Consider the following 54,333-nt stretch of genomic DNA (forward strand, 5'->3'; position numbering starts at 1 on the left):
TTGATTACAGTCAGGAATCATAACCGATTCATTACAGTCAACAAATGATTGCGGCTGAGAACCTCTCAGATTATTACAATCCCAGGCCCCTCGACGTCATTTAATCCCCGGAACTGCTCTTATGCTGCAACGTTATCTGTTAGTCTGGCTGATCGTGCTTTCGGGAGCGGCGATCCTGTGGGACAAGGTTCTGCCTGACGCGTTTCATCCATTTCATGCCTCGAAACCGTATCTCTCGTATTTATTTACCGCGACAATGTTCGTGATTGGCTCGTTGCTCCCGCCTGAGGAAGTGCGGGCGGTGTTTCGACGCTGGCACCAGGTGCTGGGCGGCACATTTGTGCAATACACGGTGATGCCGAGCCTGGCGTATCTGATGAGCCTGTTTTTTATCGATCAACCGGAATTACGGATCGGCATTATCCTGGTGGGCTGTGTGCCGGGGGCGATGGCTTCGAATGTGCTGACGCTGGCGGCGCGAGGCAATGTGAGTTATTCGGTCTGCCTGACGGCATCGGCCACCCTGCTCTCGCCACTGTTTGTGCCGATCGTGCTTTATCTGGCTGTCAGCGGAACTGATATCAATGCAGCAGAACTGGCGAAAAACTCATTCTTTCAGTTACTGACCCAGGTGGTATTACCGGTGATTGGCGGTCACCTGCTGGCTTTGTATCATTATGGATTCAGTCGTCTGATGCAGGTTTTCGGCCCTGCGTTCGCCAATTTTTCGATTCTGTGGATCATTGCGACGGTGATCAGTCTGCAGGAAGAACAGCTGAAGAAAGTCTTTTTATCGCTGGCGGTGGCGCTGCTGGTGATTAATCTGCTGGGGTATCTATGCGGATACCTGGCAGGTGCAGCATTACAATTGAGTGAGTCGATGCGGCGGGCATTGACCCTGGAAGTGGGAATGCAGAATGCCGGTCTGGGAGCGATTCTGGCAGGCCAGCTATTTCCGGGGCAGGAGATGATCGCATTACCGCCCGCGCTGTATATGTTTGGCTGCATGCTGACCGGGACAGTTCTGGCCCAGTACTGGTCACTCAAGTCGGTCGAGGAAGTGACAGAATCCCCCGGTGCGGCTCTCGAGGATTAAGTTTCTTCGAGGCGGGCCTTGAGTTCATCACGTTCTTTTTTGGTGATATCCAGATCGAACATAAGGTATTTCACATCCAGGCGGAGTTGAGCCAGCGCTTCCTGGATCAGTCCCAGAATTCGTCTGCGGCGTTTCACCGATTCCACGACGCGTGAATAGGATACTTCCAGCAATTCCTGCTGTTCCCTTGGTAATTCGGCTATTTTTTTGCCCAGGTCGATAACTTCGCGGGGCAGACTTGCACTATCTGTTTCGTCGGTGAGTCGGATATTCATAAGTTTCAATTCTCAGCTGGTGCCAGTACTTTCACAATAATCCATTTCATCAGGGGATGAACTGAAAACAAATAGAACAGATTTCATGCCGAATATGAATATTTAAGTGAGGTTTCGCATTAAGTGTCTATTCAACAACCAGTTAGACCAACATACAGAAAGACACTCGCTCGATACAGATTCACAAAAAGGGGAGGCTTCGTATTGGCTTAGATTGCAATTTCTTCTAAAATCCCCGAGGAATGTAGTCATTTTTGCCAATGTTATGGCAGGTTGTATTATGGCAACGCCGCTGTTGCCTGACTGCAACGAAAACCGGACAGCGGACAACATTTCGTAAAGAATGCTGAACGGTGATTGGTTTATGGAAAATGGGGAATCTTTTCCAGAGACTGACCGAATTGAAATTCATACCGCTGACACACCCCAAAGTGTAAATCAGTATAGAAACCGCAGAATCACGATCTTTTTATCCCAGGGATGGGTTCGAGTTCAGGCATCGATGCCACGTATATTGAATAAGCTGTTTCAGAGTCACCTCTGCCTGCTGGTCTTTCTCATTACCGGGCTGTTCAGCAAAGCTGCTCTGCGCGCGGAAACATTCCACGAGTCTTTCGATGATACGTCCCAGGTCAGCTGGCAGGTTCGCATTGATCCGAACCAGGCTCGAAAAAAGTGGCATGTCCGCAACACGTCGGTGATGCATGCCGGCGCTGCCTGTGAGCACCTGCAGGTTACGACGGGTAATCTGGGTTCGCTGATTGAACTCTCGCACCCGCTCCCTTCCAGTCGCATCATCAATGAGCTGACCCTTTCCCTCTGGCTGAAATCCAATCGACGGGGAACGCGTGTAGGACTGGAAGCGGTCCTGCCCCACCAGATCGACCCGGAAACCGGAGCAGTCGCCCGCATTTATTTAATTGGAGACACTTATACAGAGGAAGGCAAATGGCAGCAGATGAAGTGTACCACCACCGAAGCCCTGGTGAATCAGTCACTGGGACTGCTGCGGGGACGCACCAAACTGCGTCAGCTGGACACACGTGAGATGTACGTGGAACGGGTTCTGATTGTCACACGTTCTTCTTCCGACCAGGTGGAATTCCTGCTGGATGATCTGAAACTGACCCCGATTGTCCGTCCCAACGATTCGGTCATTCAGACCGCTGTCGCCATGAGCAAGCAGAATTCCCAGCCGATCGTCGAATTTCTGCTGGACCGGATTCAACTGCAGGGAAGACCCCTGTTTCCCCGTATGTCGCTGTATCATGGTGAGAGTCTGGAAGCACTCAAACAGGCGGGTATGAATGTAATCGAGGCGCCCCAGTTTGATGATTACCGGTTTCTGACGGAACTTCGCAGCCAGGGATTATGGGCGATGGCGACTCCGCCTCGACCACAGGCACAGGATGGTTCATTTCTTCCCTCTCGCGATGCTACATTAATCCCGTTCGATGAGCAGACAGCGCCAATCGTTTTCTGGTATCTGGGAACCCAGATTCCCGGCAGCGAATGGAACCAGATCCGCAGTCGCGTGGGTCAGATTCAAAGTGCCGACCAGCAGTTCAAGCGGCCCATTATGGCGGATGTTCTCGGGAAAGAACGTCAGATAGCCCGGGAAGTTTCGATGATTGGCTCGAGCCCCCGGATCCTCAACAGCGATATCAACCTGCTGGAATATCGTAATACGCTGATTGAAAAAACACGGCTTGCCCCGGGACGTTTTCTGTGGACGTGGATCCAGACGGAACCGACGTTTGCCAATGCACGCTGGCGTGATTCTTTTCATAAAACCCCGATTGTGATTGAGCCTGAACAGATCCGTCTGCAGGTGTATGCCACCCTGTCAGCGGGTTGCCGGGCCGTCGGTTACTGGACGACTGATCGACTGGACGATACGAGTGCGCCGGGAGCACTGGAGCGCAAACTGGTGATCGAACAGTTAAACCGGGAAATCGACCTGATCGAACCCTGGCTGGCGACCGGATCTGTGATTTCTCATGTTCCCTTCACGCTGATACAAAAACAGGCTCCCCTGATCACTCAACTGGGTGCGGATTTCAAGACCTCCGGTTCGAAAAGGCTGATGCGTGACGAACAGCTGGCAGAGCGAGAGATGCTGTTGCAACAGAAAAAAGAAGCGGCAACGGAAATGCAGGCTTCCATTATCCATTCCGAGTATGGCACCTTGATTCTGCCGGTATGGTATCGCGATGGGGCGCAGTTTGTGCCCGATCAGATGGCAGGAAATGAGGCGAAAATCGTGATCCCTGGTGGGAATGTCTCTGCTTCCGTCTGGGAACTGAGTAGCACCAGAATCAAAAACCTGGATCGAAAACGGGTGAACGGGGGTGTGGAAATCTCACTTCCCAAATTTGATATGACATCGATCATCATCATGACATCGGATCAGGGTCTGATCGAGAAACTGCGAAATAAAATCAGGGAGATCAGTCCCCAGGCAGCAGAAACCAGTCTGAAACTGAGTCGAGCCAAACTGGAACGCTGTGAAAAAACAAATGCCGAGCTGCTGGAAATGGGCGTGAGCAAGGTCGCGCGCATGGATGGGCCAGCGATACTGGAACGGGCCCGCGAACGGTTGAGCCAGGCGGAAGTCTCCCTGACCTCCCAGGATTTTCATGAGGCCCATACCGCGGCTCGTGACTGTCGGCAGTTACTGAGAATTCTGCAGCGCATTCAATGGCGCGAAGCAACCCGCACCCTCTCCTCTTCGATGACGAGCCCTTATACCATTTCCTACAGTACCCTGCCCGACCACTGGAGAATGATTGAACAGATTGGCCGCAGCGCAAAGCACATTAATCCGAATTTGCTGCGATCAGGAGATTTTGAAGACATCGACACGATGGTCGTCGAAGACTGGAAACACGTCCAAAATCCGATAGAGGGAACTCAGGCGATTGCTGAACTGTATCCCCGCGACAGACGATCCGGCGAATTCAGCCTGCGATTACTGGCCGCACCCTTGAGTCGCAATGATATTCCTCAGAACATCGAAGGGCCTCTGGTACGGGTCACCACTCCTCCTCTGGCAGTGCGCAGCGGGCAGATTGTGCATGTCACCGGCTGGGTCAAGGTTTCGACAGCCATTACCGGCAATCCGCTGGGCGCCACTTTTCAGGACAGCATCATGGGGCCAGGTGGTGCCTTACATTGGAATGCGCAGAGCGACTGGCAGAGAATTGATCTGCTGAGAGAAGTCTCCCAAAGCGAAAACTTCCATCTGACCATGTCTCTGAACGGACTGGGAGCCATTTTATTTGATGACCTGCGGGTGATGGCCTATACGCCCGAACCGCAGCAATATCAGCAGACCGAGGGGCTGGAAGCGCTGCCCTTAAAGTCTTTGGGTTCCTCAGGCGTTGAATTACTGAACAAGGTTCCCGAATAATGAGCTTCCCGTCGCAGTCAACCTTGTAGAACGATGTCCTGTAAATGCGTCTCCCGCTCACTGGGGAATATTGCAATTTCCGGTTCAAAACAGGTATTTTATGCTGGTCGAGCGAATTCCCCTGTCAAGCTTCGCGACACAGATTCCTGCGACACTTGAATGACCAGGCAGAACTTGATAATAAACAGTATAGAAACAGACTGAAAACTGGCTCGATTTACTGTGCCAGGTTTACTGTCACGTTTCCAGGGTCATTTAGACCGAGTTGAATAAATTGAGGGACGCTATGGTTAAGAGTGGTGCGTTCTCGACTCTGTGCAACAGATTTCGGGCCGCATTCAATTTATAGATTGATCACATCGGTCTTGATGAACGGTACTTACGTTTCAAGAGGGATGATGACTGTCTTAACGAAAGATTGAAGCAGCGGAATCTCTGTGCCCCCTCTCTCGATCCTCTTTTCCGGTTCTCTGCTGATGCCGGTCCGTGAGGGACATCGACCTGGATTTTCATCCGGCAGCGAAGCAGGAACAGATCAGACAGCGTTTGTCAGATAGATTTAAACATAGTCAGAATTAACATTTAAACTGAACAGGAAAAACCAATGCCGATTGCAACCCCAGCTCAATACGCAGCGATGCTGGATGCCGCTCAAGAAGGTAACTATGCCTATCCCGCGATGAATGTCACCTCGCTGACCACGATCAACGGAGCCCTGAAAGCATTTGCCGATAAGAAGTCAGACGGAATCATTCAGGTTTCAACCGGCGGTGGTGAATTTGCTTCCGGTCTGGATCAGAAAGATGCCGTTCTGGGCGCGATCATTCTCGCAGAAGCCACTCATCGACTGGCAGAACGCTATGATGTGCTGATCGCTTTACATACGGACCACTGTCAGCCGGGCAAGGTCGATTCCTTCCTGAAGCCACTGATTGCAGAAACCGCCCGTCGACGTGAAGCGGGCCTGCCGAACCTGTTCCAGTCACACATGCTGGATGCGTCAGAGTTGCCGCTCAAGGAAAACCTGGAATTGTCAGCTGATCTGCTCAAGCTGTGTGCTGCCAATGAGATCATTCTGGAAGTGGAAGCCGGTGTGGTTGGCGGTGAAGAAGATGGTGTGGATAACTCCGATCAGCCAGCCGACAAGCTGTATACTTCTCCAGACGATATGGTCGCGGTTTATGAGGCCCTCAACGGTCTGGGTCGTTATATGTTCGCTGCGACATTCGGTAACGTACATGGCAGCTATAAACCGGGTGCCGTCAAACTGCGTCCGGAAATTCTGAAACAGGGTCAGGAAGCTGTCATTGCCAAATACGGTAAGGAAGCTGCCTTCGACCTCGTATTCCATGGCGGTTCAGGAACGCCTGAAGATCAACTGCGGGAAACTCTGGAATACGGTGTTGTGAAGATGAATATCGATACCGATACTCAATACGCCTTCACCCGTCCTGTTGTGGATCACATGATGAAGAACTACGACGGCGTATTAAAGATCGATGGCGAAGTCGGGGTCAAAAAAGTCTACGACCCACGCAGCTATCTGAAAGCCGGTGAAATGGGAGTTGTCAAACGGATGGGTGAAGCCTGTGACGACCTGTTCTCCAGCGGAAAAACCATTTTCGGCAAAGTCTGATTCGCGTCGGCATTTCAGCGGAATAACTGATTTCAAGCGAGCTGTTTCCCCGCGAAGCAGCTCGCTTTTTTACAGCTCAGTTTTGTTATGAGCAATGCATTATTCGCTGCGAACTACATCCATCTTGGACATGTTAGAGAGTCGCACGACCAGGATTTTCTGAATGTCCGATTTGGAGCCTTCTCCGCGGAAAAACAGGTGACCTGCTGAATCTGGTTTGACGCCCTCGGTGGCTGTAATGATTGCCATTTCGCCAACGTTCAGAGTGACTTCAAACTTCTGGTTATAGAGCGGACTGGTATTCCGGCGACTTTCCAGCTGCCAGCCAATATTCGTTGGAGTGTGTCGCATCTGCTGGGTGCCATAATGGACTTCAGGAGTAAACTCGAGTTTTGCCCAGCCATCCTGAACTTTATGTGCTTTGACTCGCATCACACATTGAGCTTCTTCAAACTCTTTCAATTCCACAGGCTCAGTATCATCTCCTGTGAGCAGTTCGAGTTTACATTTCGGGTAGGAATCGCTTGTCTTGATATCTGTGGGAACACCCGATCTTAACATCAGTCTTCTGCCGGAAAGCAGCAGTGATTCATCTTCCCGGGAAAGTCCACCCAGGTGAGATTTCAAACCTAGCAGGGTCTGCAACGCTCGGGGGGGAACTGAACTGACATGGCCGACACGCAGACCATTCTGATTCAGGTTTTCCTGGTCCATCAGTTCGATGGCTCCGATTTCATCGACCTCATCCCAGAGCGTCGACCCGAGCAGAGGGTCTGTGACCGGTCGTTCGATGAATACAATTTCAACCTGCATGGCATCCAGTGATACAGGAATCGCAGGCAGCTTGTTGACCGTCTGTTTCTCTGCATATTTCTTCAAACCGAACACGGCACTTTCTTCCATCAGCGCGCAGCCGGAGATTTTGACGACCAGTAAAACCAGCGTCAGAACCAGTAAACAGGATCTGAGAGGGGATAACTTCATGAATGGTTCAGGTTGAGAGAGGTATCAGTTTGAGAGATTGGTGCGCGGCAGGAGATCGCCGCTTAAATCGAAGGGGCCGGGAGTCTAACGGGAATCGAATTTGATGTCAATTTGAAATTTCGGATTCACCAGATTCTGCTGAAACGGCACTGTTTGCTCAAGAATTACGCTACTCTCGTTCAGAGAACGACTTGGGACTCCGGCTCATATTGCCTTGTTTGACTGCTCCAGCTATGATCTGCCTGCTTCAGCTGAACCCGACCGAATCCTGTATACATTAGAATAGAAACTGTCGTTTTCTGAGCGATTTCGACAACGGTTATTGATTCGAACCCATGACATCTGCCCCCGAACCCCGGAAAATTCCCGAATTACGAATTGGTGCAGGCCAGGACTGCCATCGGCTGGAAGCAGGTTACCCGCTGATACTGGGAGGGGTCTCGATTGAGTTTGAGTCAGGTCTGGTCGGACACAGTGACGCCGATGTCTTGTTGCACGCGATTACCGATGCACTGCTGGGAGCAGCGGGCCTGGGAGACATTGGAGAGATGTTTCCCAACACGGATGACCGCTGGAAAGGCGCCGATTCCGGTAAGCTGTTGAAAGCCGCATTTGCAGAAGTGCAGCAGGCTGGCTGGCAAATCGTAAACCTGGATTGCACTATTTCAGCAGAACGTCCTAAACTAGCCAGCTACAAACCTCAGATCAGGCAATCTGTCGCCGGGTTACTGGACCTGGAAGCACAGCAGGTCAATATCAAGGCAAAAACAGGAGAACGCGTTGGCCCTGTCGGCCGACAGGAAGCGATGACAGCAGATGCTGTGGTACTTTTAACGCGAACTCAGTGAAATTCATTATCAGACTGAACCTGCTTCACTTCAGGTTCCTCATTCATTTGATTACAGGAAGAAATTCAGGTATCCAGCACAATGACACTCAGAATTTACAACACACTCAGCCGCAAAAAAGAAGATTTCCAGACGATCAAACCGGGCAAGGTTGGCATCTACCTGTGTGGCCCCACGGTTTACAAGCACGCGCATATCGGTCACATGGTCGGTCCGGTCATTATCGACACGATCGCCCGCTATCTGACCTACAACAACTATGATGTCAAATTCGTCAACAACATCACTGACATCGATGACAAACTGATCAATAAAGCCGCTGAATTGAACATCTCCGTGGAGAAGCTGGCGGCAGAAATGACTCAGGATTACTTCGATAACCTGGAGACCATGGGCGTCGATACGATTACCGATTTCCCCAAAGCCACCGACTATATCGAACCGATGCAGGAAATCATTCAATCGCTGATCGACAAAGGCTTCGCTTACCCGCTGGATGGTGACGTTTACTTCTCTGCTGAAGCAGACAGTAAATATGGCTGTCTCAGCGGTCGTAAAATCGAAGAAATGATCGCGGGCACGCGTGTCGAAGCCAATGATAAAAAGAAGAATCCGGCTGACTTCGCGCTCTGGAAGAAATCGCGCCCGGGCGAACCCGCCTGGGACAGTCCCTGGGGACCCGGTCGACCAGGCTGGCACATTGAATGTTCCGCCATGAGCCGCAAACTGCTCGGCGATTCATTTGACATTCACGGCGGTGGACTTGACCTGATGTTTCCCCACCATGAAAACGAACGCGCCCAGTCAGAATGCTGTACGGGAAAAACCTACGTGCGTTACTGGGTTCACAACGGTTTAATGCAGGCCAGTGATGCGGCTGGGAAAGTGGGCGGCCAGCATGATCGTCATGGAGATGTCGCGGTGGATCAGCAGGCACAGGAAGCCGATAAACTTTCGGGATCCAAAGGCGCTGCATCGGTCAAAGAACTGTTTGCGATTCACCCGCCGGAAATCGTGCGATTGTTTCTGCTTTCCACACATTATCGCAGCCCGATCGCATTCAGTGACGAAAACATCCGGGAAACCGGAAAAGGCATTGAAGGCTTCTACCGCTTCTTTGAAACCTTCGAACGTATCACAGGCGAGAGTTTCTACCAGTTACCCACCTCGGAAAAGCGGGAACAGTCCACCGGGTTGAAGGGAGAACCTGCCGAATATTTCCAGCAGCTATCCGAACTGCGTCAGCGATTCCTGGAAGCCATGGACGACGACTTTAATACGGGTGGTGCGATTGGTGTGCTGTTTGAATTACGGTCGACATTGAACGCTTTGATTCATTCACAGCACCTGGAAGGTGAAGGCAAGCAGAACCAGGCAATGGTTGAGGCACTGACAAGCGGCGCCAGTCTGCTCAAGGAACTCTCCAACCTGCTGGGTGTCTTCCGCAAAGCGCCGGTGAAAGAATCAGCCGCCGATGATGGCCTGGTCAATCAGTTGATGGAACTGGTTCTGGAGATTCGCAAAGATGCTCGCAGCAGCAAAAACTGGGACATTGCAGATAAAATTCGCGATGGTCTCGCCGCCTGTCAGATCACAGTAGAAGATCGTCCGGAAGGCAGTTTGTGGCGACGGGGCTGATCCACTTTCCTGTGATAACGTAGGATAACGTAGAGCGTCTCATGAATCTGAACTCGACCATGGATGAAACAGAGTTGACCACAGCGGTGCGATTTCTGAGTATTGACCCGGGGTTAAACCGGACGGGGTATGCTTTGTTACAGCAGTCAGCGAAAGGCCCGGTGCTGTGTGAAGGCGGCATCATCCGCTCGAACCAGGAAACAAACCTGGCTGCGCGTGTTCATGAAATCGCTTCCGGGATCAGGGAAGTCATTGCCGAATACCGTCCGGATGTGATGGTCATCGAGCAGGTATTTACAACTCCCCGTTTCCCGAAAAGTTCGATCATCATGGCTCACGCCCGGGGTGCGATCCTGTTCGCCGCCCATGATGCGGGTGTGCCTGTCGTACATTATACGCCGACTCAGATTAAAAAATTAATCACCGGCAGCGGCCGTGCTTCCAAAGAACAGATGCAGCACGCCATCAAAACAGAGCTGGGCTTGAAAGCCATTTTAGAACCCAATGACGTGGCAGACGCTTTTGCAGCAGCCTTATGCCATTACCACACGATCCGTGTCACCTGTCTGTGAAACCAGTTTCTCTTTTCCATTGAGCACCCATGATTACCAATATCCGCGGCGAACTGATTGAGTTGAACTTAACCGAAGCAATTATTTCCGTCGGGGCGTTTGACTATGAAGTCTTTATTCCGGAATTCGTCCGCCGTCAGCTGCAGCCCCTGATCGGCAGCGAAGTGAGCCTGAAAACCATTCAGTACATCGAGGGAAATCCACAGAAAGGGAGACTCACCCCCCGCATGATCGGATTCATGAGTCACGCCGAACGAGAGTTCTTCGAACTGGTGTGCTCGGTCGATGGGGTCGGCGTCAAGAAAACATTACGGGCGATGGTGCGTCCCGTGAAAGAAGTCGCGACAGCCATCGAGGAAAAAGACATCAAACAACTCACGACGCTGCCGGGAATTGGTCCGGCTGTCGCCGAGCGAATCGTCGCCAAACTCAGACGCAAAATGACAAAATTTGCGCTGATCGTTGCCAAAGAATTTCCTGCCGAGGAAGGCCGCACCGATGTGTTCAGCGAAGCCTATGAAGCGCTGCTCAGCCTGGGATATTCGTCAACTGAAGCGCGGGCCAAGGTCGAAACCATTGCCGCGGAAGGCAAGAAATTCAAAAGCATTGAAGAATTTCTCACCGCTCTCTACCAGCAGGAACGCAACTGAGCGTCGGCAACAGGCTGTTTTGCCTCTGCTACAATCCGCACAATTGACAGACTCGTCATATCTTCTGCCTGAATTCCATGACGAACGTGTCTCCGGATATTCCGGTTTGGCCGGTCTGTGTGTCTGACCTAAGTTTATGCAATTACTTATGCTTGCGTATCGGTTTATGCAATCCGGTCACTCTTAAATCCTGTCAGTGTCTTCTGACAACATCGCAAGATTTAAATTGCAGATCCCCGGGCACAGCGGCGTCTCACATTATGGTTGCCAGAATTATCAAACAGAAATCCAGCCCTTACAGCGCGCTGAATATTGACCGTTTAAGAATGGGAGTCAAATTACAGTCTCCCATTTATGATGCGGAAGGCGAAAAGAATATCCTGCTGCTGGCCAGCGGCAAAAAAATCACACAGGCAACCATCCAGAATTTGAAGAATCGTGGCATTCGCAATGTGCGGGTGCATGAACGGGATTTGTCAAACCTGACGCTGTCTCCCGGAGAAAGCCAGTCTTCCGGTTTCACTTCTTCACTACGCCTGCGCAGTCAAAAATTAAGAAAACGGTCAGGAGGCACTTCAGCCCCCGGCCAGGCTGCTGATACGGAACGAACGAATTCCCCCTGGCAGATCCAGCCTCAATCGTTCCTACATGAAGTGACTCCCCCTGCAGCGACCGCCTATTCACCGGAATTACAGCAAGAATACCGAAAAGAATTTGCGGTCCTGACCAAAGTCACAGATGATATTTACCGCCAGGTTCTGGGTGCTTCGCGCATCAGCCTCTCGCAGATTCGAAATGTGACAGACTGCTCATTCTCAAAGATGATCCAGGATATGGATCTGTTTGTACTGGAAGGGATCACGCCAGTCGCTCTGGGAAATTTCTGTCGGCACGGCCTGCAGATGTCCAGTCTGGCGATGGCGATAGGCACTCAACTCGGCCTGCAGCGAGAACACTTATCCCAACTCTGCATCGGTTGCCTGGTTCATGATACGGGTATGATCAAAATCAATTCCGGGGGTATACAGGGACACCTGCCAGCCAGCCCCATCGATTTCCTGGAACTGAAAAAGCACCCTGCCATCACCTATAACCTGCTTTGTGAATCAAATGAATTTCCCATGATCTCCCGGATTGTGGCGTATCAGATTCACGAACGCTGTGATGGATCCGGTTACCCGCGAGGCCAGAAACAAAATCAAATTCACCCCTTTGCAAAAATTGCTGCGGTGGCAGATGAATTCCTTTCCCTGGTCTCCGTGGCTGCGGCGAATTCAGAAGTCCATCCTTACCAGGCAGTGGAACAGTTGATCTATGGTGCCTCACGAGGCATCTTCGACAGCGGTGCGGTTCGCGCATTACTGCAGTCGATCTCGCTGTACCCTGTCGGATCGGTCGTCGAATTGAATCAGGGTCAACTGGCAACTGTGATTCGGACGAATCGTCAGCAGTACGATGCGCCGGTAGTCAGCATACGGAAGCCCGATGGCACTACCCAGATTTTCAATCTGCAGAATCACCCGGAACTGCATGTGATTCGAGCAATCCCTCACGCCAAGCTTGAGATGCTCAGTCTGTAAACGAGACGGCAGAGAAACGCAGAGTTGTCAGTCCACGATGACCACTCGCAAATCCATGACATTGGTTTGTGTGGCTCCTGTTTTGAGGAGACTGCCTGTTTTCGCCAGAAAGGGATAGGAATTATGGTCCTGTAAATACCGGGCGGTATCCAGCTGCAGTTCCTGGGCCCGTTTCAGGCTGTGCTCATCCAGAATCCCGCCGGCGGCATCCGTAGGACCATCTTCGCCATCAGTGCCTCCGGAGAGAATGCAGAATCCGGACAGTGATTCATCCCAGAGGCGCTGCATGGCAGCCAGTACCACTTCCTGATTACGGCCCCCCTTTCCCGGCTGGGGAGAAGTCGACAGGTCAACCACCGGTTCCCCGCCACTGAGAATACAGGCAGGACGATTTACAGGACCTGCTCCGGCCCGTATCTGCAGACACAGTTCAGCCAGTTCCACCCCGGTGTCGACGGCGGTTCCTTCGTTTGCCGATCCCAGCGAATACACTTCATATCCCAGCGCCCGCGCCTGCTGTGAAGCCGCCTCCAGAGCCGTTGCGTTACTGCCAATAATCTGATTGAAGACCGTCGCCTGTCGGTCTGGCTGTGGAGATTGTGCGGGTGTCGACTCTGACTTTAATATGCTCCATACGCTTGCCGGAATCTGCGCGGGATCTGAAACAAATTTTTGCAGAACCTGCATTGCATCCTGCGTCGTTGATTGATCAGCAACAGTCGGTCCCGAAGCAATCAGATCGAGGGGATCGCCGACGATATCCGAGATGATCAGGGCAAACAGAAGTCGGCAGCCGGCTGCTTGAGCCAGTCGCCCTCCTTTTACAGCGGAGATCTGTTTGCGGACACAGTTCAGTTCCTGAATGGTGGCTCCCGAGGACATCAACAGCCGCGTGACCAGCTGTTTGTCTTCCAGTGTCACCGGCGGCAGGGGCGCTGGCAGCAAAGCACTGCCGCCCCCGGAGATCAACACAATGCAGATATCATCCGGTTGCAGATTCGACATCTTCTGCAGAATCTGGCGGGCGCCGTAGACGCCTTCCGCCGTCGGTTCATTCAGACTCGCAGGTCGGGCGGGATAGAGGTGAATCTTTGAAAGTCGGCGGACACAGTCGGCGGGAACATTCACCCAGCCGGATGTTCTTTCAGCCAAAGCGGAACCCCGCAGTGCAGCTTCCACCCCCGCAGCCATCCCACTGCCCGCTTTTCCAGCGCCGGTTACCAGCAGTCGTTCCTGTCCCTGCAGCGGAATGGTGTGTCCGCAGATTGTCAGTTCCTGATCGGAAACCTGGATGGCCTGGGAAACCAGCGTTTCGGAATTGACGGCCTTGACTCCGGCTTTCCAGATCTGAACAGCACGCTGAGCAGCTGACGATGTCGGGGACATCAATACCTCGCATAATAGAGAAAAGCTGACCGGCTGATTGTCAGATTACTTTTCGTATCTCCGTGATTTTACACAGAAAGAAATAACAGTGAGGTCTCTGGTCGAGCCGGGAAATCGCGGAAGCGAATAATATGTTTCAGGGATCAGCCTGATCCGAATCCGCATTGTCCACAGTTGTATTTAACGAACGTGCCAGCTCTTTTGCAAGCACGCGTCCCTGTACTTCTGCAGGAGGCACGCCTTCTTCTGTCAGTTTTTTCCGGTCCAGTTCATCCTCCTGGTCATACCAGAGAGGATCCACTTTGGCCTGAGTGATTTCAGAAACCTTCCAGACACCGGTCTGACTTTTGACAAGATGGATGTCCGGTTTGATTGCATAGCCGTTTTTCTGAATCTGCACACGGACCTGTGCTGTAGAAGCGGTCAATTTGACATCGAGAACACGGCATTCCAGAGGCTGCGAATCGTCTTGAGACTTCAGATTCAACTTCTTCGCCAGATCCGCTTTTTCAGGTGTAAGCAGAGCGCGAATCTGTGATTCATTCCCTGTTTCCAGAGCGTCCACAAACTCAAGCGCAATCTGCTTCACCCGATAATGCTCATAAAATCGTTGTGCGCCAATTACGACCAGGTAGAGACCAGCCGCAACGAGTACACCAATCAGAAACTTCTGCGAGAGCGGTTTATCAGCCATCAGGCGCCCGGGCGGAGATGACTGTATGCTGCCAGGATGGCATAGAGATCAGAGGGAATCTTTACTTCGTCTTCTGAAAAATCAGAGATCCAGGTACGACGATAGTAAACTGCTTCTGCCAGGGCATCTGCAATTTCCCCAAATCGAACATTGACCAGACTGTCTTTCTGTTCGAGCGTTTCTTCTTCACCTGTAAAAATTCGAAGCCGATGTTGCATGGAAAGGATCCTTCCTATATCGAACTCAATGAATTCCGGACCGGCTGAATCCACAGCCAGGCAGAGGCAATTCTCTGCAAACCAGTATCATTTTGAATGAGCTGAACAAAACAGGAGACGGGAATTTACTCCAGCCTCACTTTAATTATCGGCTTAATCAATTTAGCATCTTGACCGAAAACTTCAGTTTTTTTCGATTTTATCGGCTGTAAGGTCGCCCTATTCTCACCACTTTGAAATCAACGATGTAAGAATTACCAGTCGATCGGCGTAATCCGCGCATTGAGGAGACGCAGAGAAATATCAAACAGCAATCTTTGCCGCCTGAATCGGAGGTAGATTACCCGTCGCATCAGAAATGTGAGGACTGCAGCCCGAGTAAAGCCGGGAGTTCATACATTGAGCGAAACGTTTTGGCTCCGAATGATTCCAGTTCGACCGGTGAACTATGATCGGCATAACCGAGTACCGGGATCCCTGCCGCGACTGCCGCCTGCACTCCGAGTTTGCTGTCTTCAATGACCACACACTCGCTCGGATGTACTCCCATCTGGTCAGCCGCAAACAGATACAGATCGGGTTCCGGTTTCCAGACTCCTACCGTATAGGCTGAATAAATGCGGCCTTCAAAGTAACGGGACAGATCAGTGATTTTCAAAGTGAGCGCCATCTTTTCTTCTGGCCCATTCGAAGCAACACACTTGGTAACGGGAATCGCTTCCAGAGCTTCGCGAACTCCCTGAATGGCCTGCAGCTCTTTTTCGAATACTTTTGCCATCTGGGCCCGAACCTGATTGGCAAAATCTGCCGGTAACTTCGCATCCATCTGATCTTCGACAACGGCCAGACAGTCGGCCAGCTTCCCCCCTTTGAACTGCTGAACCGCCTGTTCGGGAGAAAGCGGAAAGCCGATCTCTGTAATCATCTCGGCCAGGACGCGATTCCCCAGCGTTTCGCTGTCGACCAGCACCCCATCACAATCGAAGATCACCGCTTTATATTTCATGCCGCCTGCTGACTCGTTTCTTGATTTGCTATGACTCAGGTAGTTCGATATAAATCCCGTCCTCTTCCTCAAAGACGGAATAGGTGGGGTGGCACAGGCGTTCATTCAGACAGTGTTTACCCGTAGTGACATCAAACTGCCAGCCATGCCAGGGACACGTGACAACGTTGCCCGTGAGTGTCCCTTCTCCCAGAGGTCCGCCTGCATGCGGACAGACACCATCCATTGCATAATACGCACCATCCACATGATACAGGGCTATAATCCGATCTTCCGCAACAAACTCACCTGCCTGCCCTTCCGGAACTGCGGTGAGATCGGCGATCCGTATTTTTTTGCCCATGACTGTCTCCAGGTCGGCTGTCTGTTTCAGGTGCGCTGTTCATGGTCTCATCATGAACGGGCAGTCGCCGGTTCTGTCAGATGACCTCTGATTGCGTTTGTAGTGGAGATCAGCGTCTGAATCAATTCAGGCTGCCTTTTTTTCCTGAATCGTTTCTGCCTGACGTTTCTTTTTCGCACGGACACGCGGTTCGCTTTTCCAGCGCCGGTGAACCCAGAAATACTGTTCGGGAGATTTCCGCACTGCTTTTTCCAGGGCCGTCGTAAACTGCTGGGTGATTTCTCCTACCGGATCAGCAGTCACACACTGCGTTGAATCGATCAGTTGCTCGCAACCCATTTCGAATTTGACCCACTGATTGTTTTCAAAATCATCGGGCAATCGACGGGCATAGCCCACACAGATATAGGCTCGATATTCCAGAGCCAGCAGCGCAATCGATTTGAAGGTCGAAGCAGGCTTGCCAAAGAAGTCAACGAACAATCCTCGTTTGCCTGCGTCCTGATCGCCAAGCAACGCCAGATGTCCGCGGCGTTCAATCGTGGCAATCATATCGTCGTAACCACCTTTCTTGGCCATCGCACGATGCCCGGTATGCTGGCGGAATTTTTCGAACCATTCGTTCAGGAAGGGATTATCCAGTTCCCGGGCGACCACTCCCATGGGAAAGCCAAACAGCCCGAAGACAGAAACCGCAACCTCCCAGTTACCGTAATGGCCGCTTAACAGAATCACCGGTCTGCCGGAACAGAGTGCGGTAATCAGTTCCGGCGGATAATCGAAGTCCAGTACATCAAAGATATTTCCCCGATGCAGTTTGCGGGGCAGCTGGATGATTTCCACCACCATGCGAAACAGATGCGTCCACATCTGATAGATGGTCTGGTCGATTTCCTGTTCAGAAAGTTCTTCACCAAAGGCGGTCCGCAGGTTTTCTGCAGCCACATGATAACGAGTCAGCTTGCGGGGCAGACAGCGATGGATCACAAACGCCATTCCTTTGGCCAGTTTCACCGATTCTCGCAACGGTAATGATCTGACGACACAAACCAGCGTGCGGAAAATCAGATATTCCAGTCGGTATCGTGCCATGCGCCAATCGATCATATGATCGTTCCCCCAAACTTCCCTGCTGTGATTGCCTGCTTCTTCCTGAAAATCAGACGGGATCGAATTCAACTGAACCCCAGAGCATGCCTCACCTTAGCTATTGGAGCCAACGATCGGAAATTAAACGGACTGCTTCGGGATTCAGGCACAAAGTCGTAAAAGTGTCTTCGGAATCGTGTTTTTCGTCAAGCCCCATATTGAACCCCGTCTCTCCCAACTGAAATTCAGTTGATTTCTGTGAAAACCGATCGAGACCAATTTTTTTCGCTCGGAATTGAACTGCTGACTGAGTATATTGATAAAGAGAGATAGATGTATTCAATTCAATACCTTTTCGGTTTCTTTTCGTGATGTCTATGGCTAATCGATCTTCATCCGCATTTCGTCTGCTGCTGACTGCCCTTGCCGTCTGCGCCGTGAATCTGATGTCGCTCGATTCTGCTCAAGCGACCTGTGGAGATTATCTGTCGCATACAGGTCAAAATGAGACTTCACATTATGATCTGCTCTCAGATCCGGCACAGCCGCCACCCGCCCGGCCCTGCTCGGGCCCAGGTTGCGAGAAGCAGCATCCCGATCCTGCTCCAGAAACCCCGATACTGGTGACCACCGTTTTCAAGGCAGCCTGCACGGGAGGATGGGAATCAGTGACATCCCCCCAACGGCAAAAGAGTCTCGTCAACTCCTCTCACTTACTCAGTTCCTCTGCGTATCAATCACGCATTGATCGTCCTCCTGAACAGCGTGGCTTCTGAAACATTGGATACAGGGACATTGTCTCTGTTGTCTCATGAAACCTGTCTGCGCAATCCATTTCCTATTCTGGATTCGCCTGCGCTCTGCTGAGCGTTGTGAAAGAAACGGCAGGTTTTGCAACAGCCATTTAGTGCAGGATTTCTTGTCGTTATGACTACCATCGATTCTTCCATGACGGAAGCAAAGCCACGTCGTATCGTCCGCAAAGCCATCGGACCGAAATTACGTAAAGTTCTCTATCTACTCTTCTTCATGGTGGCACTGCTGGGCGCCAATTCAATCTATCTGGTCAGCATCACCGTCTATGACTGGTTAAGTGGTGAGACTCTGGAAAACTGGTTCTACCAGTACATGTTTCTCGCGCATCTGATTCTGGGCCTGCTGCTACTGGCTCCCTTTATCATGTTTGGCATCGTACACATTTATAACACAAAGAACCGCCTGAACCGTCGTGCCGTGCGGGTGGGTTATGGACTCTTCTTTATTTCCTGCCTGGTACTGGTTTCCGGAATCTTATTATTACGCATCGGTTCATTCGACATGAAAAATCCCACCGCGCGATCTGTCACCTACTGGTGTCACGTGATAGCGCCGGTGTTTGCCCTCTGGATGTACTGGCTGCATCGCCTGGTCGGCCCCAAGATCAAGTGGAAAGGAGGACTCGCTTACCTGGGTGTCATCACTGCCATGGTGGTTGGCATGCTGATGTTCCATTCTTCCGATCCCCGCAAATGGAATGTGGTCGGCCCCAAATCAGGCGAGAAATACTTCTTTCCCTCCCTCTCCCGGACTTCGACAGGCGACTTCATTCCCGCAGAAGCGTTGATGATGGATGACTACTGTCAGAAGTGCCATCCCGATACGCACGCCGACTGGAAAAACAGCGTTCATCATTTCAGTTCATTTAATAATCCCGCCTACCTCGCGTCTGTAAGAGAAACCCGTAAAGTCTCCTTTGAACGGGATGGAAACCTGCAGGCCTCCCGGTTCTGCGCCGGCTGCCACGACCCGGTCCCCTTCTTCAGCGGTGCCTTTGATGATCCCAACTTTGATGATATCAACCACATCACCTCGCAGGCGGGAATCACCTGCACGACCTGCCATGCCATTACGCATGTCAACAGCGTGCGTGGCAACAGTGACTATACCATTGAAGAACCCATCCACTATCCGTTTGCCTACAGCGACAATACGTTTCTGCAATGGGTCAATAATCAGCTGGTGAAAGCCAAGCCGGCATTTCATAAAAAAACGTTCCTGAAAGATCTTCACAAATCAACTGAATTCTGTGGGACCTGCCACAAAGTGCATCTGCCCGAAGAACTGAATCAGTATAAGTTCCTCCGCGGGCAGAACCATTACGATTCCTTTCTGTTGAGCGGCGTGTCCGGTCATGGGGCGCGGAGTTTTTACTATCCTCCCCAGGCACAGGAGAACTGCAACAAGTGCCACATGCCTGCCAAGCCTTCGAACGACTTCGGTGCTCGGCACTTCTATGATTCGAAGGAACCCAGTGTTCACAATCACCTGTTCCCCGCTGCGAATACCGGCATCGCCGCGTTACGCAATGATCCGGAAACAGTCGCCGTTCATCAGGCATTTCTCAAAGATAACCTCCGCGTGGATTTCTTCGGCATTCGTGAAGAGGCCAGTATTGAAGGAAAACTGATCGCGCCCTTGCGACCGGCAGTCCCCACTCTGAAGCCCGGCAACAAATACCTGCTGGAAACAGTACTCCGCACTCTGAAGGTCGGACATCACTTCACACAGGGAACAGCCGACTCGAACGAGATCTGGCTGGACGTGACGGTCAGAAGTGGTGACCGGATCATTGGACGCAGCGGTTCACGCGAAGCTGACGGAACGGTTGATCCCTGGTCGCATTTCGTAAATGCGTTTGTGATTGACCGCGATGGAAATCGGATTTCGCGACGTAACGCGCAGGACATTTTCATGGCACTCTATAACAACCAGATGCCACCTGGAGCCGGACAGACCATTCACTATGAATTGAATCTGCCCGATGACCTGACGGCCCCGGTAACAGTCGAAGCCAAACTGCAGTATCGAAAATTTGATACACACTACATGCAGTTTGTCGCCTCGGCACTGGAAGCCAAAGGGCAGGAGCTGTCCTGGAAGGAAAAAGGCGTTCCCTATGTGAATACCCTGCCCATCACAACGATTGCCTCGGATACCATCACGTTTCCGATCGAAGGGGTCACTGCAGAAGTGGAAAACAAGAAGGTCGAAATTCCCGTCTGGCAGCGCTGGAACGATTATGGCATCGGCCTGTTTCTAAAAGGCAAGGCGGAGTTGCGGCAGGCAGCTGAAGCTTTTGAGCAGGTTGATCAACTGAACCGCTATGATGGTTCGTTAAACCTGGCGCGGGTGTACTTCACGGAAGGACGCCTGGAAGACGCTGTCAACGCCCTGAAAAGAACGGCGTCATTCAGCGATCCTCCCGCTCCGCCCTGGACCCTGGCCTGGTTGAGCGGCAAAGTCAATCAGCAGCAGGGACACCTGGAAGAGGCAGAGAAAAACTTCCGCAGTGTCCTGGAAGATCAGACGGAAGAACGTACCCGCCGTGGATTTGATTTCAGTAAAGACTACGTGGTCATCAATGACCTCGGGCAAAACCTGTTTGATCAGGCCAAGCGGTTCCGCACCGAAGAAAACCGGGAGCAGCGCGATCAACTGCTCAATCAGGCGGTCGAACAGTTCCAGAAAACGCTGGTCCTGGATCCGGAGAATGTCACTGCCCACTATGGCCTTTCGCTGGTTTATGATCAGCTGGAGAAACCGGATCTGTCAGATCAACACCGGAAGCTGCACCAGAAATATAAGGTCGATGATACTGCCCGGGGGTTCTCTGAACGGAAAGCACGCGAAAAATATCCCGCTGCCAATCATGCAGCAGAGCAACCTGTGATCTATTCATTAAACCGTACGGTCAAACCATAAACTTATCAGTCCTCCCCGCTGCATTGCTGCAGAGAGGACTGAATTCAGATAACTGAAAGTGAAATTCATGTCAGATTTCAACCCTGATGATTTGGGTCCCGAGCTGGAAATTGAAACCGAACAGAATGATGAATCCATCGGACGTGCGTTCTGGTATTCCTTCTCGGCATTTCTGATCCTTGCCGTTTGTGGCGGAAGCATCTATGCCTGGAAGCAGATGCAGCAGCCGGAAGAAATCGTCAGGGAGACTCCCCTGAGCCTGCCCGCTGAGCGAAAGGTGGAAGAGATCACACTCCCCAAGATCCCGTTCACAGACATCACGGAAGAGGCCGGCATCCGTTTTATTCACAATAACGGTGCCGCTGGTGAAAAACTGTTACCGGAAACCATGGGCGGCGGTGCTGCATTTTTTGATTACGACAACGATGGCGACCAGGATTTACTGCTGATCGGATCTCAGAACTGGCCATGGAACCAGGCTGCAGAACAGAATAAGTCCGTCTCGTCGCTGGCATTGTACCAGAATGACGGTTCGGGAAAATTCCAGGTTGTCACAGAGCGCATGGGGCTAAACCTGTCACTGTATGGCATGGGTGTCGCCTGTGGAGACTATGATAATGATGGTCTGATTGATCTCTATATTTCGTCACTGGGCAGTAACCGGCTGTTGAAAAATGAAGGAACCCGATTCAAAGATGTGACCGCGCAGGCGGGAGTCGGCGGGCCAGATCATCTCTGGAGCACCAGTTGTGGCTGGTTCGATTATGATCGGGACGGCGACCTCGACCTGCTCGTCTGCAATTATGTTGACTGGACCCCCGCTTATGATCGCGCACAGAATTTTACGCTCAAAGGAGGCATCCGCGCATATGGTCGTCCCCAGAACTTTAACGGCGTCAATCCACTGCTCTATCAGAATCAGGGGAACGGAACATTCAAGGACATGACCGAACAGGCAGGACTCAAAGTCTTCTCGCCAGGCACCGGTGTCCCCCTGGCGAAATCGCTGGGGCTGAACTTCTATGATTTTGATGAAGATGGATATCTCGACATTTTCATTACCAATGATACCGTGCAGAATCTGTTGTTCCGTAATCAACAGAATGGAACATTCAGTGAAATCGCGGCACGCTCCGGAGTCGCTTTTGACATGGATGGAAATGCCCGCGGTGCCATGGGGATCGACATCGCCACGTTCCGGAACGATGACACACTGGGGATTGCCATTGGAAATTTTGCCAATGAAATGACAGCCCTGTATACTTCTCCCGGAAAAGAGATGCAGTTCATCGACGAGGCGATTTCAAACGGACTGGGTCCCCAGACACGACAGGCGTTGACCTTTGGGGTCTTCTTCTTTGATGCAGATCTGGACGGGCGCCTGGATCTGTTTTCAGCAAACGGACACCTGGAGGAAGACATCAATATCGTGCAGGCACGACAGCATTACGAACAGCCGCCTCAACTCTTCTGGAACTGTGGTCCGCAGTATGCCACCGAGTTTGTCCCCCTGGATGAATCTCGGGTAGGACAGGATTTCGTAAAGCCACTGGTAGGACGCGGCGCCACGTTTGCCGACATCGATGGCGACGGCGATCTGGATCTGATCATCATGACAACTGGTAACAAACCACGCCTGTTGCGAAATGACCAGCAGACAGGACACCACTGGGTGCGTTTTCACCTGGTCAGCGAAGACACATCGAAAAAAGACCGTTCTGCTGCTTCACCCCGTGATGCGCTGGGAGCACATATTCAGATCACGACGGCGACCGGTAACCAAAGCCGGATGGTGATGCCGACCCGAAGTTATCTGGCGCAAACCGAGTTGCCCGTGACCTTTGGGCTGGGAAAAGATGAGGAAATCGAGTTGGTAACCGTCAACTGGCCTTCAGGAAAATCCACTTCCCTGAAAAACCTGAAACCCGATCAGCTGTATCGGATTTCAGAGCAAGCCGGGCTTGTTGAAAAATAGCAACATCACATCGCTGTTGAATATTCGCTATTTTCCTGACTTGACAGATTCTGGACAGTAAATCCTTGACATTTTCACATCAACTTTGTTTGATATATAAGGTGTCGAGGTGTGTCCGGATTGCTGGATTTCAAAATTGTCCTTGAATTTCAGAGCGTGAATCTGGCATAATACCCTCAGGTGGTTTGAAAACGATTCCTCCCCCCACTGGATTAATGTGATAGTATTACAAACATTACCAGAATCACCTGACATACAACTCGGGCCATATGATAAGAGAAGTACCGAGCCATCCGCCAGAAAAACTGGCTATATTCCAACCCGATAAGATTTAGCGCTCAAACCTGACTGCAAGTGTTAAGCCTCTGGCCCTTGAGAGCCACAAACCCGGACACAAACTATCCCCACAATCGAAAACGGAGATTTCACTATGAGCTTGAGACAATCACGCCGCGATTTTTTGCATGTTGGTTTTGCAGGTGGAATCGGTCTGACTCTGCCTGATTTCCTCCGTATGAAAAGTGCGCAGGCAGAAATTAAAAAATACGAATCCAAAGAAGGTACTGCGAAGTCAGTCATCTTCATTTATCTTCCCGGTGGGGCCGCCCATCAGGAAACCTTCGACCCGAAACCATATGCTCCGGTCGAGTACCGTGGTCCGATGGGTTCGATCGACACGAATGTGGCTGGTGTACGCTTCAATGAAAAGCTGGCGAAAACGGCCCAGATCATGGACAAACTGACCGTGTGCCGATCCATGTCTCACGGCGAAGCGGCTCACGAACGGGGAACACATAACATGTTCACCGGCTATCGTCCCAGCCCTGCTTTACAGTTCCCCAGTATGGGAAGTGTTGTAACTCATGAATTTGCGCCTAAAAACAGCATGCCACAATATGTCTGTATCCCCAATCAACCCAACGAGTTTGCAGGGACCGGCTATCTGAGTTCTTCCTACGCTCCCTTCAGTGTCGGTGCAGACCCGGCTTCCAACGGATTCAAGGTTCGTGACCTGAACCTGCCTGGCGGCGTTGATACCAACCGGTTTACACGACGACGCTCTCTGCTGAGTGCCGTCAACGAGCACTTCGTTTCAAAGGAAAAAGCGGATTCACTGGACGCCGTCGATACCTTCTACAAACAGGCCTATGATATGGTCTCTTCCAAAGCATCACAGGAAGCCTTTGACCTGGACAAGGAAGATGCCAAGGTCAGAGACGCTTACGGACGCAATCAGGCAGGTGCCCGCATGCTGCTGTCCCGTCGTCTGGTAGAAGCGGGTGCACGTTTCGTTACCATGACTTATGGAGGCTGGGACATGCATGACCGGATTCAGACCGGGATCGAACGGAACCTTCCTTCCTTCGACCAGGCCTTTTCAACGTTAATTACAGACCTCTATGACCGTGGATTGCTCGACAGCACCCTGGTTTGCGTCTGTAGTGAATTCGGACGTACTCCCAAAATCAACGGAACTGCCGGCCGCGACCACTGGCCGAAAGTTTTCAGTGTTGTGATGGCCGGTGGTGGAATCAAAGGCGGAAACGTCTACGGTTCATCGGATGCCATCGCCAGTGAACCCGAAGATAACCCGCTGTCTGTAATGGACTGGGCAACCACCATTTATCACTGCATGGGTATTGTTGCTGATAAAGAACTGATGGCTCCCGGCGATCGTCCGATTGAAATCGTCGATGGCGGTAAGGTCGTCAAAGACCTGCTGGTTTAAAGCCCATCAGGCAAATCGATATTGAATTGAATAAGAACCGTTAGCATGGGGGCACCTGTTCCCGTGCTGACATTCTTATTCAGACGGAAATAAAACTGATTCTCGAACATCAACATTCCAAGGGGGGAACCGTGATGCTGCAGAAGTACAAGTCTGTTTGCACCGGAATATTGACTATCGCACTGGGCTTACTGCTGGCTGCTCCAGCAGAGGCTGCTGACCCGGGTCTGAACTATGTTCGTCCACGAGGCGGGCAACGGGGAACCGAAGTCAGTCTGACTTTCATTGGAGCCCGACTTTCTGACGCAGTCGAAATTCTGTCCTACAAAAAAGGCTTTGAATTCAAGGACATCAAAGCAGATCCTAAAAACGCAAACGTCTGTACTGCAGTCGTCAAAATTGCCCCCGACTGTGCTCTCGGCGAACACACATTCCAGGTTCGCACAAAAAGCGGTGTCTCTGACTACAAAACATTCTGGGTCGGCCAGTTTCCTGAAGTCGAAGAAAAAGAACCCAACAGTGAATTCGATACGCCCCAGGCAATCGAACTGAATCATACCGTCACCGGGATCGTTCAGAACGAAGATGTGGACCACTATGTGGTTACCGCTAAAAAAGGTCAGAGGATCTCGGCAGAAATTGAAGGGATCCGCCTGGCAACGACTTTGTTCGATCCGTACATCGCCATTCTGGATGAAAAACGTTTCGAATTGAAAGCTGAAGACGACCTGCCCCTGCTGCGAAATGACGCAGCCATTTCCGTCGTTGCTCCTGAAGACGGGAAATATACGATTCTCGTCCGTGACAGTTCGTATGGCGGCAACGGCGCTGCCTTCTACCGACTGCATGTGGGCACCTATCCACGTCCCACAGCCGTTTATCCAGCCGGGGGTCAACTGGGAACCAAGCAGCAGGTTACTTTCAAAGGCAATACCATCGATAATCTGGTTCAGGAATTCCAGCTCCCCGACAAACCGGATGCCGAATTCGAACTCTTTGCATCCGACGCAGGTGGCAGTGCACCTTCCGGAAACGTCTTTCGTCTGTTCCCCCATGGTAACTCGATGGAGCAGGAACCCAACAACGATCTCAAGACGGCTTCCGCAGCAGCCTTACCCAATGCATTCAACGGGATTATTGAAAAAGAAGGCGACATCGACTTCTTCAAGTTCCAGGCGAAAAAAGACCAGACCCTGGAAATTGAATGCTATGCACGTCGCATTCGTTCGCCGCTGGATCCCGTCGTGAACCTGTACAATGAAAAATCACAGCGTCTTGGCGGCAATGATGATTCCCGCGGACCGGACAGCTACTTCCGCTACAAGTTCCCCGCTGATGGGGAGTACTTTATCTCCATCACAGATCACCTCTCGCGTGGAGGGGAAGATTTTGTCTACCGCATTGAAATGCTGCCCGTCTCACCGGCCCTGGAACTCGGGATTCCCCGCAATGCCCGCTATTCGCAGGAACGGCAGACTATTGTGGTGGCACGCGGCAATCGTTTTGCAGCCGTTATCAGTGCCCAGCGCACGAATTTTGGGGGCGAGATTGCCCTCGATACATCGAACTTCCCCAAGGGAGCCAGCGTGGTTGCTGAGCCAATGGCTGCGAACCTGACCACAATGCCCGTTGTCTTCGAAGCCGCCGCCGATGCCCCCATCGAAGGTGAACTGATCGAACTGACGGGACGTCATGTTGATCCCAAACAGAATATTTCCGGAGTGTTCACAAACCGGGCTGATCTGGTGCGTGTGCGTAACAACCAGCTGCTGTGGATGAAAGATGTGGCGCAAATTCCTGTCGCAGTGGTGGAAGAGCTCCCCTTTAAACTGGATATCGTCGAGCCCAAAGCACCGCTGACTCGAAACGGCTCCATGCAGCTGAAAGTCGTAGCAACCCGCAAAGAAGGTTTTGACGAACCCATTACTCTGCAGTTCCCCTTCCGTCCACCAGGAGTTGGTGCTTCCAGTCGGGTCACGATTCCCAAGGGACAGAACGAAGTCTTCTACCCGATCAATGCCAATGGCAATGCGGAAATGAAAAAATGGAAGATCTTTGTCATCGGTTCTGCCAACGTGGGAGGCAACGCCTGGGTTTCATCTCAGTTGGCTCCCTTGGAAGTGACTGATTCTTTTGTCGACCTCGATCTGGCACGAACTGCCGTGGAACAGGGACAAGACACAGAGATTATCTGCAAAGTGAATATGAAGAACCCCTTTGAAGGGGATGCCAAGATCAAACTGGTCGGTCTGCCTCCAAAAGTGACGACCGAAGATATTACTTTCAATAAAGAGAGCAAAGAGTTGATCTTCAAAGTCAAAACCGATCCGGCTTCTCCACAGGGACGACACAAGAGCCTGTTCTGTCAGGTAGAGATCCCGATCAACGGGGAAACCGTGGTGCATACGACCGGCAGCACCGAATTACGAATTGATAAACCGGCCCCTCCCAAGAAAGATGAGCCGGCCAAGCCTGATACGGTTGCCAAAAAAGAAGAGCCAAAAAAAGAAGCTCCCAAACGGCTGACCAGACTGGAACAACTCAGACTGGAAGCACAGAAGCGACTCGAATCTGGCTCTAACTAATAAATCAAACTGGATGGAAATCGCGCAGTTTCAAACTACTTTCTCTGTTTATTATTACCTTCATCAACGGGATTTTGTTGACGAATAAAGGTTTTCAATTATGTGGCGTCATCGACTATTAACAGGCAGTCTTCTCTCTCTGGTTATCTTTGCCAGCGGACTCTCTCTCTCTGCAGCAGATGAGAAAACGCCGGCTAAACCCGAACCAGCCAAGCCGGCTCCAGAAAAACCGGCTGAAACCAAACCTGCTGAAACTAAACCTGCTGAAGCCAAACCAGCCGAGACAAAACCGGTTGCAGCACCGATGCCTGCCCCGAAGCCTGCGGAAACCAAACCCGCAGAAACCAAACCCGCTCCGCCAAAACCCGCTCCGCCAAAACCAGCTGAGACGAAGCCTGCAACACCAGCCCCCGCCAAGCCAGCGGAAACCAAGCCGGCGGCACCTGTTAAACCAGCCCCCAAAATGGTCAAGCTGAATGTGTATCCCACGGAAATCCAACTCACAACCAGCCGGGACCGCCAATCGCTGATTGGCCAGGCAGTCTTCGATAACGGTTTGACCCAGGATGTGACCAGTCAGTTACAGTTAAAAGCGGCCCAGCCTGGAATCGTACGCTTCGACAAAAACATGGTCTATCCGGAAAATGACGGGGAAACCGATGTCATCGCCAGCTTTGGCGGAACTGATGTGAAACTGCATTCCAAAGTCGTAAAAGGTAAAGTTGATCGTCCGATCAGCTTCAATCTGGACGTGATGCCGACGTTCATGCGTGCCGGCTGTAACACCGGTAGTTGTCACGGTGCTGCCCGTGGTAAAGACGGTTTTCGTCTCTCACTATTCGGCTTTGATCCGAAAGGTGACTACGACCGCCTGACGCGGGAACTAAGTGGTCGTCGTATCAATCTGAGTCTGCCTCACGAAAGCCTGTTACTCGAAAAAGCAACCGGTGCAGTCCCCCATACGGGTGGAAAACTGTATGAAAAAGATTCCGAGCACTATAACGCAACACTTCGCTGGCTGCAGGCAGGCGCTCCCTATGATGCCGGCGAAATTCCCACCGTCACAAAAGTGGAAATCTATCCTGAAGGTGGCGTCCTGGATGGTAAAGATACGACACAGCAGGTTTCTGTCCTGGCATACTACTCGGATGGAACCACCCGCGATGTGACCTCGCTGGCATTTTTCTCATCCAACAACGATAACTCGGCCACAATTACCAAAGACGGCCTCATCACCGCAAACAATCGTGGTGAAGCCTTCATCATGGCCCGCTTCGATACTCACACCGTGGGATCCCATTTTGTGGTACTTCCCAAAGGCCTGGATTTCGAATGGCCCAGCGTCCCAGAATACAACTATGTAGATACTTTAATCCATAACAAGCTCAAGAAGTTACGTGTTGTTCCTTCCGAGGTCTGCTCCGATGCAGAATTCCTGCGTCGTGCCAGCCTGGATATCTGTGGTGTCATGCCCACAATTGAAGAGTTCAATGCCTTCGTCGCCGATAAAGACCCAAAAAAACGGGATAAACTGGTGGATCAGTTGCTCAACCGCAAAGAATTTGTGGAAATGTGGGTGATGAAATGGTCCGAGTTACTGCAGATCCGGACTGTCAACAATCAAATCAGCTATAAATCAGCCCTGCTGTATTATAACTGGCTGCAGGAACGCATCGCGACCAACGTGCCGATCGACAAGATGGTTCAGGAACTGCTGGGTTCGACCGGCGGTACCTTTGCCAACGCGGCAACCAACTATTATGAAAACGAACGGGACACCCTCAAAGTATCTGAAAACGTGGCCCAGGTCTTTATGGGCATGCGGATTCAGTGTGCCCAATGCCATAACCATCCCTTTGACCGCTGGACGATGGATGATTATTACAGCTTTGCTGCCTTCTTTTCACAGATTGGTCGCAAAGGGAGTGAAGACCCGCGTGAATCTATCATCTACAACCGTGGCAGTGGTGAAGTCCGTCACGCAGTGGATAACCGGGTGATGCAGCCCAAGTTCCTGGGTGGTGTTCGACCAGATACTAAAGGCAAAGACCGCCGCGTCGTGCTGTCCAACTGGCTGGCCTCTGATGAGAATCCTTACTTTGCAACGAACCTCAGTAACATTGTCTGGGCGCACTTCTTCGGCAAGGGAATTATCAATGAGGTGGATGACGTTCGAGTCAGTAATCCACCGGTCAATCCGGAACTGCTGGATGAACTCGCAAAACGGTTTACGGAATACAATTATGACTTCAAAAAGCTGGTCCGCGATATCTGCACCTCGCGGACTTATCAGCTGTCAACACAGACGAATCCTTCGAATGAGCGTGATCTGACCAACTTCTCACATGCACAACCTCGTCGTCTGCGGGCGGAGATTCTGCTGGACTGTATCTCACAGGTCACCAGTGCTCCCAATAAATTCCGCGGATTGCCACTGGGGGCACGTGCTGTTCAGATCGCTGACGGGAATACTTCCAACTACTTCCTGACGACCTTCGGTCGCGCAAAACGCGACACGGTCTGCTCCTGCGAAGTCCGCATGGAACCCAGCCTGTCACAGGCCCTGCACCTGTTGAATGGTGATACCGTCAACCAGAAAATCGTCCAGGGTAAATTTGTGGAATCACGACTGAAGGCAGGTAAGAAACCACTGGAAATCATCGATGAGATGTATATCACCTGCCTGAGTCGAAAACCGACGGATAAAGAATATTCCTCGCTCGTCCAAGTGCTGGATGAAAATAAGAAGGACGAAACCAATACTTTGAACGACGTGTTCTGGTCTCTGTTGAACTCCCGCGAATTCATCTTCAATCACTAATATTTAATCGATTGTACTAACACCGGAGTCTGCTGCGGCGGTCTCCCGACATGATATGGTTACGATAATGAAATATTTAATTTCTACTGATTGGCAAAAGCTTACCAGAGGCACACTGCTTGCTGTCGGCATGGTTTCGATCGCTCTGTTTTCGACTCCCGTTGTTGCGGAAGAGAAAAAAGAGGATGACAAAAAGAAACCGAAGATCACGTACGATGAACACATCAAACCGATCTTTCGTGCCAAATGTTTTGCCTGCCACAATACAGATAAAAAAGCTTCTGGCCTGGATCTGACGAACTACACAGGTTTGATGCAGGGCGGCGCTGCAGGGGAATCTGTGTCACCCGGTGATGCGGAAGGCAGTTACCTGTATATGCTGGTCACGCATGAATCAGAACCTTTCATGCCACCGAAATCAGACAAGCTGCCTGCCAATGAACTTGCCCTCATCCAGGAGTGGATCAGCGGTGGTGCACCTGAGAATGCCGGCAGTAAAGTCACCATCAAAAAACCGAAATTCGATTTTTCTCTGAAAGGGGCCTCTACCGGTAAACCGGAGGGACCACCGCCGATGCCTCCCCGCTTGAGCCTGGAACCCATCGTCCATACCAGTCTCTCCACAACAGTTACCGCCCTGGCAACCAATCCCTGGTCGCCTCTGGCTGCTGTCGCCGGCCAGAAACAGGTACTTCTCTACAATACAAAGACCCTGGAACTACTGGGGGTACTCCCCTTTCCGGAAGGTGTCCCGCATGTTCTGAAATTCAGCCGTAACGGCAGCCTGCTGTTGGCCGGTGGTGGCCATGCTGCTGCCAGCGGACGCGTTGTGGTCTGGGATGTAAAAACCGGCAAACGATTGTTCGAAGTCGGTGACGAACTGGATACAGTTCTGTGTGCCGATATCAGTTCCGACCAGCGATTCATTGCATTGGGCAGTCCCAGTAAAGTAATCCGCGTCTATTCGACCAGTAACGGCGAACTCGCTTATGAAATTCGTAAACACACCGACTGGATGACTGCCCTGTCTTTCAGTCCCGATTCCGTTTTGCTTTGTTCCGGGGATCGGAATGGTGGTGCTTTTGTCTGGGAAGCCGCTTCAGGAAATGAATACCTGACGCTGAAAGGCCACAAAAGTGGTATCACGGGGATTACCTGGCGCAGCGATTCCAATCTGGTAGCAACCAGCAGCGAAGACCAGTCAGTGAAACTCTGGGAAGTCCAGAACGGGAACAACATCAAATCCTGGAATGCCCATGGCGGCGGGACATCCAGCGTCGAATTTGCACGCGATGGCCGCCTTGTCACCTGTGGTCGTGATCGGATCACCAAGGTCTGGGATCAGGCAGGTAAACAGTTGATTGCAGCTCCCGCATTTGGAGATATTGCAGTCAGTGTCTCGATCTGTGATGAAACCAATCGTGTGATTGCCAGCGACTGGACCGGCAAAGTGAAAGTCTGGAATGCCGCCGACGGAAAAGAAGTCGGTGAGCTCTCCGCGAATCCCGTACCACTGGCAGAACGCCTGACTGCGGCGACTGCCGGCGTACAGACCAGCCAGGCGAATCATCAGAAATTACTGGCTGCAGCCCAGGCAGATCAGGCAGCGGTCGCGAAAATCAACGCTGATATCGCAGCAACACAGAAACAGCAGACTGATCTGCAGAATAGTTTGAATGGTCTGAATGCAAATCTGGCGACTGCCCAGAAAGCACTGGCCGCTGCACAGGCAGGGGAAACCGGTTCTACAAACCAGATCAAAGCGATTGAAACTCCACTCGCTGCGATCAAAGAAGCCCACGCGAAAGCAGATGCCGTCAGTAAGCAGGTTGCAGGCGATACTGAGCTGGCAGAAGCCGCTGCCAAACTGAAAGCTGCCGTTGATAAACGCGAAGCCGCGAAAGCCGCAGAGCAGAAAACCCTGGCAGCCCATCAGGCCGCCGTCAAAGACAATCAGCAGAAGATTGCCCAATACACGCCTCAGATCAAGCAGACTACCGATGCACTCAATGCGGCCAAAGCCAAAGTCGCAGAACTTCAGAAGACACTGAAACCAGCGACCGATAAGGCAACAGCTTCACAAAATGCCGCCAATGCTGCTGCTGCAGCACTGGCAGCTGCTCAAAATGAAGCCAAACGCTGGCAGGCCGAAATTGAATTCTCCAAGCAATTCAATAATGCCCAGGCCAGTACTGCCAAATAAATAAAAATGTTACTTTTTCAAAGGCCCTTTGAGTACCTGCTTAAAGGGCCTTTTTTCATACCCAATAGACTGTGTCCAGTTTTACTGTAGCGTCTCCAGGGCCTTCCGAACCGGCTATAATCGATTGAAAGACACTATGGTTAAATGTAAAGCGTGCTAGAAGTTGCTCCTCGATTCTGTTAATTTATGGCTTAATTCAGACTCGACCATCATTCAGAAATGGAGCAGCATAAAATGGCGCAAAGCAATTCCCGGTTCGCAGTGATTGCTGCCCTGATCGGAAATGCCATCATCACGATCGTAAAGGGAGCGACATTTCTGATTACCGGTTCTGGCGCCATGTTGTCCGAAACCATTCACTCGGTGGCTGACTTTCTCAATCAGGTACTGTTGCTGATTGGCCTGGTCCGCGCTGACCAGGCACCTGATAAACGGTTTGAATACGGCTATGCCGGTGAGCGGTATGTCTGGGCTCTCATCTCAGCAGTCGGTATTTTCTTTCTGGGTTGTGGCGTGACCCTGTATCATGGCGTACAGTCCCTGTTCCATCCGCCGGAACTGGTCCTGGGAGAAATGAAATGGGCCATCGCGGCCCTGCTGTTCGCGCTGGTCATTGATGGCATCGTCTTTTTCCTGGCAATCAAAGGGGAATGGAAAAACGCAGCACGCGCAGGTCGACCGTTCCATCAATATCTCCGCAGGGAAGCCGACCCGGCTGCCGTCGCTGTGATTCTGGAAGATGGTGCCGCCTGCGTGGGTGTCGTCATCGCTTTGATTGCCATCCTGTTGACCCAGATGACCGGGCATCATTACTGGGATGCCATCGGGTCCATCGGTATTGGCTTGCTGTTGGGGGGCATCGCAGTCTGGTTAATCATTCGCAATCAGGAACTGCTGGTCGGGCCCAGTATTCCTCCCCAGGCTCGCGAACAGGTAGTCCGCATCCTGAAAAACAATCCACTCGTTGAAGATGTCATCGATCTCCGCTCACGCATTCTTTCGATTGATAATTATCGTATCAAAGCAGATCTCAGTTTTAATTCCAGTGAACTGTCCAAGCGCCTGAAGAAAAAAGCTCTGGCTGCTTACCCGGAAATCAAGAGCGAACAGGATTTCGAATTGTTTTGTCAGAACTATACAGAAGATGTTCTGAACATGCTGGCGGAAGAGATTGATAAAATTGAAGCAGAAATCCAGCGTCAGATTCCCGAGGCACAGCATCTTGATCTGGAAGCCAATTAGAGCCTCAAGCGAGCCGATCTCGGCCGATTTCATTTGAATTCGCAGCATTCAGCGGCCTGCTTAACTGTGATCATTCCGAAGTGCGTCTATAATAGGTACTGAGTTTTCTGACATTTACCGTACTTTACATCGAGTTATTTTGATATGTCTCAGCGTGTTGTCCTCGCGATGAGTGGTGGTGTGGACAGTTCCGCAGCCGCTCATTTATTACTGGAACAGGGTTATGAAGTCATCGGACTGTTCATGCGGTCCGGCGCCACAGAAGAAACGTCCTGCGCGATTGAAGACAAACACAGTTTACCCGTACTCAATATCAAATCGCATAAACAGGGTTGCTGCTCGGCCAGTGATGCCGCCGATGCCCGCCGTGTGGCTGACATGCTGGATATTCCCTTTCATGCCTTGAACTTCCAGGACGCTTTTGGACGCATCAAAGATTACTTCGCCGATGAATACCTGGCAGGCCGTACGCCGAATCCGTGCGTTATGTGCAACAACTGGCTCAAATTCGGCAAGCTTTGGGAATTTGCAGAACAGGTAGGCGCGTCCTATATTTCGACGGGCCACTATGCCCAGCTCACATCCCTGCCAGATGAATCCCAGCCAGCCCTGATTCGCGGGCTGGATCGATCCAAGGATCAGTCCTATGTCCTGTTTGGTATCAATCGGGGATTGCTGGATAAAATCATCTTTCCCGTGGGTGGCTTCGTCAAACCGGAAATCCGTGAGATGGCAGGGGAAGCCGGTCTGCGAACCGCCAATAAACCGGACAGCCAGGAAATCTGTTTCATTCCCGATAACGACTATTTTGGATTTCTGAATCGCTATCGTGGTCCGCAGGAAACCGCGGGTGAAATGGTCGATACCAGCGGCAATGTTGTAGGACATCATACCGGCTATGAAAATTACACGATCGGCCAGCGCAAGCGTCTGGGTGTGGCCTTTGGTACGCCCCGCTTTGTAATCAAAATCGAACCGGAAACAAATCGCGTGGTGATTGGAACCCGGGACGATCTGGCGCGCAACTCTCTGGAAGCCAATCGCTGCAACTGGTTGATTGATGATCCTGGCTCAGAAATTCGCTGCCAGGCCCAGATACGATATCAGCATAAGGAAGCAGATTGTCTGGTCGAAATACTCGATGAAGATCGCTTCCGTGTCACGTTTGATAATCCAGAATACGGCGTGGCCCCCGGTCAGGCTGTTGTACTGTATGATGACGACCGCGTCCTGGGCGGCGGCTGGATAATGTGAGCAACATCAGGCAGCAGCTTCCATTCGCTCCTGATTTTGTCGCTTCTTCTTGCGATTCCGCTGGGAATCTTCATCGTCATCCATGCTGACGGTATCGGTAGCTTCCTGGCGATTGGAGATCCAGGTCAACAGTGCCGGTAAAGTCACCAGTGAAACAAACAGGCAACAGGCAACCCCAATTACCAGAACCAGTCCTACACTGTAGAGCCCGCGATGCGTGGCGACCATCATGCTGCCAAAGCCGATCATGGACGTCAGGGATGTCATCACAATCGCATTGATTGTGCTGGGCGAAGTTTTATACGGCCCCTTTTTCATCCGGAAGTCATGCACTACGTGCACCCCGTCATCCACGCCAATCCCTAAGATCAGAGGCAGTACGATCAGGTTCGCAGGATTCAGATCAATCGAGGTCATTGCCAGAATTCCAAACATGACAATCCCCCCGACAATCGGTGGCAACATGGTAAGTAATGCGTGGCAGACACTGCTTCGATCTAAAACAAAGGATACGCCAATACTCATGACAAGAAACATGCCAATTGCTGCTTCGACGCTGATCGGTGTACCACGGTTAAACAGAATAAACCAGGTACAGACCGCCAGAATGATTGCCGGCACCAGCCCTAATACCGCATGACTGCGGCTTAAGTAATCGATCAACAAGACAATACAGATCACGGCTAAAGCATATATGGAGGCGGTCTTGTAACTCGACTTGATCTGCTGCGCTGCTTCGTAATTCTGTAAAGGCGTCCCTGTCACATCCGGGTCAACCGAACGAACCTCTTTCACAAATTCTTCCAGCGGTTCGATTTCCCAGATATGATTGCGGGGGTAGACCTGAATCAACCATTTGCCCTCTGCACTGACAAAGCGTGAAGTCAAAGAACGGGGAAGATCGGAAAAACGGACGGGAGTCGAATCCGAAGCGCCCCGCAAAGCCTGGAACTGTCCCAGCAGTGAGGCCGTCGTGCGATACTGGAATTCGTCCAGGAATCGTGACTGCTGCGTCAGAGTCATTGATTCAAAACGGTTGAGAAACTGATCGAGCATCCGGGCCGTCGCCTGGGCTGTCGGATGGTTGTAGCGGGATAACAGAACATAAAACTGTTCCAGCTTGCGCCCGATTGTGGAAGGATTCAGACGATTCACCTGCGGGACGTCGCTCGGTAAATGCGTTAACTGAGCCCGAAAGGACTGCACGAGCAGATTGGTTTCCTCTGAAGAATGAGCGGGAACCCGTGAGGCCAGTTCATCAACATGATGTACTGAAGGCAGGGCTTCAAATTTCTTACGTAACTCTCGCGCCTCTTCCGGGCTGTCAGCGACAGAGACCGCGAATAACAGAGAATTCTGGGCATCATTAAAGATGCGTTTCTGAATTTCTACTGATTCCAGTCCGGAGGCCTGCAGATTCAGCAGGTTGTAATCGTAGACCACTTTGGAACTCCAGCCGTCATCCGTCTTGTGCACCATCTGACTGGCACAGAAACCGACGATCGCCAGAGAGGCAATCGCAACGGATCGTGGAAACCGGACGATCATCTTCTGCAGCCATTTCCCCTGAAAGGGGGTCGGCATCTGTTTGACTTCTACGCCCTTGTCAGCCCGGGAAATCAATGCCGGAAGCACAACGAACGTAGCCAGTGCACACAGCAGGATTCCACCGCCGCCAATAAAACCCAGCTCCGCGATCCCCAGAAAGGGGGTCAGACCGGCACAGTAAAACGCCAGTGCTGTCGTTATCGCTGCAGTCACGATGCCCGTACCTACCGTCCGGGAGGTCTTTAACAGCGCGGGCTCTAGGTCTTCCCCCCGATGCCGCAATTCCACGTATCGCGCCAGATAATGAATGCCAAAATCGATACCCAGACCGATCAGGATGACGGCAAACGAGACAGAAAGAATATTCAGATGGCCGATGGTAAGAGTGGTGTAGCCGAAGGCCCAGGACATTCCGGCCGCCAGCATCAACATCGTCAGCAGTGGATGACGAAAACCGCGAAACCCAATGAACAGTAACAGGCCCACTCCAAAGCAGGATATGATCGAAGCATTGATCATATCCGCCTTCGACTTACGCATCTCATCATTTTCGAGGACCGGAATCCCGGTCAGGCTGATTTTGGCTTCCGGGTTCTCAGCGACCACTTCGCCAATAATGCCACGCATTTTTTCGATGGCTTTAGTGGCACCATCAAAGCCATCTTCCTGGTGCACGGGAAATACTTTCAGGAAACCCATCGTCCCGCTCTCATTGAGCAGGTAGATGACTTCACGCGAGCGTTCGCGCATGCGTTCGTTCACGGGAACAATCGAAGGCCAGGGAGACCGGAAATCGTTCTGATCCGCCAGAAAACGTGACATACTGCTGGAAAGGATGGCAGCATGCTGGAACAGGGGATCCAGGTATTGATCGGTGTCTTCACCACGATAACTGGCGGAGCGTGACTGAATCTGGTAACGCAGGCGATCGTAAAGCAGGTCAACCTGGGTCAGATCCCAGCGCCCATTACGGTAGATCGGCCCATATTCATCGAGCCGATTCAGACCGACCTGCAACTGACGAGGCGTTAAATATTGCAGCCCTTTAGAGGGTAAATCACCCGGGTTAATCTGGTACAACGGATTTTCGAACAGCTCCGGATGTTTTTCAATCCGGTGTCCCAGGGTTCGTAAGACATATTTGATCGATTCGGGAGAATCCGCTTCGACCACACACACCAGATCAGACGAACTGCCAAAGCTCTCCGTGTAGTTGATCCATTTCTTATGAAAGGCCGCCGTCGGGTCGATTAAATCAGCGCGATCCGTTTTGAATTCGAGCCGGAACACCGTCAGGAGCACACAGCCAATCGAGACGATCAGCGCAAAGGCCAGACAGAATTTGGAATGCGTGACCACAAACTGTGTCATCGCAGCCAAAGTCTCGCTGAGGAAAGATCGTTCCTGATTGTCGGGGGAGAGATTATCCACAGAACACTTCCGTGTGTTACTTAAGTCGACCTCTCGTTCGATCTAAACAACCGGGCAGAAGTGAAGGGATCGAGTCTATGAGAGCATTTCGCGTATTACGAACTTGTGATTTTACAGCAATCTCCGTATTGCCGGCAACATGAATCTTATCTGTATTAAAGGTGTAAGTCCATTAAAACCAAAACTTTAATACAGCGCTGATCGTATAACTATCTGAAATTTTTGGGGAGGAATCTCCCCCGATGACGTACGTAATGTGCCCGGTAACAGAAATTTCATCGGCAATCTGGTATCGCCGGGATCAACATTCTCAGAGAATCAGGCTGAACCTCCTTCAAATTTCTGGCAGATCAAGCATTCTCATAAAAAGACAAAAATTCTCTAACTCTATTGAAAACAGCACATTAGATTCTAATACCCAATAATCGGATGCCGGGGTATCGGCATTTTGCTGAATCCCACTTGACCCCAATTTCAATATTTCATAAAAAACCTGCCCCATCGCAATGCTCCGGCGGCCAGCCTTAGCTGTCAGTGATTGCACACTTCACATTTACTCCATCAAATACCCCCTCTCAAAGACTCTCTTTGTAGGACATGCTCATGTTAAAAAGCGTCATTCGTTCAATTCCCGTAGTGGGGATTACATGTTTTTCATTGGCTGCAGGTACTGCCCAGGCTCAGTGGCGGCCCTTTAACAACTGTAATTCCTGTGCACCACCGCCGGTCGTGCAGAACTGTTGTCCACAACCTGTGGTTCAGTGTCCGATTCCAGTGACCCAGACAACCTATCGTCAGGTTCCTGTCACCGAGTATCGCCCTGTCCAGCAGACTGTGATGAAACCAGTCGTTGAAACCAAATACGTCGATCAGCAGGTGACCGCCTATCGCCAGGTCATGGAGCCACGAACCGTCGATGTTCCCTGCACCACCTACCAGAATGTCACCGAGTGCCAACAGGTACAGAAGGACATGGGACGCTGGGTTACACAACGTCAGTGTGTTCCCCGTGTTGCTCCCTGCGAATACGATAACCGCGCCAACTTAATGGGCTGGATGAATCGTACCGGGTACTCCATGCGAATGGCATTCACACCACAGTACAAAACCACCCGTCACTACGTACCTAACGTTGTTACGCAGAACGTGCCGGTCACTCGACAGGTTGCCGTACAGCAGACCCGTCAGGTAACGTACAACGTCGCGAAAATGGTGCCTTACACCACAACACGTAAAGTTGCCGTTAATTCAACACGCTATGTCAAAACCACTGTGACTGCCATGAAACCGGTCACCGTGATGCGATCCATCCCCACCACCCGGACTGCTTATGTCTATCCTTCCAATGGTGGATTCGATGGAACAGCAACCGCGCTGCTGCCAACTCCTGAACCTTATATTTCAGCAGAAGCACCACAGCCCGTCCGTCAACGATCGGCTCTGAACAAGAAAAAGTACGACGATTCCTTTGATGCAAACGGGGAACAATACAAACGTGATCCTGCTTCCGATCCTCGTCGATCCAGCCTGGATGACGATTCGTCTTACCGACGCTCATCTTACGAAATTCCTCAGGAATCAACGGCTCCGACATTCCCCCCCACACGTCGTGCCGGTTATGAGCCTGATACAACAGAGCGACCACTGCCATCAATCGTTCGTGCCAGTGGCTGGACCCGCCGTGTTCCTCGTTCCGAACAGACAGCTCCGGTAACAGCGAACAGCGAGATTTCCGTAGCACAGCGAACACCATAACTCAAAGTTATAACATGAGCACTTTGAAGTGCATGGGCTCACTCGTCGAACCTCAGTTCGACGAGTGTTTTTTTTTGCGCGGTCCTGGATCGCATCATATTCAACTATAGCGTCTCTCGATCTAATATCCTCGGTTCAAAAGAGCCTGGAGACGCTACAGTAAAACTGGACACAGTCTATTTACCTTTCGGCTGATTTTCCTGCTGCTTTTCCAGCCGGGCCCATGTATCTCGCAGTGTTACCGTCCGGTTAAAAACCGGTTTTCCAGGAGTGGATTCGCGAGTATCGACACAGAAGTAGCCCAATCGTTCAAACTGGAATCGGCTTCCCGGCTCAGCTTCTTTCAGGCTGGGCTCCAGTTTGCATCCACTCAAAACCTGCAGGGACTCTGGATTCAGATTGCTTTTGTAATCGACATCTTCTGGGACATCTTCCGGATCAGGTGTGCTGAACAAGTGATCGTACAACCTGACCTCTGCATCCAGAGCGTGTGCTTCTGAGACCCAGTGCAGAGTTGCTTTGACTTTGCGACCATCGGGAGCATCTCCCCCTCTGGTTTCCGGATCGTATGTGCAATGCAGTTCAATGACTTCACCGTTTTCATCTTTCACCACATCGACACAGGTCACGAAATAAGCATAACGCAGTCGAACTTCCTTGCCGGGAGACAAGCGGAAGAACTTCTTGGGAGGATCTTCCATGAAGTCCTCTTTTTCGATGTAAATCACCTTGGAGAACGGAACTTTCCGACTACCCGCAGATTCGTCATTGGGATTATTAATCGCGTCGAGTTCTTCAGACGTGTCTTCCGGGTAATTGTCGATCACCACCCGCAGTGGATTCAGGACACCCATCACCCGCGGTGCCGTCTGGTTCAGATGATCGCGAATGCAGTTCTCCAGAACCACTTTATCGGTCATTGAGTTGAACTTGGTCACTCCGATGGTTTTACAGAACGCCCGCAACGACTCGGGAGTCACGCCACGTCTCCGCATACCACAAATCGTGGGCATACGTGGATCATCCCAGCCGGACACATAATCGCCTTTAACGAGTTCCAGCAGTTTGCGTTTGCTCATCACGGTATAAGTCATATTGAGCCGTGCGAATTCGATCTGCTGCGGATGAAAGATCTCCAGTTCTTCCAGAATCCAGTCGTACAGTGGACGGTGATCTTCAAACTCCAGCGTACAAATCGAATGAGTGACCTTTTCAATCGAATCGGAAATACAATGCGTGTAATCGTACATGGGATAAATGCACCACTTGTCCCCGGTGCGGTGGTGATGCACATGCCGCACACGATAGATGACAGGATCCCGCATGTGGAAATTCGGAGAGGCCAGATCAATCTTCGCTCTCAGAACAAATTCTCCTTCTTTGAACTCGCCGTTCTTCATGCGTTCGAACAGATCCAGGTTTTCCTCAACAGAACGCGATCTTCCCGGACTGGGTTTTCCCGGTTCGGTAGCGGTTCCCCGGTACTCGCGCATCTTGTCTGCCGGCAGATCACAGGCGTAGGCTTTCCCTTTTTTGATCAACGTCACGGCGTGCTCAAATAACTGATCAAAATAATCGGAGGCAAAATATTCCCGATCTTCCCAGTCGAAGCCGAGCCAGCGCACGTCTTCTTTGATCGAGTCGACATACTCAACATCCTCTTTCTCAGGGTTCGTATCATCGAACCGCAAGTTACAGAGCCCCCCTGGATTTTCACTGGCGATCCCAAAGTTCAGGCAGATCGACTTGGCATGGCCGATGTGCAGATAACCGTTCGGTTCCGGGGGAAAGCGGGTCATCACTCGCCCCTGGTGTTTGCCCGTGCGGTTATCTTCCTGAATGATGTTACGAATGAAATCGCTTGACTTCGCTTCTTCGGGAGTTGACATCCCTTACTCCTTAATGGAATTTCTCAGTGACAGGCCACGCCTGTTTTATATTATTTTCAGTTCGTCTCAGGCATTCTGAGTCAGACCAATCGCCCGGTCAATCCGCTTGACGCAACTCGCCTGTCCCAGAATCGACAGACAGTCAAACATCCCGATCCCGGTTCCTTTGCCGCTGACAGCAACGCGCAAAGCATGAATGATCTGGCCCATGCCAATCCCTTCCGCTTCCACAAATTCATGCAGCAAATGATCGAGGGCCGCTGCAGAAAAATCGTCGGTCTGAGCCAACTGCTCCTTAAATTTTTCCAGCAGCGCGACTGCTTCTTCCGATTTCTGAATCCGTTTTTTAAAGGCTTTGTCATCGTATTCCAGTTGAACGTCGGGCACAAAGAATTCGTCGAACTCCAGAATGTCACTGGCAACTTTCAACCGGTCTTCCATGCCGACAATCACGCGACTGATCCGTTCTTTCACTTCAGGCTGGCTGGCATCCTGCACCAGTCCCGCTTTCTCCAGATAGGGACTGCAATGCTCAATCTTGTCTTCCAGAGACAGCTGGTTCATCCAGTGTGACTGAAAGTTGAGTAACTTATCAGGATCCAGGCCGGCAGCAGCTTTGACAATCCGATCAAGGGTAAAGTTCTCGACAATGGTATCCAATGACATAAATTCTGTCTTATCATCCAGCGACCAGCCCAGTCGCGCCAGAGAGTTCAAAATCGCTTAGGGCAAATAACCGATCTTTTCGTAATATTCGACCATCACCGGATCCAGGCCGCCTGCATTCTCCAGCCCAATCCGCGGGAAGACGGCTTCCGCCTTATCGAACATTTTCTTGAACTGCGGACTCTTACGGTATTTATCGAGCTTTCGCTTGCTCAGTTTTTCTTTCCCGCCCGGCGCCGCCACAAACGGGATGTGGGCGAACTGAGGCAGCTCGTATCCCAGGGCCTGATAAATCAGCACCTGGACCGGCGTATTGGAAAGATGCTCTTCTGCGCGAATGACGTGTGAGATCTGCATCTGGGCGTCATCAATCACCGTCGCCAGATTATACAGCGGCGTTCCATTCCCCCGCAGAATCACCGGATCGGGCATCAGTCCGGCAACAAATTCCACATGGCCCCGCACAGCATCGTCGATCTGGATTTTCTGATCGCGGGGAACCAGCAGACGTACCACCGACGGACGACCTTCCGCTGCATACTGTTCCAGTTCACTCTCAGTCAGTTCCAGCGAACGCCGAATATTCAGATAGTTTTTCTTTTCCTGGCTGGCGGCTTCGCGATCTGCCTGAATCTGCTCGGGCGTATCATAATCCCGGTAGGCTTTTCCTGCTGCCAGTAACTTGTCGACGGCACCGCGATACAGGTCGTTGCGTTCGGACTGAAAATAGGGTCCATGTTCGCCACCCACTTCGGGACCTTCATCCCAGTCAAGTCCCAACCATTTGAAAGCCTGCAGAATGGGGCCGAGTGCTTCTGACAGATTGCGTTCCTGATCGGTATCATCAATGCGGAGAATAAACTGCCCCCCGTTATGTCTTGCCCAGAGCCAGTTGAAGAGCGCGGTCCGCATGCCTCCAATGTGCATATAGCCTGTGGGACTGGGAGCAAAACGCGTTCGGACAGTACTCATAAATAGACTCTTATCATTCGCCGGGAAAGCGATCTGGGTAAAAGAAAGTCGTGGAAAACACTCCGGGCAGCCAGGCGTCTCACGGGAGATTCGATTTAGACGACTGATCATAAAAGACCACCACCCATCCGACAAGTATATTTAGAGATACAACTTAGTGCATTTTCACGTTTTCTGATGTTTCCCCGGCTGCCAGTACCGCTATTGACGCCTCCCCCCACCCGACCTAGCATTCCTGCATGAAACGTTACCTGCTGTTCTTTTTTTTAATGCTGCTGCTCCTGGCAGGGATTTCCGGAGGCCTTTACTGGTCCTCTGCTCAAGTCCCTGATTTTTACCAGGAAGCGCTACAGGAACAGGCGGAGCCCGAAGTGCGGCAGGAAGAAGCCAAAGAATTCGTCCAGCGTTCGATGCAGGTTGTCAACGATGTGCGAAATCATGAGCCACTCTGGTCACAGGAATTCAGCGAACAACAGGTCAATGCCTGGCTGGCAGAAGAACTGCACCAGAAATATGATGAATGGGTCCCTGACGGCGTGAGTGATCCGCGGATCCGGTTTGAAAAGAATCAGGTCGAGCTGGGCTTTCATCTGACCCTCCCCAAATGGTCAGGAATTATCAGCCTCAAATTCAAGCCCTGGCTGATGAAAGAAAATCGCCTCGTACTGGAACTCGAACACGCCCGCGCCGGACTATTGCCCATCCCCATTGATGAAGCGATTACGGAACTGATCCAGGAAGCGCGTAAAGAAGGCTGGTTCATCGAATGGGGTCAATCTAACGGAAACGATGCTTTAATCGTTTACCTGGATCGCCGTAAACCGGAACTGCCGGAGCTGACCACCTTAGCCGTTGAAACGGGTGTCTTTCGGATCGCGGGAAAAACAGAGTCAGACACACAGTAAACTGCTGCATGTCATTGAATCGTGTTCAGAAAAAAGAAGTGTAGTTCAGGTCCCACTGATTTTCCTGATCGCGCTGCCTCAACGTGACACGCCCGGCAAGTTCTTCACCTGTCAGCAAGGCGACGTATAAGCCTTCTTTTTTTTCCAGTAACGTGAACGATCCCTTATCCCACCGCGTGACTGTGCCGCGTTCTCCACTCACAGGTCCTTCGTACTCCAGATAGACCAGCCGATGGTCGGGCAGCGACTCGGCGACCAGATCCAGTGACGTGTCATCGGAAGCAGCGTCTATCGCAGGCGGTTCGGGAAGTCTCCAGGTCTTGAGAACGCCTGCCTCTTCCAGCATCAGATCCCAGTGTACTTCAGGAAAATCGTGGCGGAGTATTACGTATTGTTGCATGCTGTCTCACTTTCAGTAATCGCCTGACCGATCAGTTGCTCCCAATGCTGGAAATACGCTTCGGCTGAAAAGCGTTCTGTAATCTGCAGTGCCTCGACGGCCAGTCGACGTCGCAGGGAGTCATCCCCCATCAGACGTTTTAAAGCTTGCGCAAGTTCTGAAACGCTGCCTGCTGGAACCAGCAGACCATCCGTCTCCGATTGAATAATTTCAGCGGGCCCGCTTTCACAGTCAAAACTGATACACGCCAGACCGCGGGACATCGCCTGCAGCAGGGCATTGGGAAAACCTTCATAACGGGAAGGTAATACAAAAAAATCCCCCTGGTCCAGTTGCAATTCAGGTTGGGACGTCCAGCCTGGTAAATCAATCTGCTCCTGTAATCCCAGGTGATTAATTTGCTGCTGCAGGGATTCGCGTAAAGGGCCTTCTCCTGAAATCTGTAATTTCCAGTCCGGGAACTCAGAAGCCACCCGGGAAAACGCCTCAATCAATAAATCAAAACCTTTCTCGTGCGAGAGACGCCCCATACCTAATACAATTTTTACACGAGTTCGTACTTCAAGTGTTTCACGCGAAACAGCGGGGACTTCCGGAGACCGGGGTAGTGGTACGGCATTGGGAATCACTTCAATCTGAGTTGATTTCAACCACTGCCTGCAGAAATCTGCCACCCCCTGTGTCTGGACGACCAGAGCATACGCGCGCGGATAAGTCCGTTTTCGCAGAAACGACCAGAGTCTGCCGATCGGATGATGCCGCGGGTCGGAACGTTCCGAGATGATTACCGGACAACGCAGTTTTCCGGTCGCCAGCAGCGTCAACACATTCATTCGATCCGTCAGACTGATCACGGCATCGGGTTGGGAATCGGCGATTGCAGACTGCAGATAGTTGATTCTCAATCTGTTATTGGAAACCGCCTGGAACAGATTTCCCGAATCCTGCATCAGATTTAACGCGATCCGCTGCACGACTGCGTCCAGCGAGAAGGAATCGGTTTCCTTAGAATCCAGGGTAATCAGCGTCACCGTATGCCCCTGTTTCGCCCAATGATTTGCCATCATTGCCGCAACTCCTTCGGCACCGCCCAGGCTGAGAGAAGGAACTGTGATGGTCAAACGACGCGACAAGGCCTGCAACCCCATTATGTAAGCTACTGATATCCTGAGAGATACGGCATAACACAAAAACTGTCTCTCAGTCTAAATGCAAGACTACCGCTTCAGAGAACGGACCACAAGTCATTGTAATTCTTACTTCCAATCCGGCTGAAAATTGCTCTACACGCTGATCCAGATTTCTGCTAGATTGCGGCCCTCTCAACTCTCAATTCCTGCCTTACTTCTCCCCTGCCTGAATTCTCTCGCTACTCCCGTCATACGCATTACCACGGATGGTACTATGGCCGAAAAACCCAAAAAGAAAACGTCTCTCGTCAAATCATGGAAATTACGCGGCCTGGCACTGCTGCTCATCGGCTTGCTGGGTGGAGGCATGGTCCATTTCGACCTGAAGCCGAAACAGGTCACCCGCTGGGTCTCCGACATTATCTCTTCCACCGTCTCCCCGTCGACTCCTTCGGACTGGGATTCGACAGAAATTGATCTGCCCCGCTCCGATGAAACCATTCGCATCGCCACTTTTAATATCCAGGTGTTCGGTCTGAGTAAGATGCAGAAGCCGAAAGTACCTCAGATCCTGGCCCGCATTATTCAGCAGTTTGATGTGGTGGCGATCCAGGAAATTCGTGCGTCAGATCAATCGTTTCTGGATGACTTTCTGAAGATACTCAATTCTGGAGAACTGCAGTATGGCTGCCTGGTCGGCCCTCGACAGGGTCGCACGGCCAGCAAGGAACAATACGCCTACTTTTATAATACAGCCCGCATTACTGTGAATGAAAAATGGACCTACACGGTCATCGACAAATACGACAAATTACATCGCCCGCCTTATGTCGCGCATTTTCAGACCCTCAGCCCTTCCAGCAGTAATCCCTTTACGTTCTCTATGATCAATATCCACACTGATCCGGATGAAACCGATCAGGAACTGGATGTGCTGGACGATGTATATCGAGTCGTCGCCAATGATGGCAGTCAGGAAGACGACGTCATACTGCTGGGTGATCTGAATGTCGACGACCAGCACCTGGGTGAGCTGGGAAGACTTGCCGATATCATGTGGACTGTTTCGAAAACACCCACCAACACGAGAAAATCGAAACAATACGACAACATTCTCTTCAGCCGTCGTCACTCCCAGGAATTTACGGGCCGGACAGGAATTTATGATTTCCGGACCCGCTTCAAACTGTCGGAGAAAGAAGCGCTGATGGTCTCGGACCACCTTCCGGTCTGGGCAGAATTTCATCTATCCGAAAACGGCTCTGTCAGACAGGCGTCTGCCGGACAGCCTGTACCGCGCTAAGTCTCGACGACTGGCCTGGCACGCAGAGTCAACAGGCTGAATTCCGGAGGACAGAGAAATCTCAACGGATGGATCCCTGAAACTCCCCGACTCACATGCAGCAGTGTCTTTTTGCGGTAGAACGTTCCACTGGTATATCGGGTCCCATGCACACTGGGAGCAAAAACCGGCCCGACTACAGGCAGCCTGACCTGCCCGCCATGCGTATGCCCGGCAAGTACCAGATCATATCCCTGCGAACAGGCCCAGTAAAAATTATCCGGCGTGTGACTGACCAGCAGCAGAAAATCAGCCGCCCCCTCTCCCCTTTGAGCAGGTAACACAGGATGCTCCCCCATCCAGGGAACTTCCGTTCCCGCAATCAGCAGCGAATGACCGGCATACTCCAGTTGAAGTGTCTGTGAAGAGACATCCATCCAGCCCCGGCGAGTCAATGCCGTTCGGATCTGCTCACTCTGTTGATTCCAGTCATGGTTTCCCAGGATAAAATACCTTCCCAGGGGAGCCTCTAACTGCTCCAAAGTCTCGTCCAGCCAGTCCAGGCAATGCATCTCATCAAGAAGATCGCCTGAGAAAATGATGAGATCTGGTTGCGATTCCCCAGCGATCCGACACAGCTCACCAAAATAATCCCGAGTCAGTGTTCCCGAGAAATGCAGGTCGCTCAAATGCAGGATTGTCAACCCATCCCATGCTGCCGGCAGTCGCTCCATCACAAATGTTTTACGCGAAAATTCGACGCAGAAGATTTCGTTGAAAGGCAAACCGGCGAGATAGTGATAGGGGCCGTCTCCAATCAATTCGTGCCCCAGCTTCTCACGAATGTCAATCATCTCCGAATGGCTTTCTGTCTGAAGTCGGGGAACGCGGTAGAACAGATGCCTGAATACAGAAACCAGAAACCCCAGGAATCCAAGAACACACAGCACAAAAACAGGCTTCCACCAGAATGACAGCCGACTCCATTCCCCGCCGACCAGCACTCCCGGTGAGTACAGACCCACCGCGCCAAACAGCACCAGTGGAAAACCCAGAAGCATCACATATGTAATGTGCCGCATTTTTTTGAGCGTTGGTTCATGAATCGGCAGCGCATGGGTCCGGTTAATGAATGTGACCCACAGCTCGAAATGGCCAATTGCTAATATGAGCAAAATCAGGCCATTGATCCATTCTTCCATGAAATTTGATTTCTAACAGAGCCGCTGAAAGTTAAAAACAGGACGAGCGCAGTGCCGCTTATCATAGAGAATGAATACAGGATTGAAAATAGAAAGCAGATAGCAGAGTGGTACCAGAATCGTCGTTAAGTGGTATAATCCCTCAGTAAACGTTACGCTTCAGCCGGAAACCTCGGCTGATCATAGATGAATTTTAGAAGAATGGAACCGTACCCCAATGGGATACCGTGGACTGCGTGCATGTGTCAATGACCTCGAACGAACAGGTCAGCTCATTCGGATCGAGCAGGAAATCGATGCCCATCTAGAAGCAGCAGAAATTCAGCGTCGCGTCTACCAGGCAGGCGGCCCCGCTGTCTTTTTCCCCCATGTCAAAGACTGCCGTTTCCCGATGGTCAGCAACCTGTTTGGCACGCTGGAACGCACGCGTTATATTTTTCGAGACGCTTTACAGGCCGTCAATCATCTGGTCGAACTCAAAGTCGACCCCTCCCGATTCTGGAAACAGCCGTTCCGGTATCGGGACGTTCCTTTTTCCCTGCTCCACATGCTGCCCCGCTCACGCCGAACCGGTCCCGTTATGCAAAACCAGATCCGCATCAGCGATCTGCCCCAGCTCAAAAGCTGGCCCGACGATGGGGGCGCCTTCGTCACGCTGCCGCAGGTCTACACAGAATCACCCACACGAGGCGGATTGATGAATTCCAACCTGGGAATGTACCGCATTCAACTGAGTGGCAATGAATATCAGCCCGACCAGCAGATTGGCATGCATTATCAGATTCATCGCAGCATCGGCGTGCATCATGCAGAAGCGATTGAAAAAGGCGAGCCGCTCAAAGTCAATATTTTTGTCGGCGGCAGCCCTGCGATGACACTCTCAGCGGTGATGCCTTTACCGGAAGGGCTTTCCGAACTGACCTTCGCCGGTGCACTGAGTAAACGTGCCATCAGAATGGTCCGGAATAAAAATGGGCTGCCAATTTATGCGGACGCTGACTTCTGTATCACCGGCTGGATCGATCCTGAAAAACTGTTGCCGGAAGGCCCGTTCGGCGATCACCTGGGTTACTATAGTCTGGCGCATCCCTTTCCTGTAATGAATGTGGAAGCCGTCTACCATCGCAATGATGCCATCTGGCCCTTCACCGTTGTGGGTAGACCTCCGCAGGAAGATACCGCCTTCGGTGCCATCATTCATGAGATTACCGGCCCCGCGATTCCGTCGGTCATTCCCGGCGTGCACCAGGTACATGCCGTCGATGCCGCCGGCGTGCATCCGCTGCTTCTGGCGATTGGCAGCGAACGCTATACGCCCTACGATCAGGAACGAAAGCCGCAGGAAATCCTGACCAATGCGAATGCGATCCTGGGACAGGGACAATTGAGCCTCGCCAAGTACCTGATGATTGTCGCCCGGGAAGATCGACCCGATCTGGATGCCGAAGAGCTGGAAGAATTCCTGTCTCACCTGCTGGAACGGATCGACTGGAAACGCGATCTGCATTTTCAGACCTGCACGACCATTGATACCCTGGATTATTCGGGCACCGGCTTCAACTCGGGTTCCAAAGTCGTGATGGCGGCGGCAGGCCCGAAAAAACGAACATTGCTGACCCAGATTCCCCCGGACTGTTCTCTGCCCGATGGTTTCTCACAACCACGTCTCTGCCGACCGGGAATCGTGGCGATTAAAGCTCCTGCTTTTCAGAACCAGAACCAGGATCTTCGACGGTTCTCCTCAGAACTGCCTGCCAGTCATTCTCTGAATCAGTTCCCGCTGATTGTGCTCGTCGATGACAGTGAATTTACTGCGGCCAGCCTCAACAATTTTTTATGGACGGTCTTTACACGCTCGAATCCCGCCAGCGACCTTGATGGCGTTGATGCCTTTACGGAAAACAAGCACTGGGGCTGCCGAGGCGCCCTGGTAATTGACGCCCGCATCAAACCCTGGCACGCGCCGCCCCTGATTGAAGACCCCGACATCACACGACGCGTTGATCAACTGGGTGCCCCCGGCGGCCCGCTGCATGGAATCATTTAGACTCACAGTACAGATAAGGTTATGATTTAAGGAAATCAATCACCGATCACTTTTTGCAAAGATGAAACAGCCATGCGCAATACCAGCTTTATCTCTATCAGGTACTTCTGCATCTACGTATTAGCAGCGGCGACCGCGCTGCCTTATGCCAATCAGATCAATGCGCAAAATCAGCAGCCGAAGAAAAAGCAGCAGCCCTTCCAGTGGGTCAATGAACTCAACGTCAAGCTTCCGGGAGTGCAACATGCCACCTTTCACAGTCCCTCCATGAATGTGGATGTCGGTTACTGCATCTATCTTCCGCCTCAGTACCACGCTGCAGGTAATGAGCAAAAACGCTTTCCCGTAGTCTACTATCTGCACGGCGGTCGCCCCGGCAGTGAAACCAAAAGCGTGCGACTGGCGCAGCAGATGCATGAGCATATTTCTGAAGGTGAAGTGGAACCGCTGATCTATGTGTTTGTCAACGGCGGTCCCGTCAGTCATTACAATATGGCCGACCGAAAAAATGCGATGGGGGAAGATGTCTTTGTGAAAGAACTGATTCCCCATATCGATGCCACTTATCGCACGATCGCCAGACGAGCGGGGCGAGGCATTGAAGGCTTTTCGCAAGGGGGTCGAGGAACAACCAGAATCATGTTCAAATATCCTCAGCTCTTCTGCTCGGCTGCACCCGGTGGTGCCGGTCATTCGACTGAAAAGCGAATCTCAGAAGAGAACGGCCAGGAAAGACCCGGACTGGTATTTGCGAAAGGTGACAATACCTACGACCTGGCGCGGAAGTACGCCCGTCATCCAGAACCGGCGCTGCCCATCCTGATTCATGTCGGCACAAAAGGCTTTAACTATCAGAATAATCTCGAGTATATGGATTTCCTGAAATCGCTGAAGATTCCGTTCGAAAAACTCATCGTCCCAGATGTCCCGCACAGCGCAGTCAAAATCTACGAAAAAGAGGGTTTGAAAATCATGCGGTTCCATGCAGAGAATTTTCGAAACGCCAATCAGCAATAAGGTATCAAAAAGAAAGTATTCGTTTTCCGCTAGGCATTCGGAAGTTTTCTCAGCATCCGTTTCGCTTTACTTTTCCAGCGGACGAACTTGCGGGCGATTCCCCGCGGGCTGCCATTTATATCCAGCAGCATCGACTGCAGTGTCTTGCGGGCTGCCTGGTGATCACCGGCATCAGCTTCCAGGGTCGCCAGCATGAAGAGCGCCTCGGGTTGTCGCCAGCGCTTTGTATGAATTACCAGTTGCTCACGCGCCTTTTCTGGCGTATCCAGTTCGCAAAGTGTTTTGCAGTACAACAGCGAAACATCACCAAACTTATATTCCGGATCGATAGCGAGGACTTTCTGGCTGAGCGACTGCGCTTCCTGAAAGTCTTTGAACTTCATTTTCATCTGCGCTGCGCCCCACAGCGCCTGCAGGTTGTCGGGTTCTTTCGCTATTGCCTGCTGGTAAGCAGCCAGGCTTTTTTGAAAGACCCCGGCATCTTTCAATGCATCTCCCCAGCGTACAAACTGGTAGGCATTGCCAATCTGCATCGCAGCGGTCTCCAGCTCGTTTAATCGACGCTGCCGCAACAGCGGCCTGGCAAACTCCGGCAGTTGTACCTGGTTGGTTGGCAGCCAGCGAAGAAAGAAATAAATCAGCGCGCCAAAGGGGGGAAAAACCAGGATCACCCAGAACCACAGAAAACGGTCCGGATCCTTCCTGAGACAATCCACGAGCATCCAGACCCAGAACACCAGATACAGAAACATAAATCCACTCTCCAGCAACGACCAGAGCAGTGAAGGCCCCTCATACAAAGTCGGGTCATTCAGGTACGGATCCTGAGGAGGAGATACGGGTTCTTGTTGTGCAAACATATGTTCTTGAATTTCTGATTGCTCTCAATGGAATCGGTCGTCGCTTACTGCCAGCCTGGCATTTCTCCCAGCCAGGAAGCAAAATACATCGCGCGGGGAACCGTGGAATCCAGCAGCGCCTGCTTGCGATTCTCCACCTGGCTGGCTTCTGCGGAACCCAGCAGGATATCTGCCAGTGTAACAGGATGCCGGTATCTTATCACACGTGCATTCTTGAGATTCGCGATTTCCTGTAATCGGGCCAGCGCATCTTCCTGATAGCCGATCTCGTCGATCAGCCCGTTCTCCCTGGCATCCGTAGCCGGATAAATCTGACCCGTCGCCAGTTTCTTCACCTGATCATAATCCAGATTTTTGCGGTTGTCAGTAATGATCGTCAAAAACCGCTGGTACGATTCATCCAGGATATGATCCCAGATATCCCGTTCCCGTTTGCTCATCTCGCGAAATGGATTCAAGGCATCTTTGAATTCTCCCGTTTTCAAAGGATCAGAGACGACACCAAGATTCTCCGCCAGACCACTCAAATCAAAGCGGGGAATAATCACTCCCAGTGAACCGGTCCAGGTAGTGGGTTCTGCAAAGATCACCCCCTCTTCACCAGCCCCCATCGCGACATAGTATCCCCCGGAAGCCGCCATCCGTTTCATGGAAACCACAATCGGTTTCTTTTGACGTAATTCCACCAGGCGATGATAAATCTGATGACTGTCGGCAACCAGACCACCGGGGCTGTCAATTTCCAAGAGAACCCCTTTGACCCGGTCATCTTCATCCGCGGTTTTGATCGATTCCAGTATTCGCTCGGTAAACGGAGGCATGATCGTACCCGTGATCGAGATGATCGCAATCTTATCAGCGGCAAACTGATCGCCGGTCTCAAACTGCTCTGTAGGACCGCCTCCGATGGTGAAGTATTCCTGATACCAGGCATAAAAACCCAGATTAAACAGCACGGAGATCATCAACAGCACAACCATGCTGCGCATGATCCAGCGTCTGGCCGGCGGTGCTGCGGGACGGCTTTCATCCGCTTTTTCCCTCGAATTCTCTGGTAAAGCCTGCTGTTCCTGCATCGATGTAACTCCTTTTAATTCAGCTGTTTCGAATTCAGAAACCGCTGCCCTGCTTAAGTGAATTGCTGAACGGGCTGCTCAGCGAATCATTCATCCTAAAATGTAAAGATAGCAAATTTGCAGCCGATGGCGACCCTGCGGCAAGATTGTCGATAAAAACGGTCGTTCGGGTTAATGCAAAGATCCCGCCAGATTCTAGTTCTACAATCGACATAGACATCAAAACCGGAGCAGATTAACGACGATAGAATTCCCAGCAGGGCTATTCTGCATGATTGTGTCGATTATGTGGAACCAACCAGTTGAAAGCAATATACCGATTAATGAAGTCTCGGCGATTCGAGAAATCATTCACTCGGAAACTTTTTTGAGTACTGCTGAGAAACCGCTTCTCCACAGTATTCAAGGATCAGGAACCAGGAGATTTCAGGAGATGATAGCAGGAACTCGCTTCTCCGCTCGCGTTATTTTATTTAGCGCAATTTCTGGCTTAGTGCTTACGAATTTGAATACCCTTTCTGCGGAAGATGCTTTCGTGGAAATCAATTCAAAACCGCGTTCAAGTACCAAGGCAGTGCGGAACCCGCAAAGTACATTGGAAAATGCCATTCAACGTGAAATGCATTCAGCACGTCGCAACACCACTCAGCCACGTGTCCGTTTTCCTCAGACAGAACAACAACCTGCTCAAATTCAGCAGGCCGGATTCACGCTGAATCCTTTATCACTCTTTCAAAAGAAGAGCAGCGAACCGGAACAGAAACGCCAGATCATTGTCAACAAGCCAGGTCAACCGGCTGACCCGCAATACAAAACCGCTGCGCCGCTGCCCGAAGCAAAACCGGGACAGAGCGAAATTCAGCGTCAGCTGGAAGCGTTATACCGCCGCGATGGCCGTCAGATGCCGCCCATGTCAATGGATGCCCTTCCTAAAACGGCAAACAATCCAGGTAGCGGACGGGGCACAGTCAACCCCACTCCCGCTGCTCCGCAGACACCGGCTGCAACCGCCAGAACCACTCCTGCTCCTCAGCAGGCTGCTCCACAAAACGTGATTGTAGCACCACAGCAAAACGTGGCTCAACAGCCAGAAGAAAAAACCAAATGGTATGAAAAATTCCTGCCATCCAAAAACACTCCCAAAAAATTGCCTAAGTCAAACCAGATTGCAAAAAA

41 protein-coding genes are annotated in these 54,333 nt (G+C 51.5%); 23 read left to right on the top strand and 18 right to left on the bottom strand.

What is annotated here, in order from left to right; translation table 11 throughout:
- The first annotated feature begins 121 nt into the window (after positions 1-121).
- Positions 122-1,096: a bile acid:sodium symporter family protein gene (locus tag AACZ40_RS05100; RefSeq protein ID WP_291166147.1), complete on the top strand. Its 975-nt coding sequence runs from the start codon at positions 122-124 to the stop codon at positions 1,094-1,096.
- Here the strand turns inward: AACZ40_RS05100 and AACZ40_RS05105 are convergent.
- Positions 1,093-1,371 (bottom strand): transcriptional regulator, encoded by a 279-nt coding sequence (locus AACZ40_RS05105; RefSeq protein WP_291166149.1) that lies wholly within the window; start codon positions 1,369-1,371, stop codon positions 1,093-1,095. The two genes, AACZ40_RS05100 and AACZ40_RS05105, sit on opposite strands and share 4 nt — an antisense overlap.
- Positions 1,372-1,873: 502 nt before the next feature.
- Here AACZ40_RS05105 and AACZ40_RS05110 point away from each other — a divergent pair.
- Together AACZ40_RS05110 and fbaA are read left to right on the top strand one after the other, a co-directional pair.
- The gene (locus tag AACZ40_RS05110; RefSeq protein WP_339673500.1) at positions 1,874-4,783 is read left to right on the top strand and encodes a hypothetical protein; all 2,910 of its coding nucleotides are present in this window, start codon (positions 1,874-1,876) and stop codon (positions 4,781-4,783) included.
- A 604-nt stretch (positions 4,784-5,387) separates the two neighbouring features.
- A complete protein-coding gene (gene fbaA / locus AACZ40_RS05115) occupies positions 5,388-6,419 on the top strand; it encodes a class II fructose-bisphosphate aldolase (RefSeq protein WP_291166153.1) in 1,032 nt (343 codons plus the stop codon).
- A 99-nt stretch (positions 6,420-6,518) separates the two neighbouring features.
- On the opposite strand, the gene AACZ40_RS05120 is transcribed toward fbaA, so the two are convergent.
- Positions 6,519-7,403, bottom strand: coding sequence for a hypothetical protein (locus AACZ40_RS05120; protein ID WP_291166155.1), 885 nt, complete (start codon positions 7,401-7,403; stop codon positions 6,519-6,521).
- Between the two features lie 335 nt (positions 7,404-7,738).
- On the opposite strand from AACZ40_RS05120, the gene ispF reads away from it, so the two are divergent.
- The 5 genes from ispF (at position 7,739) to AACZ40_RS05145 (ending at position 12,691) form a co-directional block, all read left to right on the top strand.
- Complete coding sequence (ispF, locus tag AACZ40_RS05125; RefSeq protein WP_291166157.1) at positions 7,739-8,251, top strand: 2-C-methyl-D-erythritol 2,4-cyclodiphosphate synthase; 513 nt, start codon at positions 7,739-7,741, stop codon at positions 8,249-8,251.
- Between the two features lie 81 nt (positions 8,252-8,332).
- A complete protein-coding gene (gene cysS / locus AACZ40_RS05130) occupies positions 8,333-9,889 on the top strand; it encodes a cysteine--tRNA ligase (RefSeq protein ID WP_291166159.1) in 1,557 nt (518 codons plus the stop codon).
- Positions 9,890-9,930: 41 nt separating this feature from the next.
- Complete coding sequence (gene ruvC / locus AACZ40_RS05135; RefSeq protein WP_339673503.1) at positions 9,931-10,461, top strand: crossover junction endodeoxyribonuclease RuvC; 531 nt, start codon at positions 9,931-9,933, stop codon at positions 10,459-10,461.
- Positions 10,462-10,490: 29 nt separating this feature from the next.
- The gene (gene ruvA, locus AACZ40_RS05140; RefSeq protein ID WP_291166163.1) at positions 10,491-11,111 is read left to right on the top strand and encodes a Holliday junction branch migration protein RuvA; all 621 of its coding nucleotides are present in this window, start codon (positions 10,491-10,493) and stop codon (positions 11,109-11,111) included.
- 260 nt (positions 11,112-11,371) lie between these two features.
- Entirely contained in the window at positions 11,372-12,691 is a 1,320-nt protein-coding gene (locus tag AACZ40_RS05145) for an HD domain-containing phosphohydrolase (protein ID WP_291166165.1), read from the top strand.
- Between the two features lie 27 nt (positions 12,692-12,718).
- Here the strand turns inward: AACZ40_RS05145 and AACZ40_RS05150 are convergent, their stop codons facing one another.
- From AACZ40_RS05150 to AACZ40_RS05175, 6 genes are all read right to left on the bottom strand, one after another.
- A complete protein-coding gene (locus tag AACZ40_RS05150; protein WP_291166166.1) occupies positions 12,719-14,077 on the bottom strand; it encodes a DUF4147 domain-containing protein in 1,359 nt (452 codons plus the stop codon).
- Between the two features lie 136 nt (positions 14,078-14,213).
- Complete coding sequence (locus AACZ40_RS05155) at positions 14,214-14,771, bottom strand: hypothetical protein (RefSeq protein ID WP_291166168.1); 558 nt, start codon at positions 14,769-14,771, stop codon at positions 14,214-14,216.
- The gene (locus tag AACZ40_RS05160) at positions 14,771-14,989 is read right to left on the bottom strand and encodes a hypothetical protein (RefSeq protein WP_145227090.1); all 219 of its coding nucleotides are present in this window, start codon (positions 14,987-14,989) and stop codon (positions 14,771-14,773) included. The genes AACZ40_RS05155 and AACZ40_RS05160 overlap by 1 nt, the downstream gene beginning before the upstream one ends.
- A 352-nt stretch (positions 14,990-15,341) precedes the next feature.
- Positions 15,342-15,995, bottom strand: coding sequence for an HAD family hydrolase (locus AACZ40_RS05165; protein ID WP_291166174.1), 654 nt, complete (start codon positions 15,993-15,995; stop codon positions 15,342-15,344).
- A 28-nt stretch (positions 15,996-16,023) separates the two neighbouring features.
- Positions 16,024-16,338 (bottom strand): Rieske 2Fe-2S domain-containing protein, encoded by a 315-nt coding sequence (locus AACZ40_RS05170; protein ID WP_291166177.1) that lies wholly within the window; start codon positions 16,336-16,338, stop codon positions 16,024-16,026.
- 126 nt (positions 16,339-16,464) lie between these two features.
- Positions 16,465-17,445 carry a lysophospholipid acyltransferase family protein gene (locus tag AACZ40_RS05175; protein ID WP_291166180.1) on the bottom strand — a complete coding sequence of 327 codons (981 nt, stop codon included), beginning with the start codon at positions 17,443-17,445 and terminating at the stop codon, positions 16,465-16,467.
- Positions 17,446-17,804: 359 nt separating this feature from the next.
- On the opposite strand from AACZ40_RS05175, the gene AACZ40_RS05180 reads away from it, so the two are divergent.
- The 9 genes from AACZ40_RS05180 (at position 17,805) to mnmA (ending at position 34,977) form a co-directional block, all read left to right on the top strand.
- Positions 17,805-18,203, top strand: coding sequence for a hypothetical protein (locus AACZ40_RS05180; RefSeq protein WP_291166182.1), 399 nt, complete (start codon positions 17,805-17,807; stop codon positions 18,201-18,203).
- A 151-nt stretch (positions 18,204-18,354) separates the two neighbouring features.
- Positions 18,355-21,168 carry a multiheme c-type cytochrome gene (locus AACZ40_RS05185; protein WP_291166184.1) on the top strand — a complete coding sequence of 938 codons (2,814 nt, stop codon included), beginning with the start codon at positions 18,355-18,357 and terminating at the stop codon, positions 21,166-21,168.
- Positions 21,169-21,235: 67 nt separating this feature from the next.
- Complete coding sequence (locus AACZ40_RS05190; protein ID WP_291166187.1) at positions 21,236-23,143, top strand: CRTAC1 family protein; 1,908 nt, start codon at positions 21,236-21,238, stop codon at positions 23,141-23,143.
- Between the two features lie 430 nt (positions 23,144-23,573).
- Positions 23,574-24,872 (top strand): DUF1501 domain-containing protein, encoded by a 1,299-nt coding sequence (locus AACZ40_RS05195; protein WP_291166189.1) that lies wholly within the window; start codon positions 23,574-23,576, stop codon positions 24,870-24,872.
- Between the two features lie 134 nt (positions 24,873-25,006).
- Positions 25,007-27,457, top strand: a complete 2,451-nt coding sequence (locus tag AACZ40_RS05200; RefSeq protein ID WP_339673512.1) for a PPC domain-containing protein — start codon at positions 25,007-25,009, stop codon at positions 27,455-27,457.
- A gap of 100 nt (positions 27,458-27,557) precedes the next feature.
- Entirely contained in the window at positions 27,558-30,278 is a 2,721-nt protein-coding gene (locus AACZ40_RS05205) for a DUF1549 domain-containing protein (RefSeq protein WP_339673513.1), read from the top strand.
- Positions 30,279-30,345: 67 nt separating this feature from the next.
- Positions 30,346-32,481, top strand: a complete 2,136-nt coding sequence (locus tag AACZ40_RS05210) for a c-type cytochrome domain-containing protein (RefSeq protein ID WP_291166195.1) — start codon at positions 30,346-30,348, stop codon at positions 32,479-32,481.
- A 234-nt stretch (positions 32,482-32,715) separates the two neighbouring features.
- A complete protein-coding gene (locus AACZ40_RS05215; RefSeq protein ID WP_291166198.1) occupies positions 32,716-33,723 on the top strand; it encodes a cation diffusion facilitator family transporter in 1,008 nt (335 codons plus the stop codon).
- Between the two features lie 144 nt (positions 33,724-33,867).
- On the top strand, positions 33,868-34,977 hold the full coding sequence (mnmA, locus tag AACZ40_RS05220) for a tRNA 2-thiouridine(34) synthase MnmA (RefSeq protein WP_291166201.1): 1,110 nt from the start codon (positions 33,868-33,870) through the stop codon (positions 34,975-34,977).
- A gap of 6 nt (positions 34,978-34,983) precedes the next feature.
- Here the strand turns inward: mnmA and AACZ40_RS05225 are convergent, their stop codons facing one another.
- Positions 34,984-37,956: an MMPL family transporter gene (locus AACZ40_RS05225; protein WP_291166203.1), complete on the bottom strand. Its 2,973-nt coding sequence runs from the start codon at positions 37,954-37,956 to the stop codon at positions 34,984-34,986.
- Between the two features lie 334 nt (positions 37,957-38,290).
- Positions 38,291-38,500, bottom strand: coding sequence for a hypothetical protein (locus AACZ40_RS05230; RefSeq protein WP_291166205.1), 210 nt, complete (start codon positions 38,498-38,500; stop codon positions 38,291-38,293).
- A 59-nt stretch (positions 38,501-38,559) separates the two neighbouring features.
- Between AACZ40_RS05230 and AACZ40_RS05235 the strand changes: the two genes are divergently transcribed.
- Complete coding sequence (locus AACZ40_RS05235; protein ID WP_291166207.1) at positions 38,560-39,711, top strand: hypothetical protein; 1,152 nt, start codon at positions 38,560-38,562, stop codon at positions 39,709-39,711.
- A gap of 176 nt (positions 39,712-39,887) precedes the next feature.
- Here the strand turns inward: AACZ40_RS05235 and AACZ40_RS05240 are convergent, their stop codons facing one another.
- From AACZ40_RS05240 to gltX, 3 genes are all read right to left on the bottom strand, one after another.
- On the bottom strand, positions 39,888-41,600 hold the full coding sequence (locus tag AACZ40_RS05240) for a glutamine--tRNA ligase/YqeY domain fusion protein (RefSeq protein ID WP_291166209.1): 1,713 nt from the start codon (positions 41,598-41,600) through the stop codon (positions 39,888-39,890).
- A 66-nt stretch (positions 41,601-41,666) separates the two neighbouring features.
- On the bottom strand, positions 41,667-42,317 hold the full coding sequence (locus tag AACZ40_RS05245) for a hypothetical protein (protein ID WP_339673517.1): 651 nt from the start codon (positions 42,315-42,317) through the stop codon (positions 41,667-41,669).
- A 6-nt stretch (positions 42,318-42,323) separates the two neighbouring features.
- Positions 42,324-43,238 (bottom strand): glutamate--tRNA ligase, encoded by a 915-nt coding sequence (gene gltX, locus AACZ40_RS05250; RefSeq protein ID WP_339673519.1) that lies wholly within the window; start codon positions 43,236-43,238, stop codon positions 42,324-42,326.
- A gap of 239 nt (positions 43,239-43,477) precedes the next feature.
- On the opposite strand from gltX, the gene AACZ40_RS05255 reads away from it, so the two are divergent.
- On the top strand, positions 43,478-44,143 hold the full coding sequence (locus AACZ40_RS05255) for a hypothetical protein (RefSeq protein ID WP_291166213.1): 666 nt from the start codon (positions 43,478-43,480) through the stop codon (positions 44,141-44,143).
- A 25-nt stretch (positions 44,144-44,168) separates the two neighbouring features.
- On the opposite strand, the gene AACZ40_RS05260 is transcribed toward AACZ40_RS05255, so the two are convergent.
- Positions 44,169-44,543: a DNA polymerase ligase N-terminal domain-containing protein gene (locus AACZ40_RS05260; protein ID WP_291166215.1), complete on the bottom strand. Its 375-nt coding sequence runs from the start codon at positions 44,541-44,543 to the stop codon at positions 44,169-44,171.
- Complete coding sequence (locus AACZ40_RS05265) at positions 44,528-45,676, bottom strand: glycosyltransferase family 4 protein (RefSeq protein WP_339673523.1); 1,149 nt, start codon at positions 45,674-45,676, stop codon at positions 44,528-44,530. The genes AACZ40_RS05260 and AACZ40_RS05265 overlap by 16 nt, the downstream gene beginning before the upstream one ends.
- Positions 45,677-45,947: 271 nt before the next feature.
- Between AACZ40_RS05265 and AACZ40_RS05270 the strand changes: the two genes are divergently transcribed.
- Complete coding sequence (locus tag AACZ40_RS05270) at positions 45,948-46,976, top strand: endonuclease/exonuclease/phosphatase family protein (protein ID WP_291166228.1); 1,029 nt, start codon at positions 45,948-45,950, stop codon at positions 46,974-46,976.
- Here AACZ40_RS05270 and AACZ40_RS05275 read toward each other — a convergent pair.
- A complete protein-coding gene (locus AACZ40_RS05275; protein WP_291166230.1) occupies positions 46,973-48,157 on the bottom strand; it encodes a metallophosphoesterase in 1,185 nt (394 codons plus the stop codon). The two genes, AACZ40_RS05270 and AACZ40_RS05275, sit on opposite strands and share 4 nt — an antisense overlap.
- 217 nt (positions 48,158-48,374) lie before the next feature.
- On the opposite strand from AACZ40_RS05275, the gene AACZ40_RS05280 reads away from it, so the two are divergent.
- Positions 48,375-50,204 (top strand): UbiD family decarboxylase, encoded by a 1,830-nt coding sequence (locus AACZ40_RS05280; protein ID WP_291166232.1) that lies wholly within the window; start codon positions 48,375-48,377, stop codon positions 50,202-50,204.
- Between the two features lie 72 nt (positions 50,205-50,276).
- Positions 50,277-51,221, top strand: a complete 945-nt coding sequence (locus AACZ40_RS05285) for an alpha/beta hydrolase-fold protein (RefSeq protein ID WP_291166234.1) — start codon at positions 50,277-50,279, stop codon at positions 51,219-51,221.
- Positions 51,222-51,250: 29 nt separating this feature from the next.
- Here the strand turns inward: AACZ40_RS05285 and AACZ40_RS05290 are convergent, their stop codons facing one another.
- On the bottom strand, positions 51,251-52,081 hold the full coding sequence (locus AACZ40_RS05290; protein WP_291166236.1) for a tetratricopeptide repeat protein: 831 nt from the start codon (positions 52,079-52,081) through the stop codon (positions 51,251-51,253).
- Positions 52,082-52,125: 44 nt separating this feature from the next.
- Positions 52,126-53,157: a signal peptide peptidase SppA gene (gene sppA / locus AACZ40_RS05295; protein ID WP_291166238.1), complete on the bottom strand. Its 1,032-nt coding sequence runs from the start codon at positions 53,155-53,157 to the stop codon at positions 52,126-52,128.
- Between the two features lie 535 nt (positions 53,158-53,692).
- Here sppA and AACZ40_RS05300 point away from each other — a divergent pair.
- The coding region (locus AACZ40_RS05300; RefSeq protein WP_339673528.1) for a hypothetical protein at positions 53,693-54,333 on the top strand (641 nt) is incomplete at its 3' end.

This window comes from uncultured Gimesia sp. (genome assembly GCF_963972345.1).
Taxonomy (GTDB): domain Bacteria; phylum Planctomycetota; class Planctomycetia; order Planctomycetales; family Planctomycetaceae; genus Gimesia.

What these genes read in the sequence shown, in the direction of transcription:
- gltX (WP_339673519.1), bottom strand. Translation starts at nt 43,238, where the DNA reads ATGAGTACTGTCCGAACGCGTTTTGCTCCCAGTCCCACAGGCTATATG.
- AACZ40_RS05275 (WP_291166230.1), bottom strand. Translation starts at nt 48,157, where the DNA reads ATGGAAGAATGGATCAATGGCCTGATTTTGCTCATATTAGCAATTGGC.
- AACZ40_RS05180 (WP_291166182.1), top strand. Translation starts at nt 17,805, where the DNA reads ATGGCTAATCGATCTTCATCCGCATTTCGTCTGCTGCTGACTGCCCTT.
- AACZ40_RS05240 (WP_291166209.1), bottom strand. Translation starts at nt 41,600, where the DNA reads ATGTCAACTCCCGAAGAAGCGAAGTCAAGCGATTTCATTCGTAACATC.
- AACZ40_RS05120 (WP_291166155.1), bottom strand. Translation starts at nt 7,403, where the DNA reads ATGAAGTTATCCCCTCTCAGATCCTGTTTACTGGTTCTGACGCTGGTT.
- AACZ40_RS05100 (WP_291166147.1), top strand. Translation starts at nt 122, where the DNA reads ATGCTGCAACGTTATCTGTTAGTCTGGCTGATCGTGCTTTCGGGAGCG.
- AACZ40_RS05200 (WP_339673512.1), top strand. Translation starts at nt 25,007, where the DNA reads ATGCTGCAGAAGTACAAGTCTGTTTGCACCGGAATATTGACTATCGCA.
- AACZ40_RS05190 (WP_291166187.1), top strand. Translation starts at nt 21,236, where the DNA reads ATGTCAGATTTCAACCCTGATGATTTGGGTCCCGAGCTGGAAATTGAA.
- AACZ40_RS05210 (WP_291166195.1), top strand. Translation starts at nt 30,346, where the DNA reads ATGAAATATTTAATTTCTACTGATTGGCAAAAGCTTACCAGAGGCACA.
- AACZ40_RS05195 (WP_291166189.1), top strand. Translation starts at nt 23,574, where the DNA reads ATGAGCTTGAGACAATCACGCCGCGATTTTTTGCATGTTGGTTTTGCA.
- AACZ40_RS05290 (WP_291166236.1), bottom strand. Translation starts at nt 52,081, where the DNA reads ATGTTTGCACAACAAGAACCCGTATCTCCTCCTCAGGATCCGTACCTG.
- mnmA (WP_291166201.1), top strand. Translation starts at nt 33,868, where the DNA reads ATGTCTCAGCGTGTTGTCCTCGCGATGAGTGGTGGTGTGGACAGTTCC.
- cysS (WP_291166159.1), top strand. Translation starts at nt 8,333, where the DNA reads ATGACACTCAGAATTTACAACACACTCAGCCGCAAAAAAGAAGATTTC.
- AACZ40_RS05215 (WP_291166198.1), top strand. Translation starts at nt 32,716, where the DNA reads ATGGCGCAAAGCAATTCCCGGTTCGCAGTGATTGCTGCCCTGATCGGA.
- ruvC (WP_339673503.1), top strand. Translation starts at nt 9,931, where the DNA reads ATGAATCTGAACTCGACCATGGATGAAACAGAGTTGACCACAGCGGTG.
- AACZ40_RS05270 (WP_291166228.1), top strand. Translation starts at nt 45,948, where the DNA reads ATGGCCGAAAAACCCAAAAAGAAAACGTCTCTCGTCAAATCATGGAAA.
- AACZ40_RS05145 (WP_291166165.1), top strand. Translation starts at nt 11,372, where the DNA reads ATGGTTGCCAGAATTATCAAACAGAAATCCAGCCCTTACAGCGCGCTG.
- ruvA (WP_291166163.1), top strand. Translation starts at nt 10,491, where the DNA reads ATGATTACCAATATCCGCGGCGAACTGATTGAGTTGAACTTAACCGAA.
- AACZ40_RS05255 (WP_291166213.1), top strand. Translation starts at nt 43,478, where the DNA reads ATGAAACGTTACCTGCTGTTCTTTTTTTTAATGCTGCTGCTCCTGGCA.
- AACZ40_RS05155 (WP_291166168.1), bottom strand. Translation starts at nt 14,771, where the DNA reads ATGGCTGATAAACCGCTCTCGCAGAAGTTTCTGATTGGTGTACTCGTT.
- AACZ40_RS05185 (WP_291166184.1), top strand. Translation starts at nt 18,355, where the DNA reads ATGACTACCATCGATTCTTCCATGACGGAAGCAAAGCCACGTCGTATC.
- AACZ40_RS05165 (WP_291166174.1), bottom strand. Translation starts at nt 15,995, where the DNA reads ATGAAATATAAAGCGGTGATCTTCGATTGTGATGGGGTGCTGGTCGAC.
- AACZ40_RS05160 (WP_145227090.1), bottom strand. Translation starts at nt 14,989, where the DNA reads ATGCAACATCGGCTTCGAATTTTTACAGGTGAAGAAGAAACGCTCGAA.
- AACZ40_RS05170 (WP_291166177.1), bottom strand. Translation starts at nt 16,338, where the DNA reads ATGGGCAAAAAAATACGGATCGCCGATCTCACCGCAGTTCCGGAAGGG.
- ispF (WP_291166157.1), top strand. Translation starts at nt 7,739, where the DNA reads ATGACATCTGCCCCCGAACCCCGGAAAATTCCCGAATTACGAATTGGT.
- AACZ40_RS05150 (WP_291166166.1), bottom strand. Translation starts at nt 14,077, where the DNA reads ATGTCCCCGACATCGTCAGCTGCTCAGCGTGCTGTTCAGATCTGGAAA.
- AACZ40_RS05175 (WP_291166180.1), bottom strand. Translation starts at nt 17,445, where the DNA reads ATGATCGATTGGCGCATGGCACGATACCGACTGGAATATCTGATTTTC.
- AACZ40_RS05235 (WP_291166207.1), top strand. Translation starts at nt 38,560, where the DNA reads ATGTTAAAAAGCGTCATTCGTTCAATTCCCGTAGTGGGGATTACATGT.
- AACZ40_RS05285 (WP_291166234.1), top strand. Translation starts at nt 50,277, where the DNA reads ATGCGCAATACCAGCTTTATCTCTATCAGGTACTTCTGCATCTACGTA.
- AACZ40_RS05280 (WP_291166232.1), top strand. Translation starts at nt 48,375, where the DNA reads ATGGGATACCGTGGACTGCGTGCATGTGTCAATGACCTCGAACGAACA.
- AACZ40_RS05105 (WP_291166149.1), bottom strand. Translation starts at nt 1,371, where the DNA reads ATGAATATCCGACTCACCGACGAAACAGATAGTGCAAGTCTGCCCCGC.
- fbaA (WP_291166153.1), top strand. Translation starts at nt 5,388, where the DNA reads ATGCCGATTGCAACCCCAGCTCAATACGCAGCGATGCTGGATGCCGCT.
- AACZ40_RS05205 (WP_339673513.1), top strand. Translation starts at nt 27,558, where the DNA reads ATGTGGCGTCATCGACTATTAACAGGCAGTCTTCTCTCTCTGGTTATC.
- sppA (WP_291166238.1), bottom strand. Translation starts at nt 53,157, where the DNA reads ATGCAGGAACAGCAGGCTTTACCAGAGAATTCGAGGGAAAAAGCGGAT.
- AACZ40_RS05260 (WP_291166215.1), bottom strand. Translation starts at nt 44,543, where the DNA reads ATGCAACAATACGTAATACTCCGCCACGATTTTCCTGAAGTACACTGG.
- AACZ40_RS05110 (WP_339673500.1), top strand. Translation starts at nt 1,874, where the DNA reads ATGCCACGTATATTGAATAAGCTGTTTCAGAGTCACCTCTGCCTGCTG.